This is a genomic window from Nocardia sp. NPDC049220, from assembly GCF_040647855.1.
Taxonomy (GTDB): domain Bacteria; phylum Actinomycetota; class Actinomycetes; order Mycobacteriales; family Mycobacteriaceae; genus Nocardia.
Genome location: NZ_JBEZDA010000021.1, coordinates 1 through 57,671 on the forward strand (window position 1 = coordinate 1; position 57,671 = coordinate 57,671).

The 57,671-nt window shown below is 64.2% G+C and carries 33 protein-coding genes and 1 pseudogene (1 of these 34 running past the window's edge); 18 read left to right on the forward strand and 16 right to left on the reverse strand.

Going from position 1 to position 57,671, the window contains the following annotated elements:
• Positions 1-289: 289 nt before the first annotated feature.
• The 3 genes and pseudogenes from AB0C34_RS28115 to AB0C34_RS28125 all read right to left on the reverse strand — a co-directional run.
• Positions 290-667, reverse strand: coding sequence for a hypothetical protein (locus AB0C34_RS28115; protein WP_357079297.1), 378 nt, complete (start codon positions 665-667; stop codon positions 290-292).
• A 304-nt stretch (positions 668-971) separates the two neighbouring features.
• Entirely contained in the window at positions 972-1,871 is a 900-nt protein-coding gene (locus tag AB0C34_RS28120; RefSeq protein ID WP_357079300.1) for a hypothetical protein, read from the reverse strand.
• A 354-nt stretch (positions 1,872-2,225) separates the two neighbouring features.
• Positions 2,226-3,055 (reverse strand): annotated as a pseudogene (locus AB0C34_RS28125) (tyrosine-type recombinase/integrase); the annotation flags it as partial.
• Between the two features lie 76 nt (positions 3,056-3,131).
• Between AB0C34_RS28125 and AB0C34_RS28130 the strand changes: the two are divergent.
• The 3 genes from AB0C34_RS28130 to AB0C34_RS28140 all read left to right on the forward strand — a co-directional run bounded on the left by AB0C34_RS28130 (position 3,132) and on the right by AB0C34_RS28140 (position 5,037).
• Positions 3,132-3,641 carry a hypothetical protein gene (locus tag AB0C34_RS28130; protein ID WP_357079303.1) on the forward strand — a complete coding sequence of 170 codons (510 nt, stop codon included), beginning with the start codon at positions 3,132-3,134 and terminating at the stop codon, positions 3,639-3,641.
• The gene (locus AB0C34_RS28135; protein ID WP_357079306.1) at positions 3,590-4,141 is read left to right on the forward strand and encodes a hypothetical protein; all 552 of its coding nucleotides are present in this window, start codon (positions 3,590-3,592) and stop codon (positions 4,139-4,141) included. The genes AB0C34_RS28130 and AB0C34_RS28135 overlap by 52 nt, the downstream gene beginning before the upstream one ends.
• A gap of 518 nt (positions 4,142-4,659) precedes the next feature.
• Positions 4,660-5,037, forward strand: a complete 378-nt coding sequence (locus AB0C34_RS28140; protein WP_357079309.1) for a hypothetical protein — start codon at positions 4,660-4,662, stop codon at positions 5,035-5,037.
• Positions 5,038-5,222: 185 nt separating this feature from the next.
• Here AB0C34_RS28140 and AB0C34_RS28145 read toward each other — a convergent pair whose 3' ends face one another.
• From AB0C34_RS28145 to AB0C34_RS28175, 7 genes are all read right to left on the reverse strand, one after another.
• Entirely contained in the window at positions 5,223-5,354 is a 132-nt protein-coding gene (locus AB0C34_RS28145; protein WP_357079311.1) for a hypothetical protein, read from the reverse strand.
• A 99-nt stretch (positions 5,355-5,453) separates the two neighbouring features.
• Positions 5,454-5,807, reverse strand: a complete 354-nt coding sequence (locus AB0C34_RS28150; RefSeq protein WP_357079314.1) for a YbaB/EbfC family nucleoid-associated protein — start codon at positions 5,805-5,807, stop codon at positions 5,454-5,456.
• 54 nt (positions 5,808-5,861) lie between these two features.
• The gene (locus AB0C34_RS28155; RefSeq protein ID WP_357079317.1) at positions 5,862-6,233 is read right to left on the reverse strand and encodes a DUF6188 family protein; all 372 of its coding nucleotides are present in this window, start codon (positions 6,231-6,233) and stop codon (positions 5,862-5,864) included.
• A 285-nt stretch (positions 6,234-6,518) separates the two neighbouring features.
• Positions 6,519-7,475, reverse strand: a complete 957-nt coding sequence (locus tag AB0C34_RS28160) for a hypothetical protein (protein WP_357079320.1) — start codon at positions 7,473-7,475, stop codon at positions 6,519-6,521.
• A complete protein-coding gene (locus AB0C34_RS28165; RefSeq protein ID WP_357079323.1) occupies positions 7,475-7,762 on the reverse strand; it encodes a WXG100 family type VII secretion target in 288 nt (95 codons plus the stop codon). Before AB0C34_RS28165 ends, AB0C34_RS28160 begins: the two co-directional genes overlap by 1 nt.
• 234 nt (positions 7,763-7,996) lie before the next feature.
• The gene (locus tag AB0C34_RS28170; RefSeq protein WP_357079326.1) at positions 7,997-8,911 is read right to left on the reverse strand and encodes an SDR family oxidoreductase; all 915 of its coding nucleotides are present in this window, start codon (positions 8,909-8,911) and stop codon (positions 7,997-7,999) included.
• Positions 8,912-8,987: 76 nt separating this feature from the next.
• Complete coding sequence (locus tag AB0C34_RS28175) at positions 8,988-9,734, reverse strand: SDR family oxidoreductase (protein ID WP_357079329.1); 747 nt, start codon at positions 9,732-9,734, stop codon at positions 8,988-8,990.
• An 88-nt stretch (positions 9,735-9,822) separates the two neighbouring features.
• Between AB0C34_RS28175 and AB0C34_RS28180 the strand changes: the two genes are divergently transcribed.
• Together AB0C34_RS28180 and AB0C34_RS28185 are read left to right on the forward strand one after the other, a co-directional pair.
• Positions 9,823-10,647, forward strand: coding sequence for a TetR/AcrR family transcriptional regulator (locus AB0C34_RS28180; protein ID WP_357079331.1), 825 nt, complete (start codon positions 9,823-9,825; stop codon positions 10,645-10,647).
• 560 nt (positions 10,648-11,207) lie between these two features.
• Positions 11,208-12,674 (forward strand): MDR family MFS transporter, encoded by a 1,467-nt coding sequence (locus AB0C34_RS28185; protein ID WP_357079334.1) that lies wholly within the window; start codon positions 11,208-11,210, stop codon positions 12,672-12,674.
• A 49-nt stretch (positions 12,675-12,723) separates the two neighbouring features.
• Here AB0C34_RS28185 and AB0C34_RS28190 read toward each other — a convergent pair whose 3' ends face one another.
• Entirely contained in the window at positions 12,724-13,626 is a 903-nt protein-coding gene (locus tag AB0C34_RS28190; protein ID WP_357079337.1) for a MerR family transcriptional regulator, read from the reverse strand.
• Between the two features lie 120 nt (positions 13,627-13,746).
• Between AB0C34_RS28190 and AB0C34_RS28195 the strand changes: the two genes are divergently transcribed.
• The 4 genes from AB0C34_RS28195 to AB0C34_RS28210 all read left to right on the forward strand — a co-directional run bounded on the left by AB0C34_RS28195 (position 13,747) and on the right by AB0C34_RS28210 (position 28,080).
• Entirely contained in the window at positions 13,747-14,385 is a 639-nt protein-coding gene (locus tag AB0C34_RS28195; protein WP_357079455.1) for a maleylpyruvate isomerase family mycothiol-dependent enzyme, read from the forward strand.
• 566 nt (positions 14,386-14,951) lie between these two features.
• The gene (locus tag AB0C34_RS28200; RefSeq protein WP_357079340.1) at positions 14,952-16,610 is read left to right on the forward strand and encodes a hypothetical protein; all 1,659 of its coding nucleotides are present in this window, start codon (positions 14,952-14,954) and stop codon (positions 16,608-16,610) included.
• Positions 16,611-16,630: 20 nt separating this feature from the next.
• Positions 16,631-17,542, forward strand: a complete 912-nt coding sequence (locus AB0C34_RS28205) for a zeta toxin family protein (RefSeq protein WP_357079458.1) — start codon at positions 16,631-16,633, stop codon at positions 17,540-17,542.
• On the forward strand, positions 17,539-28,080 hold the full coding sequence (locus AB0C34_RS28210; RefSeq protein WP_357079343.1) for a hypothetical protein: 10,542 nt from the start codon (positions 17,539-17,541) through the stop codon (positions 28,078-28,080). The genes AB0C34_RS28205 and AB0C34_RS28210 overlap by 4 nt, the downstream gene beginning before the upstream one ends.
• Positions 28,081-28,239: 159 nt before the next feature.
• Here AB0C34_RS28210 and AB0C34_RS28215 read toward each other — a convergent pair whose 3' ends face one another.
• The gene (locus tag AB0C34_RS28215) at positions 28,240-28,503 is read right to left on the reverse strand and encodes a hypothetical protein (protein ID WP_357079346.1); all 264 of its coding nucleotides are present in this window, start codon (positions 28,501-28,503) and stop codon (positions 28,240-28,242) included.
• 181 nt (positions 28,504-28,684) lie between these two features.
• Here AB0C34_RS28215 and AB0C34_RS28220 point away from each other — a divergent pair, with 181 nt between their 5' ends.
• The 3 genes from AB0C34_RS28220 (at position 28,685) to AB0C34_RS28230 (ending at position 31,023) form a co-directional block, all read left to right on the forward strand.
• A complete protein-coding gene (locus AB0C34_RS28220; protein ID WP_357079349.1) occupies positions 28,685-28,951 on the forward strand; it encodes a hypothetical protein in 267 nt (88 codons plus the stop codon).
• Between the two features lie 127 nt (positions 28,952-29,078).
• Positions 29,079-29,276, forward strand: coding sequence for a hypothetical protein (locus tag AB0C34_RS28225; protein WP_357079352.1), 198 nt, complete (start codon positions 29,079-29,081; stop codon positions 29,274-29,276).
• Between the two features lie 457 nt (positions 29,277-29,733).
• On the forward strand, positions 29,734-31,023 hold the full coding sequence (locus tag AB0C34_RS28230; protein ID WP_357079355.1) for a Fic family protein: 1,290 nt from the start codon (positions 29,734-29,736) through the stop codon (positions 31,021-31,023).
• 61 nt (positions 31,024-31,084) lie between these two features.
• Here the strand turns inward: AB0C34_RS28230 and AB0C34_RS28235 are convergent, their stop codons facing one another.
• Complete coding sequence (locus AB0C34_RS28235; protein ID WP_357079461.1) at positions 31,085-31,348, reverse strand: hypothetical protein; 264 nt, start codon at positions 31,346-31,348, stop codon at positions 31,085-31,087.
• A gap of 675 nt (positions 31,349-32,023) precedes the next feature.
• Here AB0C34_RS28235 and AB0C34_RS28240 point away from each other — a divergent pair.
• From AB0C34_RS28240 to AB0C34_RS28255, 4 genes are all read left to right on the forward strand, one after another.
• Positions 32,024-32,422 (forward strand): hypothetical protein, encoded by a 399-nt coding sequence (locus tag AB0C34_RS28240; RefSeq protein WP_357079357.1) that lies wholly within the window; start codon positions 32,024-32,026, stop codon positions 32,420-32,422.
• 1,243 nt (positions 32,423-33,665) lie between these two features.
• Positions 33,666-34,442: a hypothetical protein gene (locus tag AB0C34_RS28245; RefSeq protein WP_357079360.1), complete on the forward strand. Its 777-nt coding sequence runs from the start codon at positions 33,666-33,668 to the stop codon at positions 34,440-34,442.
• Between the two features lie 12 nt (positions 34,443-34,454).
• Positions 34,455-35,462, forward strand: coding sequence for a zeta toxin family protein (locus AB0C34_RS28250; RefSeq protein ID WP_357079363.1), 1,008 nt, complete (start codon positions 34,455-34,457; stop codon positions 35,460-35,462).
• Positions 35,459-53,722, forward strand: a complete 18,264-nt coding sequence (locus AB0C34_RS28255) for an alanine racemase (RefSeq protein ID WP_357079366.1) — start codon at positions 35,459-35,461, stop codon at positions 53,720-53,722. Before AB0C34_RS28250 ends, AB0C34_RS28255 begins: the two co-directional genes overlap by 4 nt.
• A gap of 167 nt (positions 53,723-53,889) precedes the next feature.
• Here AB0C34_RS28255 and AB0C34_RS28260 read toward each other — a convergent pair whose 3' ends face one another.
• Positions 53,890-54,132 (reverse strand): hypothetical protein, encoded by a 243-nt coding sequence (locus tag AB0C34_RS28260; RefSeq protein ID WP_357079369.1) that lies wholly within the window; start codon positions 54,130-54,132, stop codon positions 53,890-53,892.
• 493 nt (positions 54,133-54,625) lie between these two features.
• Between AB0C34_RS28260 and AB0C34_RS28265 the strand changes: the two genes are divergently transcribed.
• The gene (locus AB0C34_RS28265) at positions 54,626-55,519 is read left to right on the forward strand and encodes a class I SAM-dependent methyltransferase (protein ID WP_357079372.1); all 894 of its coding nucleotides are present in this window, start codon (positions 54,626-54,628) and stop codon (positions 55,517-55,519) included.
• Positions 55,520-55,586: 67 nt separating this feature from the next.
• Here the strand turns inward: AB0C34_RS28265 and AB0C34_RS28270 are convergent, their stop codons facing one another.
• Positions 55,587-56,462, reverse strand: coding sequence for a phytanoyl-CoA dioxygenase family protein (locus tag AB0C34_RS28270; protein WP_357079375.1), 876 nt, complete (start codon positions 56,460-56,462; stop codon positions 55,587-55,589).
• 532 nt (positions 56,463-56,994) lie between these two features.
• On the opposite strand from AB0C34_RS28270, the gene AB0C34_RS28275 reads away from it, so the two are divergent.
• A complete protein-coding gene (locus tag AB0C34_RS28275) occupies positions 56,995-57,246 on the forward strand; it encodes a CsbD family protein (protein ID WP_357079378.1) in 252 nt (83 codons plus the stop codon).
• Here AB0C34_RS28275 and AB0C34_RS28280 read toward each other — a convergent pair.
• Positions 57,243-57,671: the final stretch of a hypothetical protein gene (locus AB0C34_RS28280; RefSeq protein WP_357079381.1), read on the reverse strand. Its footprint extends 615 nt past the window's final position; only the last 429 of its 1,044 coding nucleotides appear in the window; its start codon lies off the right edge, out of view; its stop codon occupies positions 57,243-57,245. The two genes, AB0C34_RS28275 and AB0C34_RS28280, sit on opposite strands and share 4 nt — an antisense overlap.

Consider the following 57,671-nt stretch of genomic DNA (forward strand, 5'->3'; position numbering starts at 1 on the left):
CGCTCGACGCGCCGCGGCGACCGCCGTTTGGGAGCCGCGCTGCGCGTCGAGCGCGTCGGCAGCGCGATGGCCGCCGGTGCGCATTTGGTCCTGATCGCGTGTTCTGGCATCCGCTTCGGCGACGTGGCAGCACGCGGACTGTTCGGCTCTGGCCGCTTTTCGTTCACCCGACAGTGCTGGGCACTCCGTGAGCCGTGCCCGACTTGCTCTCCCGCAGCTCGCCCTCGCATCCGCCGGCACCGTTCGTGGGGCCTGGCTGTGGTCACCGGCCGATACTGGACTCAGGGCGCTAGCTCACCGGAAGTGTGATGCCCTTCGCGTCGATCTCAGCCTCGACCTCAGCATCGAGTTCCCACACGAATGTCAGTTCATAGCCGGGGTAGTCCTCATGGATGTCTCCTTCTGTCTGCCAAACGAGTACTTGCAAGTCGTGGCCCACACCGCTGTCTTCCTTGTCCAAGTCACGCCCAGCCCAGTGGATCGTCCAATGGCTGGCGTCGGGCTCTCGACGCTCGTAGTGCCAGCTCACCTCGATGTCGATGATCGCCTGTGGCTTTTCGCCCTCAGGTTCCGGCTCGGGCACCGTGCGAAGGTTCGTGCCTGGACGGTTGGCGGACTTCTGCTCGGTACGTTCACGAGCACGACGCTGCTGACGGGACTCGGTCATACCTCGATACTTGCCCGGATTCGGTTGCCGAACAACCATTTACCGCGAAGACGCTTCATCAGAGTTGTGTGCGGAGGTCCCCCGCCTCCTCATGTGGCCCGAGTGTCTGACTTCCGTACGGGCGAGTAAAGAGCGCCTACGGCGTCACTTCGTGATGGCTACGCCACTCTTGACTAGCCCTAGCGTCAGCACAGAGATGGCCAGTATGAGGAAGCAGGGGAAGGCTAGTCGGCGTGCTAGTTCTGCTCTCGGGTTACGTTCTCGTGCCCACGAAGATTGAACCGATCACCGACAACGTCTCTGACTAGGCATCGGCCCGATTGATGAGGCCCGCGCTGAACCAATGAACGACGGTAGTCGCGATGCCGATCGCGACAATGGCCTCATCCTGGCTGACGTCGCCCGGCGCACTGGGTTGACCGCCGTGCCGATCATGTTGTCCGTGCCAAAGCATCCGCATCATGGCGACGATCACGTCACGAGTGGGAGCCCTCGGATGCTCGCGAGTCATTGGCAGGATCCAGTCCCCCTGATCTTCCATTTGCCTCAGCACCGTCCCTAGGGTCGCCGATTGATTCGTGGGAGACACGATTGGGATCGAAGCATCCTCTACCGCAAGTATCGCGAGCCGATACGCTTCGCTTGCGTTGGGAACGGGCGAGTAGAGCACTTCCCATGCCGACGCCAAGCGCAAACCTGCACGCCCAGCGCGAGCCATGACAAAGTCAGCTCCTACCTGGACCCCAAGCGGAACTCGTCGCACCAAGCCTGGCTTAGCCGCGCGCCTGCCGACCCGCCACGCAGACTTGCTTCGCTCCAACAGATCGTCGAGGGCGTCTGGGTGCGCATCGGGAAAGAACGCCAAAATGTAGTCCGCAATCTGGAGCGGATCGGAGTGCTTTTGCAGAACCTCGAGCGCGGCCCCAAGTTGCTTCGCACCCTTCACTCGATCAGGGCTAGCGACCCTCAGGTTTGGGAATGGAATTCGGAGCGCTTGGGCCATCTCCTCCGTCAACCCCTCGCGTAAGTGCGGCATCCGCCCGCTACCGTCTGGATAGCGGCGGGTTTCCGTGAGCGCTTGCCGTATCCAGGCCCAGAACGCAGCCGCCATCCACGCAGACACGCCGTCATGCAAGGCGTCGTATTCGGCGATCTGGTCGTCATCGTCAACCCCGAGGGGACGCCATGTCTCTTCAATTGACATGGGAGCAATCTACTGACCCGCCCCGACAGGTTCTCTGCAATCCCACGGAATCGAACTACTCGCCAGGAAGTCTCCACAATGTGGGCTGTCGTCGCGGTTGCGTGCAGTTGTCCTGGGTTGCTCAAGACAGTTCATCGTGCATGTACTGCATTGGGCAACAACGACTTTGGCATGGTCCTGGATAGCCTTGAGTCGTCTGTGGTAGCCCACTGTTCTGCTAGTCGGCAGGTTTCTGGTTCGAGTCCAGATGGGGGAGCATATAAAAGCCCTCTACCAGCGCAAGCAGGTGGAGGGCTTTTCGGCTATCCGGGGAAATCTCTCCAGATCGACTACTTTCCGACTACAAACGAGGGACTACTTTCCTTTCGTGAACTGGTCAAGGGCCTTTCTCGCGTCCGGTCCGACAGTTCGCCGCTCGAGGTAATGCCGCTCAGTCGTCGCCAACTTTGCGTGTGACAGCTGGACTTGTGCTTCGGCCGGGCCGAGGTCGTTACGAACCACTGTCGCGACAGTCGGCCGGAAGCTGCGCGGGGTGACCCACCTCAGTTCCTCGGGCAGCGCGGCACGCAGTGACCGACGCAGGTTCGCCAGGCTCATCCACCCGCCGTCCCTGTTGGTGAAAACTGGGCTGTCGGGACCAGCAGCGTCGCCGAACAGGATCGCCAGGGCTTCCACCGCGAGCTTGGGCAAGATCACCGTGTGGTCTGGAGCGTCCCCTTTCGCTCATCCTGTCGGTGCAGCGGTTCACCCTTGACCGCGCCGTGATCAATCATGGTCCCGGTGGTCGTCATCGTCGGCGGGTCGGCCAGCAAGTCGACATCAGACCAGCGCAGCGACAGCACCTCATTCGGGCGGCATCCTGTCGACACCAGCACATCAATGAACTCGGGGAGCTGGCGACCAGGTCGAGGTCCGAAGCCGCTCTTCCGGTCACGGTAAGCGCGGACGGCCTCCCGCACCTTTGCGAACTCTTCAGGGGTGAGGGCACGGGCGCCGGATTGCTTGCCGCCTGTCCGGCTGGTCTCCCGAATCGGGTTCACCGTCAGCGCGTCATATCGCACCGCTAGCGCGAACATACCGAGCAGCACCACCCGGAGCGTCTTGGCATTCGACTCCGATCGAGCTGCGATTTTGCCGAGGTGCGTCTCGGCGCGGCTGGTAGGCAGCTCTCGGACACGCAATGCAGAGCCGGCCAGCGTGAGGCTCGGTCCCGCAGTAACTGTGATCCGTGGACCTTCCGACACCGGAAAGTCGTTCGTTGTGGACGCAATCGACTTCATGCTCGGCGCCAGACAGCTTAAAGAGAATCCCGAGCGCGAGGGGTACTCGACCGTCCTGTTGGGGCTGATCCTGGCTGATGGTTCGCCGGTGACACTGGCTCGCTCGGTCAATGGCGGCAACTTCGCACTCTATCGTGAAGATCTTCAGGCTCGTCCGAACGCTGAGCTGCCCAAACCATCAGAGATACTGGCCCAGCAGCACAGTGCCACCAGCGATGGCAACCTGTCGAAGTATCTACTCAGCGAGATCGGTCTCGACGGCCGGTTGGTGCGGAAGAATTTGCATAATGCCACCGACTCCCTCAGTCTCAGGAACATCGTTCACCTGTGTGTAGTGGATGAGACGCAGATGCAGTCAGAGGTTCCTCCTGCGCTCACTGGCAATTACGTGACTAGGACCAAGGAGGTTTCGGTCCTCGAGCTGTTGTTGCAGAGCAGGTGGTCGCTGACGAGGCTGCCGCGGCGACCTCGGCAGTCGGCACTGGGATAGGTCTCCGGGCTCAGCGGGAGTTCTCCGCTGCCCTGGCCGAGCGACTGGCTGCTTGGCGGTTTCCTGATCCTGAGGGCGTCCGGTACGACCTCTCGGAGCAGGACGTTGTTTCCGACGATCAACTGCGTTTAGCTCACGGCAAAGGCGTCCGTGCAATCCAGCACGCCGCGTTTACGGTGGCTCTTGGGCAGTACTGCTTCGAGCGCGATCTCCCACATCCCGGTTTCGTCATCCTCGACTCACCGCTGGTTACGTACCGGCCACCAGACGGAGGGCACGATCCGGCCACTGTCGCGCCTTTCGGCAACGCATCGGGCGCTGAGGATGAGGTGTCGGATAACATCGTCAGAGCGTTCTACGAAGATCTCCAACGCCACTGCACCGGGCAGGTGATCATCTTCGAAAACACCGACCCGCCGGATGGGTTGGATGACCAGACCGTTGACATCAGATTCACCAAGAACGCCCAGGGAGGGCGTTACGGGTTCTTCCCGCGCTAGCTGGCGTTGCGCAAGTGCTTGCCACACCTCTTCGATGATCGAGCCCAGGACGCAGCTGATCGCAATGACGACTACAACGATGATTGGGACGACGGCGAGTAAAGGCTGCTGAGCTAAACAACGGAGTCGGCCCCGATTGCAGGATCGGGGCCTACTTCGATCGTGTTCGCGCTCGTCTGACGAAATCGCTAGGAACGCAAAGTGTTGCACCGAAATCGAAGGCCGGGCCGGGTTTCTGGATTTCGTGGAGCGGCAGCGGCGCCTGGCTCAGCTGTCATGGTAGCTCCAACACGATGGCTGCTGAGACGTAACTTTGCGCGTCGGAGATGCGATGTTGGTGCATCAACCCAGTTTCGATGGAGGCCCTGAACACATGGGGATTCCGATTTCAATCCCGGCTCTGACGACGATCTTGTCCCCACACTGCCGATCCAGGAGCTTGCCGATCCGGCCAAGCACGATCAGACGACGATCCCCGAGTCGATGAGGTGGATCAAGATGCCTCTAGATGATCAGCCGTGATCACACCGGACAACTTCGGGGCATCGATGCGGACTCTGGTGACAGGAGGGACCCCGCCGCCGATCTACCGTACGGCCTACACGCAGTGGTTCACCAACGTCATCTCGGCCTGGGAGGACACATACCGGCCACGCCTCGCCGCCGGACACGGCACCGACGCCGCTGGCAAGGCGTGGGCGAAGAACGACGTCCGGTCCGAGTTCTTCAACGAGATCCGGTTAATCCGTCACGACATCTCACACAAGAGAGGTTTGTGCGTCGAGAGTGCCGACAATACATTGATCGACTGGGTCGAACCCGGGAAGATTATAGCTCCGACAACGCAACAGATGCTCGGCCTGCTAGACCTGTTCCCCGACAACGAGTTACGGTAAACGCCGACACGAGTCGAGCGCACCACCGACCGACTGCCCTACCAGTTCGACATCGAATGGATCGAAACGGTTAAGGCCCATGTCGAAGCCATCGAGCCCTCAAAGAAGAGCCGGCCAGCCGTCATCCGACAACTGATTGACGACTGGATGAACTAGGAAGCAGCCGAATCACGTACAGTCCGCCCTCACACATTGTCGGCGCCCGGCGGGTCCGGGCGAGTGCAGACCATGTACCGGCGGTGCCTGCCCTGCTGCTCGGCGCGGAGCCGGGTCGGTTCGCGATCCACGACCAGCAGATTCTTCACTGCCGACGACATCGTCCACTGAAATTCGGAAGACCGGGGCTGACAGGGTAGGGCTGTTGTCTCCGCGGGCCGACTGCCACGCGGCGCATGCGTAATGGCTGTTGACAGGGTTCAGGTCGACGGGCCCAGGATGTCGCGGATGAATGTCATCGCGGCGGCGCGGGCGGGCTCCTCGGTGTAGGGGAGTGTGATTGCGTCGACCTGGTGCTGCGCGTCCGATTGCGCGCGTTGGATAGCTTGCAACAGTGCTTTCCTGAGCTGGACTTCTCCGAGCCGCAGCGCCTGCGGCGTTATGCGTAGATCGGTAACTTTGCCGTGGGCGTCCACCGTCGCGCTCAGCTCGCCGTGACGGGAGCTGGCACGGACCGCGATCTGTGCGAGCGCTTGCTGTACCTGATGATTTTCGCGTCGCCAGTCTTGCGCGACCCGACGTTGTTCTTCGTTCCATCGGTCCAAGTAATCCATCGGGACTCCTGAGGTGTTCGCCGCCTGGTCGGCCGAGTATGTGGGAGCAGCTGATCAGTCGGCTGTCCAGGTTGCCAGCTCGCCGTGCGGCATGCAGACAACCCGATATCCGTTCGGACCCACCAGTGTCCATGCCTCGTATTCATCATCCGGTGGGACGACGAGCCGGTTCCCGGAGTCCAGGTCGATGGTCAGGGTCCCTGCGGAGTCGACGACGGCGGAGGTGATCGCGCCACGAAGGACGGGTTCGAGTTCGACCTGCGAACCGCCGCCGTTCGCGAGTGCGATGGGCCATCGGTCGCCTCGGCTGGATTGGATCTCCATGTCTCCTTCGATCTGGAGTTCGAATCCGCCTACGGTCGTGAGCTCGACCATGTACTCACTGGCTGCGACCGAGACACGCTGTCCGGTGATCGGTAGTTCCATTACCATCCTTGTGGCTTGGGGAAGGTTCCATCTGGGTTTACCGAGATATGTGTTGTGCTCTTGGGGCCTGGTTTGCCTGCGAGATCGACCGGTTGGCCGTGCGAATTGTAGAACCGGACATATCCATTCGGATATTGCGAGTTCGGCTGCATGACCCGGATCGTGTCGGCATTCCCGGTCGATCCCGGCTTCTGCCAAACCACCCCTTTCCCGTTGTCGGCGGTACGAGGTACCCAGTCGCTCGGAACTTCGGGCGGGCGCGAATAGCTGCTGCTACTTTTACCACTACCAGTACCCGTGCTGGTATTGAACCGGGTTGGGTTGGAGCGGTTGCAACTCTGTGGCTACGCCGATGGCCGCCGCACCTGCTGCGACAGTAACCCCGGCCGCAACAGCTGCGGCGGTATCGAATGCGACGAGCACGGTAACAACGGCGGCGCCAGCAGCACTGCCGGCAGCGGTTGTTGTCGCTACGGCTCCTGTGCCCGCGGTGAAAAAGCCGACTACGACGCCCGCGATGAGACCCGCGCCGATCGCACCGGCGAGTATGGCGAGTATTTCATGGTGCGCGTCCTCAATCTGCTGTGCCCAGTCCTCACATGCGCCGCCGAGCTTCTCGTACTGCGTTGCGACCTCCCCGACGCCCATCCATACCGCGTCCATCTGATCGATTGCCTGCGGTAGTTCTTCGGACGCGTTCTCCTCGAGATTCGTCCACGCCTGACTTGTGCCGCCGCTGGCGTCGCGTAGCCCTTTGGCGGCGGTTCGCCACGCGGTACCGAGCCGCCTCAGTTTGTCGGGGTCCCCGTTCGGCCACGTATGGCCTTGGAGCCAGCTGCTGATCATGCTCCAGCCGAACGGTGGATCGGACTCACCACCGAATGCACCCTTGAAGGTCGGTGCGGTTATGGCCGCGAGAATCGCAGGGGCGGGGTCGGGTGTATCAGGAGGGTTTTTGTTCAGTTTCTCTGTGTTCGAGTGGTTTACGGCGGTGAAGGCGAGGAGGTCGTGTAGCTTGCCAAACGCGTTGACGATATCTGTTCCGGCGGCGACAGCCTTGAACGCGGCCGGGTCATAACTGTCCGCCCACGTTCGCCCCGCGCTGTCACTACCTGCGCACCCCCAGTCCTTGTCGATCGCCGCAGCGAGCGTCTTGACGACATTTTCTGCGCTGTTATAGCCGCCCTCGTACAGCGTGGCGGCGCCGTAGAGGATGCGCGGGTCCACCGAAATGGGCGCCATCAGGGCCACATTCGCTTGTTGTGCTCGACATTGGCCAGATATCGATCGCGCGCGGTCCGGGCCGCGGTTTCGAGTTCGGCGAGTGCCGCCTTCATGTCCTGCATCTCGCGCTGCCAAGTGTCATGCTTGGCGCGGTGCGTTCCCGCCGCGCTGCCTTCCCATTCGATATGCAGCGCAGCAACTTCACGCTCGACATCGGCGATACGTTGCTCGATCTGCTGCCCGATGAGACGAGCCTTGGCGACAAGTGCCAGAATCTGGTCGGTGTTCGCTACGTACGCCGCCATCACGTATCGCCCAGATCGAACTGTACATAGGTGACGTCGCTCGCGTTCTTGCTGTCGGTCGCTGTGTACCTGTCTGCGGCCTGATGTACCAGCACGCGCCGATCGATCTGATCCCGTGGGCACGACCGACCTACACCGTCACCGCGTCATGCTCTTCGAATAGCCCGTGGTCTGCTTTGACTTCGACGCCACCACTTTCCGCGGTGGACGTGCTCACTCCGTAGCGGTCTCCTTTCATCGGGTTGAAGTCGCCCCCGCGGGTTGCGCAGGGGCAATGGTGTCCTCGAGTCCCATGCGGGTGAGCAGGCGCACACGCTGGACCTCGGCAACCGCAGCGACCGGGATGTCTCCGAAGTCGGAGAAGTCGACCGTGGAGCGGTAGGGACGTCGGCCGTGGGGTAGGTCGACGATCCGCGCGATTTCGTCGGCGACTGCCTGGACGTCTTGCACCACGCCGGGTGCGAACAGCGACTCGGTTGCTTCCTGGTTCTGTGCGATCGTCTCCCCGTACAGCTGTTGATAGTCCGCTGTGACCTGGTGGTCGTCGGCCACGCCTGCGTTGGGGAAATGGGCGGTGCCCTGGGTGAACGGGCCGGGCATGACGATCGAGGTCTCGATTCCGAAGCGGGCGACCTCCACCGAGATCGACTCGGCGAACGAATCCATCGCGGCCTTCGCCGCAGTGTAGGGAGCCAGGAAAGGGGGTACGACGAAGCTCGTACCACTGCCGACCCAGAGTAAGAGGCCGGAGCCTTGCTTGCGCATTACCGGTAGTGCTGCCCGGTTGACCCGCAACGGACCGACAGTGTTCGTGTCGAAGGCGGCGAGGATCTGTTCGGGAGTGAAGGCTTCGGTGATTCCGTACAGCAGGTGGGCCGCATTGTGTACGACAACGTCGAGTCGACCGGATGCGTGGACGATCTCGGCGACGGCGGCGCGAGCCGACTCCTCGCTGAGGATGTCGAGTTCGACGACGTCGAGGTGGTAGCCGTTGGCGCGGCCGAAGTCGCGCAGGTCGGCGGCCTTGTCCTGGTTGCGTCCGTCGGGATCGCGCATCGAGGCGAAGACGTGGTGACCGCCCGCGGCGAGGGTGCGCGCGGCCAGTCGCCCCATTCCTGTGCCTGCTCCGGTGATAAGGATGGTGGACATAGGGTGGACTCCTTCGGTTCGGTGGTGTGGTGGAAGACGCAGGGATGGATGCGGTGACAGTTTGCTGCGAGTCAGGTCAGATCGCGCCGCCGTTGGCGTAGATGACCTGTCCGTTGATCCACCGAGCGGGGCCAGCGAGGAAGGCGACGACCTCGGCGATGTCACCCGGTGTTCCGAGGCGCTCCAGGGGGTTCATTGTCGACATGCGGTCGATGGTTTCCTGGTCCTTGCCGTCGAGGAACAGTGCGGTCGCGGTGGGTCCGGGCGCGACGGCGTTCACGGTGATATCGCGGCCGCGAAGTTCCTTGGCCAGAATCAGGCTGATGGCGTCCACGGCGCCCTTGGAGGCGGCGTAGGCGGTGTAGCCGGGCAATGCCAGTTTCTTCACGGAGGTGGAGAAGTTGATGATGGCGCCACCTCGACGAACGGTGCGGGCTGCGAGCTGGTTCACCACGAAGGTCCCGCGAATGTTGGTGCGGTGCATCTGGTCGAGCACCGCGAGGTCGAAGTCGGCGAGCGGTGCGAGCGTCATGCTGCCAGCGGCGTTGACCACGACGTCGATCCCGCCGAATCGGGCTGCGGTCGCATCGAACAGGGCGGCCACCTGATTCTCGTCCGCGACGTCGGCGCTCATGGCGAATGCCGACCCACCACTGGCGGCAATCCGGGCGACGACCTTGCCGGCCGCCTCCTTGTTGCCGCCGTACGCAATAGCGACGGCCATACCGTCGGCGGCGAGTCGCTGGGCGACTTCGGCACCTATACCACGCGACCCGCCGGTGACGAGGGCTACGCGAGGCTGGTTGGTGATGCTCTGTGTCATGTCGAACTCCTGTGTTGTCACCGGTAACCGTTTACCGCTTGCAATGATAACACTACGACGATAACGTGCAACTGATAACATTGATCACATGAGTGTTGGATCGGGGTCCGGTAAGACCCAGTCCCGGCGGGCCACCGAAAACTCCACCGCCGGGTCGGAGCGGGAAGATGGCGCCACGGGGGAGCGTGACCGGCGGCGCGATGCCCAACGTCATGCCATCGAGGAGGCCGCGCTGCGGCTGCTGGATGAAGGCGGGCCACAGGCGGTGACCAGTCGCGCGGTGAGTGCCGCCGCTGGAGTCCAGGCCATGTCGATCTACCGCCTTTTCGGAGACATGGATGAACTGATCGCGCGGGCCGCAGCCAAAGGCTTCGCGGAGTACGTAGCAGCGAAGGCGAATCGTGAACAGGGTGCCGATCCGGTCGGCGACCTCAGGGTGGGATGGGACCTGCACGTGGGGTTCGGGCTGAGTCACCCGTATGTGTATGCCCAGATCTACGGTCGTCACGCTCCGGGGCAACCGAACCCGGCGGCCGAGGAGGCGGCCGTCGTCTTGCGAGGCTTGCTGCAGCGTGTTGCCGAGGCCGGTCGGCTGACCCGTGATGTCGAGAGCGCCGCGGTGTTGATTCATTCCGCGGGTTGTGGTGTCACGCTGACGCTGATGTCCGTGCCGCCGGATCGGCGAGACATGTCGATCTCGGACTTGTGCCGGGAGACGATCTTGGCTGCCGTCACTGTGCCCACGGCGGGGGCACTGGAGGACGGTGCCGGCCAGGTGTCGTCCAGGTCGGCCGAGGCGGCGCGGCATGCCGTGTCTCTGGCCGCGGTCCTCTCGGGAGGCGGCGATTGGCAGCCGCCGTTGACCGAGGCCGAATCGGGCATGCTGAGCGAGTGGCTGGATCGCCTGTCCTGACGCACATGTTGGGGCCGGACTGCGTGAACCGGTCTGGATCGGGGCGATTCGTAGCGGCGATGGCGTCTTCGCGAGGCCGCCGGAATCCTGGATCGACGACGGCTTTCGAGGACGGCCTCGGTCGGTGCGATCACGGGCTGGCGGCCGTGCCGGACCGCCACGTGCCGGAGTTTCGGCCCGGCCGGCTGGTTCGCCATGAAATCGCTGGTCTGCGCGACGTCCCAGGGTGATGCTGAGGTAGCACGGCGGCTGGACGGCCGGGCTATTGACGACGGTGGTCGCGCCCGGCCCGCCGAGACCGCGACAAGTCAGGTGACCAGGCTCACGATCTGGCTCGGAAGTTCGTGAGAAGGGCAGCTGAACAGCATTTTTCGCCGAGGGTGGGGGTGTACCGGCGAGAAAATCACATGATTTCTGTCGGTGCCGACCGCAATACTGACGCGCGTCCGATGAGTTCGAACGGCCGAATCCGTCTCGATCGCTGTGGCACCGGGGATCGATTCGGTGACTCGGGAACGGGCCACATAATCCTGCTAGCACTCATGCCCCGGAGGTATCCGATGTCCGCCGAACCATCCGTCCCCACCTTGGGAGGGCGGACGCCGACCGTCATCCGGGTACTGGTCCTCGCGACATTCGTGGTGATCCTGAACGAGACCATCATGATCAACGCGATTCCGCGGCTGATGGCTGACCTCGCGGTCACCGAGCGGGCGGCGCAATGGGTTTCGACCGCGTTCATGCTGACGATGGCCGCGGTCATTCCGACCACCGGTTGGTTCCTGCAGCGGGTGTCGACTCGGCGGGCTTACGCCGTGGCGATGGGGGTCTTCCTCGCCGGTACCGCGCTGTCGGCGGTCGCGCCGTCGTTCGCGGTGCTGCTACTCGGGCGGATCATCCAGGCCGGCGGCACCGCGGTGATGATGCCACTGCTGATGACCACCTTGATGACGGTGGTGCCGGAGCAGGACCGCGGCCGGGTGATGGGCAATGTCACCCTGGCAATTTCGGTGGCACCCGCGATGGGTCCGATCATTTCCGGGGCCGTGTTGCAGATCGGCTCGTGGCGTTGGCTTTTCGTGCTGGTGCTGCCGATCACCGGAGTGGTCACCTGGTTGGGCATGCGCCGGCTGGAGAACGTCGGTGAACCGCAAGCCGGGGGTATCGATTCGGTCAGCGTGGCACTGGCCGCGCTCGGCTTCGGTGGGTTGGTGTTCGGGCTCAGCCGGTTCGAGATCGGCAACCTCACCGGCCCTGCGGTGATCGTCGCCGCGGGCTCGGCACTCATCGCCGCGTTCGTATTCCGTCAAGTGCGGTTGCAGCGCACCGGCACTCCGTTGCTCGATCTGCGGGTGCTGCTGTCCGGCACCTACACGAAGGCGCTGGTCCTGATGTCGGTCGCGTTCCTGGCGATGCTCGGGTCGATGATCCTGCTGCCGCTGTATCTGCAGAACCTGCGTGGTCTGAGTCCCTTGCAAACCGGCTTGCTGGTGATGCCGGGCGGGTTGGCGATGGGTGTGCTCGGACCGACGGTCGGTCGCCTGTTCGACCGGTTCGGCGGGCGCTTGCTGGTGATTCCGGGGTCGGTCGGGATCACCGCCGCGCTGGCCGGGTTCACCCAGATCTCGATGACCATGCCGTACTGGCAACTGCTGGGTCTGCACATCCTGCTGATGGTGGCGCTGGCCGCGGCCTTCACTCCGGTCTTCACGCTCGGTCTCGGCGCGCTGCCGCGGCATCTGTACTCGCACGGCAGCTCGATGCTGGGCACCTTGCAGCAGGTCGCAGCGGCGTTCGGTACCGCCCTGGTGGTTACGGTGATGTCGGCCCGCAGCAGCTCGCTGGTCGCGGCGGGCGCCGACATCATCACCGCCCACCTCGACGGCATGCGGCTGGCTTTCGGCATCTCCGCGGCGCTGGCGGTGATCGTGATCGTGATGGCGGTGCTGTTGCCGAGTCGGGCCGCCGCGGTGGAGAAAGAAGTCGAGGAACTCGAGACCCTCCCCTCCGAGCTCGTCAAGGGCTGACGGGTTTCATCTGCCGCGACGCCCTCGGCGGCATCAGCCGCGCGGTCGGTCACGTGGCAGGTGCGGAGTTGACGGATTGCGTGAGTGCGTCGTAGAGCCAGTGGTGTGCGGCGCCGGCCGTGGGGGTGCCGATGATCTCGTTGGTTCGGCGCCAATATCGATTGATGCGGTGGTCTGTGTCGGTCGCGCCGATGAGGAGCTCTCGGCGCAACCGTGGTGTGTCACGTGTGCCGCGGGCGGCGGCGTGCGCGGCGACGAACTGGTCGAGCTCGGGGCCGGGCCGAGGTGGCTCATTGGCGATCAGGCGGTGGCCGGCCACCTCACATGCCTGACCGACTCCGATGAGTAGTTCACGCCTGTGGCGGATCGGAGTCCGGTCTGATCGCCAGAACTGACGCGACATGACGGTGTGGAGTGCGGGATCGGTGACGAGCGCGGCGAGCTCGGCGTAGGCAGCGATGTGGTCGGGGGCCGGGTCGTGCGGTAGATCAGGCACGTTCATCGCGACGAACCCGTCCAGCATGTCCGGGGACAGGGGTGCGAGCATGCGTCGCCAGAACGCCACGATCGTGTCGTGCGTGCTGCGTCGGTCCCGGATGGCGGCCAGCAATGCCACGCGAGTGGCCTGCTCGGCCCGCGGGGCGTCTTCGACAGCTCGCAGCGAGGCACGCCGCCACGTCAACGCGGCCAGTTCGGTGTCGAGCGCGCAACGTTCGGCGGTGACCGCGTCGGCGAGGGAAACAGTGCCGGAGCGTACGTCCACTATCGCGGTCAAGGACAGGCCGAGCGCACGCAGTCGGCGCACCAGCAAGAGCTGATCGACGGCGGTGCCCGGATCGAATATCCGGTGCCCGCCGGATGTGCGGTGCGAATCCAGAATCCCGTTATCGCAATAGAAGCGGATGGTGCGGACCGGCACGCCGGTCAGCCGCGAAAGCTCCCCGATGCTCATAGAGCCGGTGTCTTGTGTGTTGTCCGTCACTATCGCTGGAACCTCCACCCGGGTGGAACTCCTACCGTACTGGAACACCCTCGGAGAGATGGAGCAAGGCGAATGACCGGTAGTGCGACGATGACGAACGACGAATTGTGGCGGGCGGTCGCCGCTGAGCGGGCAAGTCTGGTCGACCTGGTGGAGATGGTGGCCGAGGCCGACTGGAACCACAACTCCCTGTGCGAGGACTGGCGCGTTCGTGACGTCGTTGCGCACATCGTTTTATCCACAAATCCCAGCATGGCTTTATTCCTGGGTAACGTGATCCGCGCTCTCGGCAACGTCGACCGCGCGATCCGAGACACCGCCATCCGTTACGCCGATCGCACGACGACATCGCAGCTGCTCGCCGAGTTGCGCGACAGTATTGGCGTGCGCTCGACGCCGATCGGCACCACCGCCGCCGATCGGCTGATGGACCTGCTGGTGCATGGCCAGGACATCGCGGTGCCACTCGGAATCGCCCGTGAAATGCCCGTCGATGCCGCGCGGTCAGCTCTCGAACGAGTCTGGACAACGGGTACGTTCCGATCTCGCACGAAGTTGGCCGGGTATCACCTCGTGGCAACTGATGCGACATGGGACGTCGGTGCCGGACCGGCTGTCGAAGGCCCGGTCGCGTCGCTGCTCCTGCTGGTCACGGGTCGCCGTGCTGGGCGTGACCGCCTCACAGGCGCTGGCATCGAGCGGCTGATCCTGGATGAAGATATTTGGTAGTTGGGACAGTGCATCGTTGATGCGTTGCCAGAATCTGCGGCAGTCGGCTGGCGGCGATCGGCGTAATCAATTCTGGCCAAGGCAACTCATGGGTGCGGGTTTCCGGCCTCGACCGTCACCGGCTCGATTCCCAGGTCGCGATCGCCGGGCTCGAAGCACCTGCGAGCAGACATCACCAGCGAAGAAGTTCTCGCCTCGATATCAGCCGGCGTAAACGACAATGGCCTTCTGTGGGTCTTCGAACTGCGCTTCGGTCCGGTTCTGTGCAGCACGACCGTAGCCAGCCGGCAATCAGGCGACTGCGATCGACCCGGACGCAGAACATCTTTCCCTGAACAATTGTCGCGCTATTGCGGATGCCCTTGACTACAGGAGGATTTCTACCGCGCCGGTGCTTCCGGAAGACGAAAGTTCGCTCCGAGCTTGCGCCGGTTCTCCGAGTCGTAGGGTGTTCCCCCATATCGCGTGATCCTCGAGCCTGGAAGCGTGGGGTCGGTCCCAAGCGCCTCGACCGCCAGTGTGCGTTGCGAGATCCACTACTCAGGCTGTGACCGGGAGGTGAAGTCATGCCGGAGCGGTTGGTTTTGGACCCCACCGAGGTGGTGCGACTGTCCAGGAAATATGCCGTGCTGGCCGACGAGGCGATGGAGTTGTTGTGGCAGTTGAAGGTCGGCCTCGACTCGCAGGGCGCGCCATGGGGGGATGACAAGCCTGGCCGTACCTTCGCTGAGACGTACCTGCCTGCTCTTCACCAGTTGCTCGACGGACTGCACACCGTGGTGCGGACCGTTGATATGCATGGCGAAAACTTGGCGGGGCTCGCGGAAACCATTGCGGTCCAAGATGACACCATCGCAGCCTCGGTGCGCGAAGTCGAGGATCCCATAAGCGAGTTGCCATCCTCCGGCTCGGTTCCGAGTTCGGTGACAGCCACGACGATCCCGACGTCGTCCGGTTCGGTGTCGTCGACATCTCCCGCAGCCGAGCATTCCGCGAACTCCGTTGCTGCGGAGTCGGCATATCCCGTTTCCCCGACCGCGTTCGGTCACGCACCACAGGCGGCGAAAGAGCAGGTCCCCCGATTCCCGTCGGACCGACAACCGCAGCCGATCCGACAACCGCAGCCGCCGACCCAACAGCCGCAGTCGCCGACCCCCCAGTTGCAGTCCCAGGGACCGGCCCCACAATCACAGCAGCAGTCTCCGCAGCGGCGGCCCCGGGTTACCGCCGACCGCGATCGGCCTAGCGCGCGAACCATAACCGCGGCCGGGGCGTCAGCGGGCACCGGGGCGTCCGCGTCGCCGACTATGCCCCGCCCATCCGGGCCTGCCTCGCTGCAACGGCGAGCGGGCGTGCCAGCCGCAGACGAGGCTCCACCGCCGCGCGGCGGCTCCGGCAATACCAAGCCTGCCTCGGCGCGCCCTGCTACATCGTCACGGCCGAAACCGGATAACGATAGACCGAAGATCGTCCGGTCCGTGGTCGAGCGCTACGGGATCGAGGTCTCGGGATTCGACAACCCGGATATCGATGACGACGTCGTCGTCGAGTTCGCTGCTGCGCTCGATGATGTGCTGCCCCGGTATCCGGCGATCGACCTCCGCGGGGTTGCGATCTGTGAGTTGCGGCGCGGCGAGGTGTCCACCGCGACGTGGAATTGGACGTCGACACCGGATGGTCCGCGCCATTACACAACGCGAATTGTGCTGGCGGCCGCGGCCGCACGCGATCGTGGAGGCGTGACTCGTCGGGTTCGGCTGGCCGTCGAGTCCAACCAACTGGTGCCTGGATCCGAAGAGCGGCCGGTGTATTCGACGATTGTGCGCGAGCTGGGCCGTGCGCTCGACGTGGCAGGCGGTTTCCGGGCTCGCCGCCGGGTGCAAAGCGTGCTGTTGGCGCACTATCTGCCGTTGGCGGGGAAGCGGGATGGGCTGCGTGCGGTGCTCGACTCCTACCGTGAATGGCGTGGCGGTTTGAGCGGTTACAGCTTCTACGGTCAGCGTCTGCATCCTGGCAGGTGCCTCGCCGAGGCGTTCACCGATGTGCACCTACACGGTGCCTCGGCGTCCGCGCCCGCACGCGTGCTGCATCACCTGCTTGTGCAGACTGCCGAAGCGGCGAACCCACATCTGATTTTCGACAGCGCTGATCAGTCCGTCCGGAGTGAGCATCTGCGTCGTCCGTTGTCGGGGCATCAGGCCGAGTCGAGCGAATCTGCCAGGTAGAAAATACGGGGTTGACTTCAGTGATATTCGGTGAACTCTCGCGTAGCGAGTCGCGCGCTGCGTTCGCTGATGTGTTGGACTCGGCGCTCGGCGGCGGTGACTTTTCGCTCGACGGCGGATTCGGCCCGGACACCGAACAGGCCCTGATAGATCTCGCCTTCGCCCGAGCCGAGGTAGGGCACGCCCTGATCGCCAAGGCCCGCAGTGCCTTCCACGCAGAGTCGGCCGTGCTGCCCGTCGCTTTGCCCTCCCATCACGATGCGGTACGGCTGGTGCTGACCCGAATGGCGTACTGCTCGCTCTTGACATGGCAGGCGGTTGAGGCGGACCCGCCGGATATCGAGTTGGCCCACCGGTATCGCAGCCAGCGCCGGAGCCTGCTGGCGCGATGGACCGCGCTCGATGCCGACCAATTCGATTCCGATGATGTCGACTCGAGTATCGGCACAGCCTATTTCGAACCCACGCATGTGGAATCGGAAATACGCCCGCCGGAGCGACTTGAATTGTCGGCGTTGGCAGCAATTTTCGATCGCGAGATAGTTCCGGAGATCTTCCCGGTGCACGCCCCTAGTGACGAGCCGAGCGCGGTGTTGTTGTGCCGGTCTTCGGAGCATCCGGGGGTGGCGCTGCGTATTGCGACCGAATTTGGCTGTGCTGCGGTAGATCCTGATTTGTTGACTGCTTATCATCCGCATGCTGCTGTGTCGGTCGACGCGGGGGTGCGGTATGACACTTTGCTGTGGACGGTGATGGCGATCCGGTATGCGGTGTGCGGCCGCCTCGATGTCGTGGTACAGACTGCTGCGGACGAGCCGCAACGGACCGCTGAAGTAGCTGCCCTGTTCGCTGATTCCGGTTATCGGGTTGTGGTGCACAGTGTTGACGACAAGACGGTTATCTCGCCGGTGGCGTCGGGCAGCGATCCGTGACGCTCGAGATTCCGCCGGATATTCCGCAATGGGCAGTGGTCGCCGCGGCGGGCGAGAAGTTCCCGCTCATGGACGAAGACCGCATGCGTGCGTTGCAGGTGCTGTTGCTACAGGCCAAGCACGCATCCGAACGCGTGTCGTCGGACTTCGATCATCTTGTGACCGAGTTGGAGTTGTGTGGCGAGAGCCTGGCGATCGCCGCGGCTGCTCGGGCGGGTCGAGAGGTTCGTGCGGCGTGGGGTGGGCTGACCATGGGTTTGGGCAGTCTGGCATCGCATGTTGAGAAGGTTGCTGGTGACGCCGAGTTCACTAAGGCCACTATCATCACAGCGCTCAGTCAACTGGTGGCGCAGGTGGCGATAGCGGTGCTGTTTCCGCCGGGTGCGGTGGCGGCGGATCTGCGGGCTTTCGGCGCGGCGCGGGTTGCGGTACGGGAGGCGATCGAGTGGCTGATCGCCAAATTGGGCGGGCGCGGCCTGCGCTTGGTTGTGCTGGCTGGTGCGGCACAGGGTGGTGTGCCGAACTTGGCGGCGCAGTTGTACATGATCGAGAAGGGGCATCAGGACGGTATCGGTGTGGGATCTCTGGGGATCAGCATGCTCGCCGGTGGAGTCGGTGGACTGGCTGGGCACACGGTGGCCCAACGATTGATGCCGGTGCTGAACCGTGTCGATAAGCGTTATGTGGCGCAGCTTCCGAAGGAGTGGTTGCGGAAGACTGCCCGTGGCGGTGAAGTGTTGGTGGTGATCGGTGCTGCCGGTGCGGCGGGTGGTGTGGCAGGTACGGTCGCGGCGGGTGTTGTGTCGGAGCAGGGGTTGTCGCTGAATCACCTGGTCAGCGCTGCGGGTGGTGGCCTGTCCGGCTCGATGATCGGCGGCGCGGTGCACGCTTTCGGTCCCGTCCGTGTGGTTTCCGCGCCGCATGAGGTCGTCGAGGTCAACCAGGTCGTACACGACGTCGATCGCATCGCGGCCGTGCAGATGAGCAAACAGGCATGGGGGGACGCCGTTGTCGCTCAGCGCGCTGCCGCACATCAGCTCCGGACAGCGATGGCGCCCGCGGGCACGGCCATAGCTGCGACAACCACGGCCGTCGGGGTCGCCGTCGAGGTTACGCATGTCCAGCCGGCTCAGGTCCGGGCCTCGGAAGCGATCGCTGTCGCGAACGGGTCATCGGTAACTCGCCCCGGTGCCGATGGCGGATGGCCGGTGGACTCGAGCGAACCGTCGCAGAGGATCTCGACCGGGGCGATGTCCGTCGGCAATGCGCCCGGCGGTGTCCCTGCTGTGTCCGCATCGCATGCTGAGGAATTCGTTTCCCGCGTCGGTGACACCGAGGCGGGTGTTCTGGTCGAGCCGCGGCGGCCCGAACCAATCGCCATGGGTTCGGGTGCTGCTGTCGCGCCGCATTCTGCCGAGGTCAGCCCCAGAGCCGATGGATCGGTCGGGACTGGTCGACCGGAGAGTATCCAGACTCCCAACAGGGCGAAGCTCGGGGCGCCCGGCCCCGCCGAGATGAGCGGCGATCGTGTGGGCCGGGACGGCGACGTTCGCCGCGACGGGCATGCCGCGGCCGAGATTTTCGCTCCGAAGGTTTTCGCTCCCGAGACCGTTCGTGCGGTCGCGGACCTGGTGACCGATCCGCGTACTTCGACGACGGCGTCCGAGGCGACCTCGGTTGTCACTCATCCCGCGGCGGCCACCGCCATGGCATTGTTCGGCGTGACTGCGGGCGATCAGGCCGCGGGTGATCCGGCGCGCCCGCCAACGGTGTCGGATTCGCCCGACGATCGCGTGGTGAGTGCTGACACGATGCCCGGGTCGCTCGAGCTGTCGGATGGTGAGGGGTCCGAGTCGCAGGAGAAGGCCCCCGTAGGTCCCACTGCTGGCGGGGATGGGCAATCCAACGGCGGTGACGACGGCATTGCGGACCGGACGATCGATGTCGAGGGGTTGAACGGCAAGCTCACTCGTACCCAGGAACGGCTGCAGGCTGCCGCCCAGGAAATCCTGGACGAGTATCACGCCCGCTCCAGTGATCTCGTCCCGGCGACGATGCGGCTGAACGATGTGCCCGAACAGGTGCTGGAATTCGGTCTGCGCTACGGCGACGAGCACGACTCGCTTATGGCAGCGATCGAAACTGTTCGGCGCCGTTCGGGCAAGTTGTTGTACCGGGAGCAGTTGATGGGTGTGCTCGCCATGCGAGACGGGCTGATACCCGAGATGGCCCCCGGCAGCGGCAAGACGCTGACGGCGGCGGTGTACAACGTGTGGGCGGCTGTGCATCGAGGTCCGACGCTGCTGGTTACCAGCTCCGATCCGCTGGCCTACGAAGCTCTCGTCGAGTACACCGCGATATTCGGTGAGTCCGGCGTGAAGTTCGTGCGGATCGATCCGGACCGGCCGGTGCCGGTGTCGGTGCCGGGGGAGCCGACCGTCTACATCGCCACGCAGGACGCGCTCGGCTTTGCCGAACTGCGTGGGCACCTGGACAAGATTACGTTCGAGATGGCGACGGTCGACGAGATCGACGCCGCGCTGTTTTACCTGAACCCGACCTACGAGATCAGTGACGGCGCGGTACGCCCGGCGAGCAAGGAGACCGCGCAGGCGATCGTGCAGGCCCGCGATTTCGTCGCTGACGCGTTGGCGGCGACGACCTTGACCGACGCCGATTTCGGCCGTGACCCGGCGCTGCGTCGTGCACCAGCGCTGTTGACCGACGAGGCGGTGGCGAAGGCGCGGCACTTGTGGGAAGGTCCGTTGACCGGCGAGGACGTGAAGCGGATCAACGCTGCCGCAGCGGTTGCGTTGGGCGACTTCGTCGAGGGCGATCACTTCGTGATGCACGAGGGCCGCCCGGTCATCATCGATCAGGTCTCGCACAAGGTGATGCGAGATCCTCGCACCGCGACCGAAAGTCGTTGGCACGATATCGCTCCCGCGATCGAAGCCGCGATAGCGAAGAAATACGATGCGGCTGGGCACGAGCACACAGTCGTCATCCACGGCAATTCGGAAACGTCGATGAGTACGACTCTCGGCGAGGTTCTGCAGCGACGTGTCCGATCACTTACTGGTACCTCCGGCACCGTCATGAATGTCGCCGAGGCGATCTCGACGGTCTACGGCACCGGTGCCGCTGTCGAGATTCCGCGCACCAAGGAACACCACCTGGAGCACGGCGGCACGATCGTTGTGGAAAACCAGCATGAGAAGCAGGCCGCCCTGATCGACAACATTGTCGACGTGGCCCGCAGGGAAGGTCTGCCACAGCTGGTGCTGACGCATCGCAACAGCGATGTCGCCACTATCGCCGCCGGCCTGCGGGGTGTCGTCCCCGACGAGTCGATGGACGTCGTAGACGCGAAATGGATCCTCGACCAGGGCGCCGACTGGGAAGACCGGCTGCACGAGATCGTCGAGAAAGCCGGCGCGCCGGGAAAAATCACACTCATCAATATGCAGGGTGGTCGCGGCAATGACTACAAGGTTCACGAGGAGGTCTCCCGGGCCGGCGGTATGGTCGCACACCTCTACGGAAACTCATCCATATCGCAAGACGTCGACATCCAGGCACGAAACCGCGTCGCCCGCAACGGCCAACGCGGCCGCGTATACGAGTACGTCGCGGTCGACGACGCCCTGTTCGATCGGTCTGGACACCCGCACGCACGACTGGTCATCACCCAGTATCGCGATGCCGCGACCGCATACCGCGACAACCCTAGCGACCAGCACCGGGCCGCGCTCGACGATGCCGGCAACGAGGTCCTCGATCTGGTGCCGGTGCTCCAGCAGCAATCACTGCACCGGTTGAAGACCCTATTCCTGCCCACCAACGCTGCCGTCTCGGCACTCGGACTCGGCCCTGAGGACTCTGTCGCGCCCTCGTCCGCGGTCCCGATCCAGGCTACGACAACGCCTGAGTCGGCGATCGTGGCCGACCCGGATCCACACCAGGCCGGCGCATCGGGCATGCACCCGTTCGGCCGCAGCAACCGCGCCCAGCCGTTGCAGCCGGCTGCGCAGCACACCACCGGCGACGCGGCGCTGGATCCCGCGTCGGTAGAGCGTGCCCGCCACCCTGGCGGCAGCCCCGAAACCACTGCGGCCGATATCGACGCGTTGCTGCGACAGCCGCCCGCCACTGCCGAGTTGTTGCGGCAGGCGCAGCAGCAGACTGCGATGCTCGGCTTGGCGCAGGTTCTGCAGCACAGCAGCACGGTATGGCCGATCACGGTGCACCATTCGGGCGCGGGCGGCGGTCTCGACAGCCTGGACCCGTCGACCGTAGAACCAACCGACCCGCGCCGGGAGGCTCCCAGCACCGACGCGGCGGCTTCGCACCAGCCCGCATCGGATTCCCTCCAACACAGCGGTGCGCCACCACCACTTTCGGCGGGGCACCTACCGCGTCACACCATGACCACCGACCACTGGGAACACGAATCCGGCGCAACAGCCCTCGAACCTCTCGTCAACGAGGTGAACACCGTTGTCGGCGTGACGCCGTGGTCGCACGCGCGCGAGCGCCACCCCGTACCGCGGCCGCTTCGACCGACCCGTATGTCGACCTCGACCGCGACGCCGTGGTCGAGGCAGCCACCCGGCAGGTCGACCGCCGAGCCCGCGACACCGTGGTCTGCGACACCCGCTCGGGTCGCGGTACCCGACGGTTTCCGCCCGCAGGGGCTGCTACGCCGCCAAGCGGTGGAGGTGGCCTTGTGGCAGGCCGAGCAGGCCGGCGACCGTGCGAGAGTTGTCGAGTTGCGGGCGGCGGCTGAGCTGTTCGATCAGGCTGGAAGTCCGGAGTTGGTACGGCTGCTGGATGCCGCCGCGGAAGGTGGGAGTCCACCGACTCGGCTGGACACCCGGTCGGGATTGGACGAGGCGGCGTGTGCGGTGGTGGCGGCGTTGAATCTGCGGGATCTGCAGAGGGCCTTGAACAACGAGTGGGACAAGGCAATCCCTCGGGCGCTGCCGGGTGAGCGGCGAATCGATCCGGTGGCGTGGTCGTTCGTACTCGGCGGGCATGGTGTGGACCTGCCCGGTGGTGCGGTGGGTCATCGGCTGGTGGAGAAGTTCCTGTTCGGTCTGGGTGACGACGAGCTGGGACCGGCGAGTGCGGAGCAGCACGGTCGTGTCGTGGTGGTGATGGATAAGGAGAGCGCCGATTCCGCACACACCTACGTGGTCGTCAACTGGAAAGGCACGCTGCTGGTCATCGACCCGGCCCGTTATGAGCGACCGTTCCGGTTCGATCCCAGTCGCGCCGGGTCGGTCCAAGCCGTCCGTGTGGTCGAGTTCGAGACCGACGGCAGGCCAGCCGCCCCGATCGTCACCGAGTTCGACGATGAGGAGGTCGACGGCCAAGCGCCGCGCACCGCGGTCGACGACTACTGGAGAGCCCTGCCGACCGAACGCCCGGACGACGTCATTTCCCACAAGGACTGGATGCCTGCTGTCGCCGGCACCAGCGATTCGACCTCGGGCGGCGCAGCTCTACCGGGCTCGACCCCGGCCTGGACATTCGACGAGCTGTGGCAGCGCCACTCCGAGGGCGTGCGCGCCGAATTGGCGCGACAGTACTCCGACTCGGCGCTGCTGGATGCGCTGGTCGACGAGGTCCGGGGGTTGGCCAGCGGCCGTCTGGCGTTGCGTGACAACTCCACTGATCCGGTCGCGTGGCTGACCGGCCTGGCTTCGGCGGTCGCCAGTGAGCCGGTGGGCTGGGCGGACCGGGCCCGTCGCGGGCTGATGGCAGCGCTGCCGGATGCCGAGCGCGCCGTGCTCGAGCCGATCTTGGTGGACGCGACCGCCGCTGTGCTGGCGCATACGGTGGACGGCTTGCGCCCGGGCCACCGCCAGGTGGTGAATCTGCTGTGCAGACAACCGGAGTCGCTGCGGCAGTCCGGATTCGACGACGAAGTGGTGCGTGACGCGGTACGGACTGTGGCCGGCGCGATCGCCGGCTCGGCACTGGTTACACCCCTGACTGCGAATATCGACCAGGAGAGAGCCTTCGCTGATCAGACGCGGAAGGAGTCTGACGTGCTGCAGCGGCTGCGCACGGGTGGAACGGTCTCCGAGTCCGAACGTCGGCTTTTGGCGAAGGCTTTGGCGAAGGTGCGGGAACGTTTGCAAGGGAATGAGGTTTTGCTGCGACGAGCCGAGACCTACCTGCTCGGCCCCGGCGCGCGGCTCGTGGCGGGCGAACCGGCGATCGTATCGGTCCCGATGCAGTGGCTGCCGGCCTGGTTTTCCGAGTCCGGGTCCACCGGGGTCGTCCCGGACGGCCCGGCTGTGGCCGTGGTCTCCGCGCTGCGGTCCGCCGTGCAGAGACTCGTGCATCAGGAGGCGGATTACCTGCGGATGCGGATCGCGGGTCTGTCCGCGCGCGAGGTCGCCGCGGTCATGGGCCTTACCGACCAAACGGCATGGGAGCTACACCATGTCGTGATGTCGAAGATCGCCACGCTATTGGTCCAGGCGGCGCTGGCATCGGACCCGGACTTGCTGCAGCGTGGGGCACTGTTGTGGTATGCGTACGAAGAAGACGAGCTGTTGGTCGAACAGATCGTTTCCGGGGAGCGAGCGCTGCCCAGCGCGGAGCTGGAGCAGTTCTGGAAGCGGGAACAACCGGTCGAGGACCGCCGATTCCAGGCGGTCGTCTCCCTATTGGGGGAGGTCTGCCTAGCCGAGTGGGCCCCGGTGGTGGCCGTCGCCAAGGGCGTCGGACCGGCGACGACCACCGCGCTGCGCGCTCTCGCCACACGTTTGTCCCCCATGCGGGTGAAGTTGCTTCGATTGATGCTCTGGCTGTCCGACGAGCAGTTGGCTCCGGCGGGATCGGACGTGTCGATCGGGGAACTCGTGGACATGGTGTTCACCCATGGCCAGCAGGCGATGCTCGATTCGGTGATGCGCGATGAATACCGGGTACGGCTGCGACGCGGATATGCGCTGATGGAGTTGCCGCGCATCGCGGCTGTGCCGAGTGTCATGACCGAGCGTCCGGCCTTGCCGTCTCGAGATCGAGAAAAGGGCAAAACATCCGATCCCTCGGCTACCCCCCGTCCGGTCCCGTCCGGCGCCGTGCGCAGTTCTGGGCGCGGTCGTATCCCGTGGGCCGACCGGCCCGCGTGGTCGCTGCCGCATCCACGTTCGGCCCACGGGCCATCGGAAGTCCGCGCGGTGCAGGAGGCAGCCACCGCGTTGGCCGCTGGTGCGCCGTGGGAGTCGCTGTCGGGCAGCCAGATCAGTGCGCTGGTGCGGGGGCGTCCGCAGGACGTGCTCGCGACCGACGCACCGTGGCCGGTGCGGCACGCGGCCTCGATGATGCTGCTGGTCCGCGCGCGAGAGAAGGTGTGGGACGGTCCAGCGGCCAACCTCGGCATCGAAGCCGAGCAGGATGCCGCCCGGCGAGAACTGGACGCCTTGGGCCTGCGGTCGCTGCGGGTGTCGGAGACCATCGCCGCTTGGCGGGCTCTTCAGGGGCGCGTCGATCAGCTCGGCGACCCGTGGCGGGCTTGGCTCGTGTCCTACGACCCACAAACCGGTGCGGCCGTGATGGCCGTGACGAACACCGATGACGTGCCATCGGATACGGTTGTCGTCGGGCATGTGGTATCCGAAGGTCCCACGCTGCGTAACCAGTTCGCCCGCGTCGTAGGCCATCTCGTCGACGACGCCCGCAGAGTGGACGCGAACACGCCGTTCTGCGCGCTGGCCTCGATCAGCGATCGGATTGGTGCGGACCCGTTCCACGGGGCCGTGCCCGCACGGCACGCAGGCACTGTGCACCTGACGGTCCACGGTGTGCCCGAGGACGCCGACCTGCCATGGCATGAGCAGATCGCGGTGGCGCCCGCCTACCCGGATCAGCTACGGGCGGCCGTGGTCCGGCATCGCTGGTTCGAGCCCGATGACCCGGCGCTCGGTGTGTGCTTGAACGCGGTTGAATCGGTGGTCGACTATCTGGGACACACCGGCTCGACACTGTGGACTGTGTCGGGACAGCAGCGGATGGGTCACCGCACACTCACCATCAGCGGCGAATCCGCGACCGAAGTCGAACTGGTGGTGCAGAACCACTCCGACCCTGTTCGCGGCCCGGCCGCGGACGACCCGGGTCCGAGCGTCGCTGTTGCGGTGCCGTTGATCGAGGGGCGTTACCCTGCGGCGGCGGCGGCCATCGCCGCGCTCGTGAGTGGACAGTCGGCCAGACTGTCATTGCAGCAGTCGCTGACCGAGCTGTTCGCCGAGCACCGGCCTGCCCACGCACGGGTCCGCGTGTGGACGGTTGGCGGCGAGCAGCGGGTGCAGGTCACCGTCCCGGGGGTCGCCGAAGCGATCTCCGCGCGGGAGTCGATTGTTGATGACGGGGCAACATCGCCGACCTCGAGTCCGTATCAGCTCGTCGAGGCATTTGCTGAGGCGTCCGGGCTCGCCACCGCACCGGTCCGCTTCTACTGGCCGGTCCTGCCGCTGCTCGAGGAACTCATCCGCGTGATGGCCGGTGTACCCGTGGACGAGCCGATCACGGCGGGCCAAATCACCGACTTCGCCGCTCGGCTGGCGAAATCGCACGGCGACGCTGTACGGGGACCACAGACCGTCGAGCACATGCTGGATGCTGCGACGGACGCGCAGTTCTACGGCTTGCTGGAGCAGGGCGCCAGCCGAGTGGTGCATACATTCGAGCTAGGCGCGGTGATGCACCTGAGGCAGCTATATACCGAGGAGATCGGGGGTCCCGGCACCCTGTGGAACATCGTTGCCGCCGTCCCCGGCAACCAGGACCCGCGCGAAGTGATGAAGCGCTACTGGTTGGTGCACCACGAGAACAACTCCCGGTACTGGGCCGACGGCGTCGCCGTCGGCCCAGTACCGGTCACCCTCGAACGATTGCGGACCTGGGAGCCGAGCCGCGAACTCGCCGCGTTCGACTACTGGGACACCATCGAATACGTGCTGCGCAACTACCACCGGGACGAATTCCCCGGCGTGTTCGACCGGCGCCATCGGCGCTGGAGTCCGCCGTACGCGATGGAACGGATCTTCACCGACGACGTCGAGATCCTGGGCGGGGTATTCGGGATCCTCAAAGAACTGGGTATCGGCCGTGGCCGCATGCGCACCGCTGTCGACCTGGGTGGCGGCTCGAACCTCTACCCGGCGATGGTGCTGCACCTCATGCTCCACAAGCAGGACGGGGTGGTGGTCCGACTGGTGTACAAGGGCAACCAGCCCGAACTCGAATACAACTGGGTGCTATCGGACCTGGATGGCGACGGCCTGCTACGTGACACCGTCCCAGCCCGCGGCGTGGCGGTGGTCGACACCCGACGGCCATGGTTGAAGTGGCCCACCACAGTCGTCGGCGCGGCGAAGCAGCACTTCGGCACTGTGTCCGAGACGGGATTGCTGCGCAGGGCGCTCGGCAGCACCGTCGTTCCGGGAGATGTGTTCGAGTTCTCGCCGCTCGGCGTACTCTCCCCGTTGGGTCTGGTGTTCGCACCGCGATACGACATCGGGTCGGACTTCTACGTCATCGACTCGGTGTTCACGCACCTCGGCATGTACTACGCCGCACTGTTGTGCGAGATCGACGCCGTCGATCAGGTTCTGGTGTCCGGCTGGACGATCAACAACGGCGGCGGCTACGCCTCCGGTAACAGTTGGTACGCCAACACACGCTATAACAGGAGCGAGCGGGAACATTTCCTGCGCAACCACCCGAGGGTGCTCGAGGTCCGAACCTTCGAGCACACCGCCGCGGCCTCGTTCTCCGAGAACGACGAAGGCTTGGCCGTCAACGTCACGACACTGCGGCCCCGTACCCTCGAACCGGAACTCGACGAGTTAACCGCACTGCGGCGCCGGCTGGTCGACTTGGTGAGCGAGGCGGTCCCCGCGGATCTACGCGGCCGAATAATCACGGAAAATAGTGCGCCACATCCTATTACATCGCGAGAGCAACGCTCGAAACGAGAGATCCGCAACGCCGAGCTCACCATCGCCGGTCTGCCCGTCGACTCGCTCGGCGAGCTCACAGCGCAACTGTTGGAGGACACCGCGGGTACAGTCACCCGGCTGCGGCAAGCCGGTGTACCCGCCAAACCGCTCACCGAGATCACCACGGCGCTCGGGCAATACCGCGTCGCGTCCGCACACATATTCAACCTGCGTCGAGAGCAAATCCGCGAAAACCTGAACAGACAACGCGACAAAGTCTTCGGGCTCTTGCATGCCATGTCGGCCGAGCAGGCGAGTGAACTTGCCAACGAACTACTGGAGGGCGCAGACCAGCCGGATTCGCAGGCACGACCAGATCCGGATCCGGTCTACGCCCGCCTACGCGAACTCGGCATACCGCAAACGGTGATCGACGAACTGTCCGGCGCGGTCGCCTACCACCTCGGCCTCGCCGCCCTCGCCGCCCTCGCCGACATACAGGCAAGGGCCTTCGCCGACGTGCAGGCGGCCGCCCAGATCATCGAGCTGCCGACCGGACAAGAAAACGCCCCCTAGCCGGTGCCTCAGGCCATGCATCGGTCACCACGCCGTCGCGAGGATATGAGACCGGCACCGATCCTTCTCCCGAATTCGATCGACTTTGTCGTCTCGTCGAGGCCGGCCAGGAATTGATCGTCATCACGCATACTGGGATGCCCAGGAAAAGGTATTCACCTATGGCGTTTTCGGCGGCCAGGTCGGCACGATCGAGCTGCGGACAGATCCGGATCCCGCCGCAGTAGTCAGACCGGAGACCAATACGACTACGTCCGCGCCTTCGCCACCGACCGGCTGGACGTTCGCCTCGAGCACTGGAACGCGCATCACTCCGACCAGCCCTACGACGCGGTCTTCTGTATCGGCGCGCTCGAACACTTCGTCCGCTTCGGATTGTCCCGGCAGCAGCGCACCGCGGCCTATCGGGTGTTTCTCACCCACTGTCACCGCGTGCTCGCCCCGACGGCGCGCTGTCGTCCAAACTATCGGGAAAGGCAACCGGCCGCTGGACCACAGCGCCATCCCGGATGTGCAGTGTCGAATTGAAATCGACAAGCCCGGGCGGGCGGGTGCTGCGCGCCCGCACCCCTGGATCCTTGCCCGGTTGTCAACCGGGCATGATATGGACGCTGACCTGGGTTTTGTAGATGTTGCGGTCGACCTCGCCCTTGGCGCGGTGTGTGAAGATGGCGCGTTTGACCACGCGGGGCTGGTGCGTGAGCGGCGCGGGGGCATTGAGCTGGAGGTGACCGCGCGGCCGATCGCGCCGATCAGGTCGATCGTGGTGCCGGCAAGGACTCCGGCGGCGTGGATGAGCTGGTCGCGGGCGGTGTGCACGGCGATGGTGAAAGGACAGCCGATCTCGATGGCGCAGCAGCGACGCCAATGAGCCGTGCCGCTTCGTCATGCGGGAATCGCGACGGTGAGTTCCCAGACAATCTGGGACTATGTGCGGTCCGGATGTTCAGGGTTGGGCACACTACGTCTCCAGACCGTCATCGGATGCATCAGATAGGTTGCTGGAGTTCCAGGTCTGGAGCCGGGCCACGCACTTCCCGGCGCTGGCGGTCACCAACGAGACGATCGAGCGCTACCCGGCCGCGGTCACCGCGATGACCCGCGCGATCGTCCGTGCGCAGACCCTGCTGCGGGAAGATCTCGATCTCGCCACCGGCGTCAGGAAAACCTCTTCCCACCGCACGAAGCTGCGCTGATCGCCGAACTCGTACGTCGGGACGCACCGTACTGCGACCCGCGAATCGACGCTCGGACTGTGGCCGAACTGGTCGACTTCGGTGTCGGCACCGGCCTGCTCGACGAACCTGTCGGTCGCGACGCCGTCGATGCTCCCTTCCCGGAGCTTTGGCACGTTCGGCTGGCCGACTGATCCGCCGATATCGTCGGGCGACCCGCGGCCGACTACCGAGCCGCGGCTCGACGCGGGGGCCGCGGCACGGCTGAGGTCGCCGTGAAACGGGTCTGGCTCGGAAACCGGCCGAGTGCGACGACGCCGTGTTGCCGCGCACCGATGTGCGGACGCCTTGACCGAACGTGAGTTCGCTGCGCACGGCCGGTTCTTACCGCCGAACATTCCGCGATCAGCCCATAAAATTAACTTTAGATACTCTAAGGTTAGGTTTCTGACGCGATACTTAACCTCGAGGAGTGTCCGTGGCGAGGTACGAGGAACGGGTGTGGCAGCCGTCGGACGAGGGCCTGCTCGCCCGCCGTGACCGGCAGGCCGGAACTTATCTGGCCTACATCCCCGATCCGCTGGGGGTGGACCTACCGCAGATCGGCTCTCGGGCACAGCAGGCGGCCGAGGACGCGCTGACGGTGCTGGCAAGGGCTGATGAACGCATCGGGTCCCAGGGTAGCTACCTCAACCATCTGCTGATCCGGTCCGAGTCGATCTCCTCGTCCTGGATCGAAGGTAACCGCATCACCCCCAAGAAACTCGCCATCGCCGAAACCCTGGAATCGGGTACCCGCACCGCCCTGGACGTGGTTGCCACAGTGCACGCCACCGAGCAGGCCATCGATTCCCTGGCCGACCGATCCAGGCCGATCACGACACAGGACATCGTAGACCTACAGCACACCATCGAACCCCGGTTACCGGCCGGTCTGCGAACCGAGCAGAACTGGGTGGGCGGACCCGGGTGGAGCCCATTGCGGGCCGATTTCGTACCCCCGCCCGAGTCCGAGGTTCCCGCCCTGGTCGCGGATGTGGCCTCGTTCCTGACCGCTACTCACGGCAACCCGGTCGTACGGGCCGCGATCGCCCACGCGCAGTTCGAGACGATCCACCCGTTCATCGACGGCAACGGACGCACCGGCCGCGCACTGATCCACACCGTGCTGCGGCGCTGTGATGCCCTGCGGCACACGCTGATCCCGATCAGCACCGTGTTCGCCGCGCGCACCGACGTCTATCTGGCCGGCCTGACCTCCTACCGCGATCCGGACCCACACACCGACGAATGGGTCATCGGGTTCGCCCGGGCCGCCGAGCAAGCAGCGCAGACCGGAGTGCGGCTGGCCCGAGACGCTGCCGCACTCGATGAGCAACTCCTGCAAACCCTGGTCGAGCACCGTCGCCGAGAGGGCACCAGCCCCGCCCTACCCCGTCGGGATGCGGTCGTCACGAAGATCCTCACGGACTTGTCCACACACCCCGTACTCACCACAGAATCGGCCGCCACTCGGTATGGCGTCTCGGCTGTCGCCGCCCACCGTGCCCTGACCGAGCTAGCCGACGCTGGAATACTCGGCCGCTCCAAGAATCACAAGGGCAAAATCGTGTGCTACACAGCCGACGCCCACCTGGGCCTTACAGCGCTAGCTGAGCGCGCCAACCGGGTCGGGGCCGGCGATACCGACCATCGTCGACCCGATCAGGGGCCACCGGCACCGGCGGTGGACCGTTTCGGCCGACTGCGTACCGATTCACCGGAATAACTCCGGGCTCGGTCAGCGACTGCACCTGTCACCGGCCCGGTCATGAACCTCTGGTGTCCGATCAACGCACCCCTTCGACTCGGTACCGTTGCAGACCAGCAACTGCTCGGCATTGGCGGAACGACGAAGCGGCGCACGGTTTTCGACAGCGAGGGTGTTGTGCCCGATCGGTCGGCTCGTCGGCCTGGGGCCGCCCAGTCTTGTCGAGTTGGCGCTGTTCCCATTCGAGTAGGTCGCTCAACCGATATCTTCGGGATCGCCCTATTCGTGCGTATCTGGGGCCGCGCCCGGCGGAGGCCCAAACCGCGAGCGTCTTCGTGGGAATCTCGAGGCGAGGGCCAGGACGGCTCCGGCGCGGTTAGTGATGGCCAACTTGTCATACCGTGTGGCGACCGCGCGCCAGTGTTTGGCATTGTTGGAGGCGCGCTCGTGACATTGCGCCGCTTGTAGGTCTCTCGGTCGAGTCCGGCGCTCGGCCGCTACGGTGACCTCTACGTTTACGGTTGGCGGTCGGTCTGATCGGAGCGTTCGGGATGACGGTACGGATACGTTTGCGCCGTGACAAGGCCCGGTTGGCGGCCGAGGAATACGCCTACTTACCCAGTAGCGCGGCGACGACGCATGGAATACGCCTGGGGGCGAACTACAGTGCCGCGGTGACGAAGTTTTCTTGCTCTCGGAGGCCGCTCCGCGCGGTACGTACGCCGCTCAGGTCGTGACCGAGACTGCCAATCCGAGCCCAACTCGGCTATGGCACTCCGACTTTCACAGTTTTCCCGCCCGGTCCCGCCCGGCATGATGCGAGCTTGCGAAACTCATTGCTGCTCAGTTCGACTGCATTCAGACGGCAACGCCGGACTGGCATCCGGTGACTGACGACGTGGCCCAACTTCGGTGACACACCGACCCACCTCCGACTGTCGTAGGTCACGGCAGCTGGGTCAGCTCAATTTCATCGGCAACGGATGACGATGTCGGCTTCCTTGCCCTGTGGTGTGGTGTGTACGGTGTCCGATCGTGTGCGGGGCAGCGGCATGTCGTTCGCTCTATCGATGCCAGGATCACCGTCATCGGCACGACACCAGCCGATCGGCTGACGGATCTATTGGCGCACGGCCAAGACATCGCGCTTTCACTCGGCATCACACGGGACATGCCGATCCCCGCGGCGCGGATGGCGATCGATCGAATCTGGACGATGGGTGCCCCATTCCACGCCCGCAAGAAGTTCACCGGTTACCGACTCGTCGCCACCGACACCGACTGGACCGCGGGCGAAGGATCGGTCATTGCCGGCCCGGTCGTCTCGCTTCTGCTAATCGTGACCGGTCGACGGCAAGGGTGGGACCAGCTCACCGGCGACGGGTCGGCGCTACTCGGCGAGGATGACCGACGCTAGTCGGTCCAGTCGGACTCCCTGACCACCGCCAGCGACAAAATCCCTACCACATCGCTGATCCGGATAATCAGGGAAAGCTCGGTCTGACCGCAGGTCACTTCTCGGCAAGTAGGTTTTTCCCCCATACCGCTTGATCGTCAGGCATGAAACACTTGGCTCGTGGTCATCACTGTGTGTTGCCGTCGCCTGACGGGTATCGCAGATATCGCGAAGTCGCCACTGCCACGCTGGCACCAGCTGATCGCAGTAGATCTCGAGGAGGTGCGCGATCGGCCGTCTGCTGGTCTGCTTCACGCGACGAGGGCACCATCGCGTACGTCTGCGCTCGTCCCTTGCGCGCGACGTCGTCGGCCGTTAGCACCCGCACCGTCGTTCTGCGTCGAGAGATCGATGGTGCGAGCTGTCGCCAGGAGGTGAACTCATGGCGGATCGGCTGGTTGTCGACCTCGCTGAGTTGGCGAGGCTGGCCAAAGAATATGCGGTGCTGGCAGACGAAGCGATGGGGTGGTTACAGCAGCTGAAAGTCGGCCTCGACTCGCTGGGCGCGCCATGGGGCGATGACAAACCCGGCCGCACTTTCGCCGAGACATATCTGCCTGCTCTTGACCAGTTGCTCAACGGATTACACCTCACGGTGCAGAACGTGCAAATGCATGGCGAGAACTTGGCTGGATTCGCGAACAACATTGCTGTCCAAGACCATAGTCTGGGGAACTCCGTGCGCGGAGTCGAGACTTCGATGGACGCTATGCCATTCGTCGGCTCGGCCTCGAACTCGGCAAGGGCCACCATGACTCCGGCCTCGCCCGGCGTCGCGGCGCCGACACCGCTCGCTGGCGATCATGCTGCGAAGGTTGTTCCCGCGCAGCCAGCCTTCCCTTCTTCCCCAACTGCATCAGCCGGTCAGCCAACACCGACGGCGCAAGTCGCCCTGCCGCCGTCGGCCCGACAGCCGCTGTCGCCACCCGCTCAATCGTCGTCGCCACCCGCTCGGTCGTCGTCGCCACCCGCTCGATCGCCGTCGCCCTCTCAGCTGAAGTCACCGATCGGCCAGCCGCAGTCGCAGGACCGTGTCCCGCAATCACAGCGGCCGGCTTCGCAGCGTCGGGGCCAGATCACCGCAGGACACGATCGGTCCGGTGCACGATCGACAGCGGCTGCCGCACCTGTAGGCTCTGGAGCGACCGTATCACCGACGAGGCCTCGCGGGCTCGAACCCGGATTTCCGCAGCAGCGACCGAGCGTGCCAGCTGGAGACGCCGATCCGCCGCCGCGCGGATCCGGCAACACCAAGCGTGACTCGGCGAGTCCGGCTATGGCGTCACGGCCGAAGCCGGACAAGGACAGATCAGCGATCACCCGGTCTGTGATCGAGCGTTACGGAATCGAGGTCTCAGGGTTCGACGACCCGGATATCGAGGACGACGTCATTGTCGAGTTCGCCGCCGCGCTCGACGACGTGCTGCCCAGGTATCCGGCAATCGATCTTCGCGGGGTCGCGATCTGCGAACTGCGGGCGGACGAGGTATCCACCGCGACGTGGAATTGGACGCCCGCACCGGACGGCCCGCGCCCTTACACGGCGCGAATTGTGCTGGCCAGCACGGTTGCGCGCGATCCGCTCGGCCTGGCGCGTCGGGTACGTCTGGCTGTCGAGTCCCGAGAGCTGGTCTCCGGATCCGAAGAGCGGCCGGTGTATTCGACGATTGTCCGTGAGTTGGCCCGCGCCCTTGATGTGGCAGGTGGTTTCCGAGCTCGCCGCCGGGCGCAGAGTGCGCTGTTGGCGCACTTCCTGCCGTCGATCGGGAACCGGGACGGTTTGCGCACGGTACTCGATTCCTACCGCGAATGGCGTAGCGCGTTGAGCGGTTACGCCTTCTACGGTCGGCGTCTGCATCCTGGACGATGCCTCGCCGAGGCATTCACCGAGGTGCATCTGCACAGCACTTCGGCCTCAGCGCCCGCACAGGTGCTGCACCACCTGCTTGTGGAGACTGCCCGGGAGGTGAGTCACCTCTGACTTTCGACAGCGGTGAGGCGTCCGTCCGGAGTGGGCATCCCCGTCGTCAGTTGTCTGGACGGCAGGCCGGCGCGAGTGCATCCGCCAGGTAGCGATATAGGGAAGTTGAGCACGGTGATGTCCGGGGGACTTTCGCGCAGGACGTTGCGCAACGTATTCGCCGATGCGCTGGAGTCGGCACTCGGCAGTTGTGACCTCCCGCTCGACAGCGGATTCGGGCCGGACACCGAACAGGCCCTGATTGATATCGCTTTTCACCGTGTCCGTACTGATCAGAGTCTGATCACCAAGGCGCGGGGTACCTTCCTGGCGGAAATGGCCTCGCTGCCCGACTCGCTTCCGTCATATCACGAGGCGCTACGACGGGTGCTGACTGGGATGGCGCACTGTTCGCTGGTGGCATGGCAGGCGGCTGGGGAGGATCCGCCGGATATCGAATCGGCCGATCAGCACCGCGACCGACGACGGACCTTGCTGGCGCGGATGGCCACGCTCGATGCCGATCATTTCGATTCGGACGATCTCGACCCGATTGTCGGCGCGGTACCGATCACCAGCCTAGTATCGGAACACCATCCGCCCGAAACGCTCGAATCAGATGCTCTCATCGCAATTTTCGACCACGATATCGTTCCGGAGATTTTTGCCGAGAACGACCCTCGTGACGAGCCGAGTGCACTGTTGCTATGCCGATCCTCGGCGCGTCAACGTTCCGCCTTGCGCCTCGCCGTCGAGCGCGACTGCGCGGCAGTCGATCCCGATTTGTTCGCGGCTTATCACCCGCATGCCGCCGTGTCAGTGAATGCCGGGGTGCTCCACGACACTCTGCTGTGGACGGTGATGGCGATCAGGTATGCGGTGGAGCGAAGCCTAGATGTCGTCGTCCAGACCGCCGCGGAGGAGCCACACCAGGCCGCCGAAGCAGCGGCTTTGTTCGCCCACTCCGGCTACCGGGTTGTGGTAGTTGGCGTTGACGGCGAGGCGGTCGTCTTGCCGGTGGAGTCGGGTCGCGGACTATGACCATCGAGATTCCGCCGGATATTCCGCAATGGGCAGTGGCCGCCGCGGCGGGCGAGAAGTTCCCGCTCCTGGACGAAGATCTCATGCGTGCGTTACAAGCGCACCTGCTGCAGGCGATGCGGGCGTCCGAACGCGCGTCGTCGAATTTCGACAATCTGTTGGCCCAGCTGAGGTTGTCCGGCGAGAGCGAGGCGATCACTGGCGCAGTACAGTCCGGCCGAGGGATCCTGCTGGCGTGGGGTGGGCTGACCGCAGGATTGGGCAAGCTGGCGTCGCACGTCGAGAAAGCAACGGATGACGCCGAGTTAACCAAGGTCGTCATTATCACCGCGCTCAGCCAACTCGTGGCGCAGGTGGGAATAGCGGTGCTGTTCCCGCCGGGTGCGGCGGCGGCGGACTTGAGAGCCTTCGCCGCGGCACGGGTTGCGGTGCGGGAGGCGATCGAGTGGCTGATCGCCAAGTTGGGTGGTCGCGGCCTGCATTTGGTAGTGCTGGGTGGTGCGGCGCAGGGCGCTCTGCCGAACTTGGTGGCACAGTTGTACCAGATCGACAACGGGGACCGGCAAGAAATCGATCGCAAATCTCTGGCAACGAGCATCATCGCCGGTGGAGTCGGTGGAGTCGCTGGACAGAAGGCGGCGGAACGCCTAATGCCGGTGCTGAACCGCATTGATCAGCGCTATGTGGCGCAGCTTCCGAAGAAGTGGCTACAAAAGACCGCTCGCGGCGGCGAAGTATTAGCGGTGATCGGTGCGGCTGGAGCAGCAGGCGGTGTGGCGGGTCTCGTCGCGGCGACCGTTGTGTCGCAGCAGGAGTTTTCGTTGAACTACCTGGTCAGCGCCGCGGCAGGTGGCATGTCGGGCTCGATGATCGGCGGTGCGGTACATGCCTTTCGCCCCGACCACTCGATTTCCGAACCAGATGAACTCGGCGATCTCGACAAGGTAGCGGCTGCGGATTCATATCGTGCCGATCTCATCGCGGCCTCGTCGGCGAGCAAACGGGTATGGGAGGACGCTGTCGTCGCCCAGCGCGCTGCCACGCGTCAGCTTCGGGCGGCGACGGTGCCCGAGGTGACGGCCGGAGCTGTAGTGAGCGGGCCCGGCGAAGTTTCGGACGAGGCCGCGCATGCTCAGAAACCCGCCACCGTGGTGCCCGCCGTCGCGGAGGTCGCGCCCGCAACCCGCCCCGGTACTGATGTTGTGCCGACGGACTCGGCTGGACCGTCGCAAAGTCGCACCACCGCAACGAGTTCCGGGATTGATGCGCCTGCTGGTGTCCCGGACTTGCCTGCACCGCATCCTGACGGGGGCATCCCGCGCATCGGTGACACCGAGGGCGGTGTGCAGGTCGAGCCGCGGCGGCCCGAACTCATCGCGGACGCTACCGCTGCCGTCGCGTCACAGCCCACCGAAGTCACCCCCCGAACCAACGGACCAGTCGGGACCGCCCGACCTGATGGCAGCCAGACTGCCAACGGGGCGAAGCTCGCGCCGTCCGGCCCGGCGGAGGTCATCGGTGATCGCGTCGGGCAGGAGGGTGGCGTTCGCCCTGGTCGGCCCGCGGCCGAGGTCGGTGTTTCCAAGGTCATCGCTCCCGAGGTCGTCCGTCTGACCGCGGACTCGATGACCGATCGGCGCGCTTCGGCGACGCCTTCCGAAGCGAACTCGCCCGCAGCCCACCCCGCGACAGTTGGCGGCGCGGCAGTCTCCGGCGCGACCGCGGGGGACCAGGTCCCGGACGTCCGGCCGCGCTCGCCAACGGTGTCGGGTTCGCGCGACGATCGCGTGGTGAGTGCTGACACGATGCCCGGGTCGGTTGGGTTGTCGGATGGTGAGGGGTCCGAGTCGCAGGAGATGGCCGCGGTGGGTTCCACTGCTGACGGGGATCGGCAGGTCGGTGGTGGTGATGGTGTCGCGGGCCGCATGATCGGTGTCGGGGAGTTGAATGGTGAGGAGTTCACCAGTATTCAGCGCGGGTTGTATGACGCTGCTCAGGAGATTCTGGTCGAGTATCACGCCCGTTCCAGTGAGTTCGTGCCGGAGATGATGCGGCTTGATGACGTGCCTGACGAGGTGTTGAAGTTCGGTTTGCTGCACGGCGACGAGCATGATTCGTTGCTAGCGGCGATCGAGACCGTTCGACGTCATTCGGGCAAGTTGTTGTATCGCGAGCAGTTGATGGGTGTGCTCGCTATGCGAGAGGGGTTGATACCCGAGATGGCCCCGGGCAGCGGTAAGACGTTGACCGCGGCGGTGCACAACGTGTGGACGGCGGTGCATCGCGGTCCGACGCTGTTGGTCACCAGTTCTGATCCGCTGGCTTACGAGGCCTTCGTCGAGTACAACGCGATATTCGGTGATTCCGGTGTGAGGTTCGTGCGAATAGATCCGGACCGTCCGGTGCCGCCGCCGCAGTCTGGGGAGCCGACCGTCTATATCGCTACGCAGGACGCGCTCGGTTTCGCTGAACTGCGTGGTCATTTGGATGGCATCGCGTTCGTGATGGCGACGGTCGATGAGATCGACGCGGCGTTGTTCTATATGAGTCCGACTTATGTGATCAGTGACGGCGCGGTACGCCCGGCCAGCACGCAGACAGCGCGCGCGATCGTCGCTGCCCGTGATTTCGTCGACGACGCTTTGGCGGCGACCACATTGACCGACCACGACTTCGGTCGCCACCCGGCGTTGCCGCGTTTACCAGCCCGATTGACCGATGAGGCATTGGCGAACGTACGCCGATTGTGGGAAGGCGAGTTGAGCGACGACGACGTGAAGCGGATCAATGCCGCTGCGGCGGTTGCGTTGGGTGACTTCGTCGAGGGTGATCACTTCGTGATGCACGAGGGTCGCCCGGTCATCATCGATCAGGTTTCGCACAAGGTGATGCGCGATCCGCGCACAGCGACCGAAAGCCGATGGCACGATATCGCACCCGCGATCGAAGCGGCGATGGCGAAGAGATATGACGCTGCCGGACGCGAGCACACTGTCGTCATCCACGGCAATTCGGAAACATCGAAGAGTACGACTCTCGGCGAGGTACTGCGGCGACACGTCGAATCGCTCACTGGTACCTCCGGCACCGTCATGAATACCGCCGAGGCGATCTCGACGGTTTACGGCACCGGTGACGCTGTCGCGATCCCGCGCACCAAGCAACATCGACTGGAGCACGGCGGCACGATCGTCACGGAAAGTCAGCATGAGAAGCGGACCGCTCTGATCGACAACATCCTGGATGTGTCACGCAAGGAAGGTCTGCCGCAGTTGGTGTTGACGCATCGCAACAGCGATGTCGCCGGTATCGCCGCGGAACTCCGCACTCGCGTCCCTGACGAGTCGATCGAGGTCGTAGACGCGAAATGGATTCTCGATCAGGGTGCCGACTGGGAGGAACGGCTGCACGGGATTGTGGAGGACGCTGGCACGTTGGGAAAGATCACCCTCATCAATATGCAGGGTGGTCGCGGCAATGACTACAAGGTTCACGACGAAATCTCCCAGGCAGGCGGTATTGTCGCGCACCTCTTCGGCAGTTCGGCCATATCCCAAGACGTCGACATGCAGGCGCGCAACCGTGTCGCTCGTAACGGCCAACGTGGCCGCGTATACGAGTACATCGCGGTCGACGACGCCCTGTTCGACCGGTCCGGACACCCGCACGCACAGCTGGTCATCACCCAGTACCGCGACGCCGCGACCGCATACCGAATTGACCCCAGCGACCAGCACCAAGCCGCTCTCGACCATGCCGCCAACGAGGTCCTCGACATGGTGCCAGCGCTCCAGCAACAATCACTGCACCGGTTGAAGTCCCTATTCGTGCCCACCAATATCGCTGCCTTGGTCGATGGACTCAGCTCCTCCGGCTCCATCGAGCCAACAGCTTTCGTCTCAGAGCAAACCAAGCCTCAGGCAACGGCCACGTCCGAGTCCACGCCCGCGGGCCACCACGATCGAGACCAGGCCGGCGAGCGCGTCACGGGCCACAGTGGCAGCTTCGAGCCGCTACAGCTGTCCGCGCAGTTCGCGACCGATGCCACGTCCGATCCTGCGTCCATCGACCACGCTCGCCAGACCCCCGGCAGCCCTGACACCAGTGCTGTCGATGCCGACGTCGCCGCTTTGCTGCGCCAGCCGCCACCCACGACAGAGCTGCTGCAACAGGCGCAGCGCGAGATCGCGATGCGTGACCTCGCGGCTCTACAGCCTGGCGCACTATGGCACCGTATGCCGCACTATCCGGACTCGGCGGGCGGGCCCGGCAGCATCGACGTGGAGCCAACCGATCCAGGCCTCGCTGCTTCCACCACAGCCGCAACGGAAACAGCGCCGCGCGCCCCTTCGGATTCCCCGCGACCCGGCGGCATGGCGTCACCGCCAGCGATGGAACACCTGCCGCGACACACCACGACCACCGACTACCTGGAAGCCGAATCCGGCGCGACAACCGTCGCATCCGGCGGCAACGAGGTCGACACCACTGTAGGTACGACGCCGTGGTCGCACGCGCCCGAGCACCACCAGCGACGCCCGTCACCAGGGTCACGTCGACCGACCCGAGGAAAGTACGCGTCTACGACGCCGTGGCGGGCGTGGCGTCCGACGGGTGATTCCGCTGCCGCGGCCGCGACGCCGTGGTCGTCGACGCGCACTCAGGTCACAGCGTTCGACGGCATGCGTCGGCGAGGGTTCGATTTGCCTGGGTTGTTGCGTCGGCAGGGGGTGGAGGTGGCGTTGTGGCAGGCCGAGCGGGCTGGTGATGTTGCGACTGTTGCCGAGTTGCGTGAAGCGGCCGCGGTGTTCGATCAGGCTGGCAGTTCGGAATTGGTGCGGCTGTTGGATGCCGCGGTTGTGGAGGGGGTGACTGCGCCGGCGCGGCGGGTAATGCCATCGAAGCTGGATGGTGCGGCGTGTGCGGTGGTGGCGGCGTTGCGGTTGCGCGATTTTCAGTCGGTGTTGGGCAATGAGTGGGACAGGGGGATCCCTCGGGTTATGCCGGGTGAGCAGGAAGTCGATCCGATCGCGTGGTCGACTGTGCTCGGTGGGCATGGGGAGGATCGGCTTGGTGGGGAGGTGGGTCATCGGTGGGTGCAGCATTTTTTGTTGGGTTTGCGTGACGGCGAATCCGGGTCGGTGACTGTAGCGCAGGGTAGGAAATATCACGGTCGTGCCGTGGTGGTGATGGACAAGTTGGGTGCCGATTCGGCGCATACCTACTTGGTGGTCAATTGGAAAGGCACGCTGCTCGTTGTCGATCCGGCTGGTTATGAGCGGCCGTTTCGGTTCGATCCGTCTCGTGCCGGGTCGGTTCAAGCTGTTCGTGCGGTTCGGTTGGAGGTCGATGGCAGACCGTCGGATCCGATTGTCACGCAGATCGTCGATGTGCAGGTCGACGGTGCGAAGCCGCGCACTGTGGTCGAGGATTACTGGAAGTCTTTGCCGACCGAACGCCCGCCAGATGCCATCTCCCACAAGGACTGGATGCCCGCTGTCGCCGGCGTCGAGTCCAGTGGACCGATTCCCGACCCGAACGATCCCGGATACGAGTCGATCGGCGCCTGGCTCGCGGCCATGCGCCGGCACGGTGGGTTGAGCGCGCGGGATCTCGCCGAACGCATGGAGCGTAGCCATACCGGGGTATTGAAGGCGGAAACGTCCGGTCGTGTCACCGCTGACTACTTGCGGGCTTTTGGTGTGGCTCTCGGTATTCCCGGTGATGTTCTGTGGTTGGCTGTGGTGCGTTTCGAGCCCGCGCTCTTGGTCGATTTCAGCGAATCGCTGGGCAGCTGGATCGAGGCCATTAAATTGCATTACAGAATGGGCGAGGAAGACATCGCAGGACTAATGGGACGTAGCCGCGTATACGACGCCGAGGCGCCTGTTCGTGTCACCGCTGATTATCTGCGTGCGTTCGGTGTGGCTCTCGGAATTTCCGATGATGTTTTGCTGTCGGCTGTGGCGCGCTTCAATCCTGAGCTCTTGGTTCATCTCAGCATATCGCTCGGCGCTTGGCTCGAAGCATTCCGGCTAGATCGTGGACTGAGCCTGAACGACCTCGCTGGACGCATGGCATGGAACGGACGCACTGTGTACGAGGCGGAGAAATCTGTTCGTGTCACCGCTGATTATCTGCGTGCATTCGGCGTGACTCTTGAAATTTCCGATGAAATTTTGATTCCAGCTGTGGCGGGTTTCAAATCTGAGCTCGCAGCCGATTTAAGTGGATCGCTGGGAGCTTGGCTCGAGGCATTCCGATCGCACCGTGGGTTGGGTATACATGACGTTGCCGAACTCATCGGAAGAAGCCATGCGGAAGTAATGATGGCGGAGAAATCTGACGGCATAACTACTGCTTATCTACGTGAATTCGGTGTAGCTCTTGCAATTTCAGATGATGTATTGTTGTCGGCCGTCGTGCGTTTCAAGCCGGAGTTCTTGGTCGATTTCAGCGAATCGATGGGCGTCTGGCTCGAGCATCTGAGATCGCACTACGGACCGAGTCAGCAGAAACTTGCCGAGTTGATGAAAAGAAGCCAGGCCGCCGTGTCCGATGCGGAGTCGAGTGGTCGAGTCACTGTCGGCTACCTGTGGGCTTTCGGTGCCGCCCTCAAAGTTCCCGACGAGATTATGAAATCGGCCGTCGGTAGGTTCGAGCCTAGATTATTGCGCGCTTACATCGCAGGGGCACCCAACCCAACCGAATCCAGATATGAGTCTATTGGCGCCTGGCTCAGAGCTTACCGAGCAGCTTACAGACTGCATCGCGGGGACCTCGCCACTCGCATGGGCCTGACCTACGACGAGGTTTTCGATGTAGAGGCGGGTGGTCATGTTTCTGCTGACTACCTGCGTGCCTTCGGTGCTGTGATGGATGTTCCCGATGGTGTTGTCTTGTCGGCCGTAATGCGTTTCGAGCCCAGTCTTGCAGCTCATTTCAGTGATTCGTTGGGAGCCTGGCTCAAAGCGTTCCGGTTGCACCGCAATTTGACTCAAACGGAACTTGCTGCCCGGATAGGGCTGAGCCCGGCGACCGTGTCCCGCGCGGAGGCGGGCGGTCGTGTTCCCGTTGGTTATCTGCATGCTATCGGTGTTGTGTTAGGTGTTCCCGACGGTGTGGTGTTGTCGGCAGTTGAGCGTTTCGATCCCCGTCTCGCGTCCCGTCTCAGCGAATCGGCGCCCAACCCGACGGCCCCCGAATATCAATCGATCGGCGCTTGGCTGCATGCGGCCCGGCAGTCCCGCGGACTGACTCAGCAACAACTCGCCAACGCCATAGGCCGAAACCGGTCTACCGTGCGACGCGCGGAGGATGGTGAAGTCACCGCTGCCTATCTACGGGCCGTCGGCACTCCCCTCGGCATTTCCCGTGGTCTGCTGCAGGCTGCCGTGGTGCGGTTCGAACCCCGGCTTGCGGTCGAGTTCAGCGAGTCGTTGGGTTCTTGGTTCGAGGCATTCCGATTGGACCGCGGGTTGAGCCAACTGGAACTCGCCGACCTCATATTCCGAGATCGTGACACCGTATCCGCCGCGGAGGCGTCTGGTCGCGTTACTGCGGATTATCTGCGAGCTTTCGGCGTGGCTCTCGGCATTCCCGACGATGTTCTGTGGTCAGCTGTGGTGCATTTCGACCTCCGGCTCGCGTACGATTTCGGCGAAACGGTCCCACACCCGACCGGTTACCAGGCGATCGGAGACTGGATCAGGGCAGTCCGCCACGCGGACCTGCCAGACCCGGACCTGGCCGCGCGTGTGGTGGTGCTCCACTTGATCGATGAGTTCACCGTCGAGCAGACAGCAGCACGGCTGGGGATCGCGTCTGATGATGTCGAGCGACTGGCAGCGCTGGCCAGTAGCGTGCTGCGTACGGTATTCGGCCGATCTGACTCGGCGGATCGCGACGAACCCGAGCAAGCTGGTGAAACCCAGCCAAAGGTGCATCAGGCCATGCATGTGGCCGCGCCGACGCGAAGAGATGAGATCGACACTGATCCTTCCCCAGAACTCGATCGACTCGGTCGCCTCGTCGAGTCCGACCAGGAACTGATCAGCCACCATGCGTCCTGGGATCCCCGGGAAAAGGCATTCACCTATCGCCTTTTCGACGGCAGGGTCGGCACGATCGGGCTGCGCTTGGACCCGGATCCCGCCGCCGCTGCCGTCCAACCGGAGATCGACATTTCCGGTGGCCGTCACATCCTGTACGTCGCCACGTCCGCGTTGCGGGCGGAGGCGGCGGATATTCACATTGGTCGCAGCATCGCGGGGCACGTGGAGGCCATCCGTGTGAATGGCCAGCAGCACGCCGTGCCGACCAGGGGGAGCCTGGAATACCCCATGTCGATATCCGTGGATATGATCCGTAAATTCGCGGAATTGCGATATGTGGTCGGAAGAATCGGCCGGGGTGGTGCCGATCACCTGCCCGAGTCGCAGCGTGCCCTCGAAGGGTTGATCACTGATCTCGGTCTGCATCCGAATGAACCCCACGCCGCTACGCGTATGAAGTTACTGAACGCCTGGGATCCCAGGTCTCGCCCAGCTGATCGGCTTCGCGAACTCATGCCCTCGTTGACACCCGAACGAGACGGTCGGTTCTGGTCCCAACTCGCGAAGTCGAAGATCGCGCGGCTCGAACGGCTGTGGCGTGAAACCAAGGACTTCTACCGTTATTCCCCCGAACGACTCGAGGTTGCCCTACTGGACCAATTCCGTCGCGATTCGCCCGGCTCGGATTCGGCGCTCACCCACGCCGAACTGCTGCGTCAGGTCGACGCCGACAGCGGCTTGATCACTCGTGGCTACGGGTTCTGGGATGCCACCACCGCCAGGTTCACGTTCCTCGATGGCGACAACCATCGCGTCGAGCTGGTGGTCTGGACCAGTCCGGAACCGATTTCGGGAGTGGCCGCCAAGATTCATCAAAGCGACTTCGTCAACGATGTCTACCATGTGTTCGTCTCGCCAAGCACGCTGATAGGGCATGCCTCGCTCGCCGTTGCGGATGCGTTGGGTCAGATCCGGCACTGGCGGCAGCGCGCTATCGGACCGGTCAACTCGATCGGCGGGCCCGGGGCGCGCATGACTTATACGATCGCCGGCCGGTTTGCGCAATTGGGCGTCTTGGTAGGAAAACTCGACCGAGCGATGGCAGGTTCCGGCACAGAGTCGGTAGCAAACCTTCGTATGGACTTGGCGCATGTGGTTTCGGAGTTGGGCCGGAAGTTCTCGGGGTCGCAGTCGTTCACCTGGCCGACCTTGCTGGCCAGACATGACGCGTTGCTGGCGGAACGTGTCGCGTACTGGCAGTCGAAGTTCGGGTTCGAACATACCGAGGTGACCCCGTCGATCCTCGATGAAACGGATTACCCCTATGACATCGAGGTGCGCAACGTCGGCGACTTCCACGGCCGAGCCCGCCCCGCCGCCCTGCCCGATTTGGCTCACGACGAGCTGCTTCATCTCATCGAAACGGACCTTTCGCTGATCGCCACCAGCCATATGCGTTGGGTACACGACCACTTCGAATTCACGGACCGCGAGGGCTCGACCCTATATTTCTATGTCGAAGCGCACAAAGTCCGTTCCAACCTGGTCGCGTGCTGGGGTCATGACTTCGGCAAGCGCTACCGCGTCTCGGTCTCGCCCAGAACGCATCCGGAGGATGTGTCGCGCGCTGTCAAGGGTGCGTTGGACCAGTTCATCGACCAGTACAACGAACCACGGGTTCCCTGGATCTACGAATACGGTCAGCTGCGCGTCGTTGTCGAAAAGCTCGACGCGGCAGCATCTCTCGGGGAGTCCGAGAGGGTGCAGGTCTTGGGCAGGAAGCTGGCGGCGTTGGCTGCCGAACTTCGCATCCGGCCTGCTGATCCCGGCTCGGATCACCGCATGCGGGTACTGGCAGAACGCGACGAGGATCTGGCGAGGCGATCGACCGAGTGGATACTGCGAACCCAGCACAACCGAGTCGCGGTCGACGCCGTGTATGGCACGCGGCCACAGTCGGTTTTGAGTTTGCAAGGCGCGGCTGTTCGGGCCAATGCGGTGGTGTTGGCTCAACGGCGCGAGCGGGTCATCGGGGAGGTATGGGACGTCGCGCCGGTGGAATCGGCACGTGCCATGCGCGAAGGCGGAGTGCATGAACTGCACGCATCGCTCCAGGTCGCACTGCAACTGCGTAGCGCGGGGGAAACGTTGCCGATCACGGTAACCGGGCTTGCGATCGACGAACATATCGCGAGGGCTGCGATCGAGGGGGATCTGACCATCGGCGTTTCCTCGATCGAGCAACTTCAGCAGGTGGCGGCGACCGCCCAACTGCTCGATGCCACCGCGAAGGTGGCAGTAGAAGTGGACACCGGTAAACACACCGGTGGGGTGCCGTTGTCGCAGTACACGACGATGGTGAGTGCCGTCAGCGGACACGTCGCGGCGGGAACAGTCGAACTGTGCTCGGTCTTCACCGAACTCGCCCACGACGACGATCCCTGGCACCCGATGAATGACATCCAGGCCCGTCGCTTCTACGAGGTACAGCAGACGACACGCGGGTACGACGACCTCGAGGGTCACGGAATCTTCCACATCGCGGGAGCCGCACTGGCCCTACGACCGGAACTGGGTTCGGCCAGCGCGGCCCGGTTCGGTGCGCCGTTATACGGGCACCTGCCCGTGGAGTTTCCCGGCCTCGTGTTGCAGCACGCGGTGACGTGGTGGTCACGCGCCATCCATATCCAGGACGTACCGGCCGGGGAAGGCGTCGGCTATGACGGTGTGCCGGTTGACCGTCCTCGGCGGATCGCGTGGATCGGAGGCGGATACGCCGACCGCATGCCGTACGAATGGGGTCGGTCGGCCAAAGATCTCTACGTATCGGTGAATGGGGTTCGTCTACGCGTGGCCGGCCCCGTGAGTATGGACGCATTTCCCGTCGAGATCCCACCGGGAGCCGAAGTCGACTTCGGTGACGTCGCCGTACTGGCGGGGCCAGGAGCCGACGGCGAACTCACACTCGATCAATGGTCCGGTGCACTGGGAGTTCCGGTCGAACAGTTGCTGAATACGCCGCCCGGTCGGACCAGGGTGGCCAGCCACGACGGGATCGCTCTGGTGGCTCCGGAGATCTTCGACCGGAGCACCTTCGACCCGCGTCTGGCCTCGGCATGGGCGTCAGCCGATACCGACGCTTTGGCGAACAACCTGGCGGTCACCAGGCAGCGAATCAGCGACAAGGTACGCCAGACGGATCTGCCTCTCGTGGAGCCTCGGATCATGTTGGTGCTGAAGGCGGATGCGTACGGCAATGGTTCCGAGGTCATCGCGCTGGCTGGTGCGCGGGCGGGGGTGGACTTCATCGGAGCCGCGCTGATCGACGAAACGCTCAAGTTGCGTGCCTCGGGCGTCACGACCAGACTGCTGGCCTGGCAAACCCATCCTTACTCCGACTTCGTCGCCGCTATCGGTGCGGATGTGTCGGTCGCGGTGTCGTCGCTGACAGTGCTCCGCGCGGTAGCGGCCGCGGCGAAGGCGGTCGGCAGGCCGGCGAAGGTGCATCTGGCGGTGAACACCGGCCTGAACCGCGAAGGCGTCTCCCCGGATCGGTTGGCCGATTTCATCCGAGAGCTGCGGCACTTGATCGATCACGGCTGGATCGAGTTCGAGGGTGTGATGTCGCATGTAGACCATGTGGAGGAGCGATGGGAGACGCAATATCGCCGGTTCAGCGCGGCGGTCGAACTTCTTGTCGCGTCCGGTTTGACGCCGGAATTGCAGCATCTGTGGGCGAGTGCCGCCCTCGACGTCCCGGCGGACCGGCTCTTCACGATGGTTCGCACTGGCATCGCGCTGTATGGCATGCCCTCGGATCTCGGGCCGGATCCTGATTTGCGACAGGTGCTACGGGTCCACAGCCGAGTCGCTCATGTGATGGCTGTATCCGAAGGGGCCGGCGTCGGCTCCCGACATGCCTGGATCGCATCGCGGGACACCACGATCGCACGAATTACGATCGGGTACGGCGATCTTCAATTGCCCCGGCCAGGAACATACCAGGTATGGATCGAGGGTGATCGCTATGAAGTCGTCGGACAAGGGCGCGACTTCATCCTCGTCGACCTCGGCCCGGATTCTGGCATCCGCGAAAACACCGAGGTGGTCCTGCTCGGGCCCGGCGACCGTGGTGAGCCCACGCTGCGCGATTGGGCGATGGAGGCCGGTTTCAGCGAGGCGCCCATGCTCGGCTGGCGGGTCGCGGTCACCGCTTTCCACGATGAGTCGGGGGTGTCGGATCCGCCCTCGTCGATACCAACCGACGAGGGGCATCGTAGCGAGCCTGCGCCGACGCGTTCGCGCGCGTCGGCGGATGCCACGGGCCGGTCGGCTACGGGTGCTGTCGCGACGGGCGGTGTTCTTGCCGGCCGGAATGCTCTCGGGGAGGTGGAGGGCGACGAGAGGGTATCCGGTGATGGGACAGTGGCCTACCAGCGGCCGGCGGACGGTCGAGGCCATAAGTACAACCAGTGCGGGCCGATGGTGGTTGACGATGTGGCCGACGTCTTCGGTCGCGATGATATTCGCCGATTGGGCACAGCCGGTCTGAGTGGGGTTTTGATCAGTGAACTGGAGCGGGCACTGGGGGGACAAACGCAGCATCTGACGGGGACGGTGGAAGCGGTAGGGCGGTTGGCTGCCTTGGGTCGAGCGTTGGATGTCGAGCAGCCCGGTCGGGGCAACGGCGTGGCGGTGGTGGTGTTGGAGCCGGCGGTGTCGGGTCGGCGGGGGAATCTGGGGCATGCCTGGTGGCTGATTCGTCGCGTAGGGCCGAACGGGACTGTGCGCTTCGAGTTGCGAGATCCGGGGAAGGGACAGGTACTGCCGGATTTCGTTCCTGCGCAGAGTGTTTCGAACGGTCGTGGCGTCCTGGCGTTGTACTTGGACAACAAGGGTTATCCGGTCGCCGGAGGTGCTTCCGATTCGGATGGTGTTGTGCGATGGCGCGGTTCGTCCGACGACTTCGCAATCGGCAGAGATCTGGATCTCGCGGTCGGTGCACGCTCGGCGGTCGCAGGGTTCGGCCCGCACCATGGGCTGGTTGACGGGCAATCCACACAGGTCGAGGAACTCGACGAGCCCGAACGGGCCGGGCGTCTCGCCGGGGACACTCGGTCGGCCGCCGGGGTCAGCAAAAAGGGCACGAACCACGATCGCAACGACGACGCGATGACGGTTGTGGAGTTCACCCGCGAGGGGAAACCAGTCGTGGTCGCCGCGGTGTTCGACGGGGTCGGCGGAGCACCGGATGGCCACCGCGCCGCACGAGAAGCAGCGGTCGAACTCGGTGCCTACCTGAAAGAAAATTGGCCACAAACGCTGTTCAAGCGCGCGCTGAGCCGGGAGGCGGTGCTGCGCGACGCGCTACATCACGTCCATCAGAAGGTACAAAGCCTGGCACGACGGCCCGAATACGCCGACTCCGAGGACAAGCCCCAGTGCACCGTCGCGGTGGTGGTGACGGAACCGGACCGGTTCACCGTCGGGTGGGTCGGAGACAGCCGGGTCGGCTGGGCATCCGCGGACGGTAGACACGCGATGTGGTGGACCGCTGACCACTCCTACATTCGGAGGTTCGCGAAGGAACTCGGCACAACCGAGTCGCAAGCGATCCAACAATTCCCCTGGCTGGAAAAGAGCCGACACATCATCGAATACGCCCTCGGCCGGGCGTTCCCGGCGGAACCGAACGACCACGTAGCGTCGGAGGAATACGTCACCACAGTTCTGGTGTCGGATGGCATCGACGCGCCGGTGAGAGCCGAGAACGGCCAGCTCGAGGTGCCTCGCGGCGGTGTCGTGATAGCGGGCACCGATGGTGCGGTGAAGACGATGTCGACCGCCGAGGAGTTCGGCAGAGCCGTTCGTAGGCACGCCGGCGACCTGGGCGCGATCGCAAACGACGTGGTCGACCGCGCGGTCGAATCGGGCGAGACCGACGACATCACGGTCGTCGCCGTGCAGCAATCGCCGCAGGAGCGCCGCGCGTGGTGGCGGCGCAAGCCGAGGTCCGGGAGCGAGTTTGTCCGGGGGAGTGCCGCGCCGCCCGCATCGAAAGACGGTACGGCCGAGCGTGTTCCGGTGGCGACGAGCCTGTCGGCGCATGAACTCAATCAGTGCGGACCGCAGGTGCTGAAACTGCATCGTCAGGACACCGGCAATGCGGGCGTGGTGACGACCCGAGTGGTCGGTCTGGGCGGGATGTGGGTCAAGGACTTCGCAGTTGACTCCGGAGGGCGATTGCAATATTTCCCCGTCGACCGGAATCGGGCGCACCTGCATGTCGAGGAGGGATTGCGTGCGTTGGTGGCGGGATTGCTCGAAGGGCAACGCGATGGAGTGTCGGTGCTGGTGGTGGATGGCCATCGTGAGTTCGGTGAGTACGGGGTGGCCGGTCACGTCTACCGATTGGTGTACCGGGCCGACGAGAACGGTGCGAACGGGTGGATCGAGGTGCAGGACCCGGGCAAGGCGCTCTCCGGACTCTTCGAGGACACAGCGGATCCGGCTGAGTTGCGCGGAATTTGGGCAATGGCGTTCGACAGGAACGGCCATCCTCTCGAGCTTCCGGGCGGCACCACGGACGGTCCCGCTCCCGAATTCTTTGTCGGCCGGTCGCGAGAACATGACGAACAGCATGCTTTGTCGGCGCCCGACTCCGGTGCGGCCGTGGAAAACGAATCGACTGACGGTAGGTCTATCCATACTGCGGGCAGCCAGCTACCGGAAGCGGGCTCAGCCCGGTCGGCGGCAGATGGACTACTGGTCGGTGGGCGGCGCACTGCTGACCCGACCGACCCGCATCGGCCGCTTCGGGTCGTGACCTGGAACATCGCTGGCGGTCGCCGGGTACTGTCATACGACTCGAATAAGCCATTCGACTATAGCGAGGTCGATCTGCCCTACTTTGTCGAGCAGCTTCGGCGGATTGATGCCGATGTTATCTGTCTGCAGGAGACCGAAATCGGCCCGGATGGCTCTACCGCGCAACAATTGGCCGCGATGCTCGGCTACCGGTATGTCTATGAGACCGACATGAGTCCGTCGCATATGGATACCAGCAAGCGATTGGGAATCGCGGTGCTCAGCCGACTCCCGATCCAGGATGCCGAATCGCACCGACTACCTCCCCCGCAGTTCGAACTGAAAGTCCGAGCCGAGCGGGTGCAGCCGTACGCCCGCTTCGCGCAGGTCGTCAGAGTTGCGGGCATCCCGGTGGGGAACGTTTCGCCGATGCCGCTGCACGTCTTCAAAGACGAAGCGGGAAAACGATATACCTACGAGAGTGGCGAAGGCGCGATATTTGCCAAAGAGATCGGCCGGACTGTTACGGCGATGCTGCGAGGCCCAGGCATATGGGCCGGCGACACCAATACAGATAACCCGGTCTTGGTATACGGGCAGGTCTTCGACAAGCTCGGTATGGTCGCCGCGCTCGATCCCGCCGCTAGAACTGTTCCGCCTCATCCGCGCCGCCCGGTTGGCGCGCCGGATCAGTTGTGGGCAGCGGCTGAGACATTCGGTGTCGCCGCCAGCGGTACCGTAGATACCGAGACCGACCATTATCCGGCTTGGGTGGACTGGGATGTCACAGACCCGGAATTGGCCGGACTTTTGAGTACTACGCGGCAAGTCGAACGCGAGGTTGCCGTTGGTGAAGATGCGAAACCCGGCAGTCCTGGCGACACCAGCGGAGTGGACAGACCGAGTGGCGCTGACGGAGCCCCCACCGGTCGGGCATTCCAGGTGGGTGGAGCTACGTTCTATGCCACTGGTGAACAGGTGCCCTCGTCCCTGCCGAGTGATGGTTCGAACACCGGCACCGCCGCGCCTGAATCGGGTGAGCGACTCGGTGCACAGAATGATGTGGTGTCCCGAAATTCGACAGATGTCGACTGGAACACGCTGCTGGGCGGACCGGGGCAACCCCGAGTGGTACTGCTCGGAGAAGAACACAGCAATAGCCGGACCAGGGCGTATCTGGCAGACCTGGCAGCGGAATTAAAGGCCAAGGGTGTTACACATTTCGGCATCGAAGCGCTCGCTCATCCGAAATTCGATGCGCTGAACAACGGTGAATCTGTCGACCTCGAGGGGGTGTCGTGCGGTCCCGGTCGATATGGTCTGGGCGCTATCGGCCGAAGCTATCGGAAAATGGTCCTCGCCATCGCGGCACAGGGAATAAAAATTGTGCCGATCGATCTCAGCATCAGCAACCCACGCAGCATCGACTGGCGCACCCTGCTCGAACGGGAGGAGCACATGACGACTGTGGTCGCCGGTGCACTGGGCGAACGGCCCGATGCCAAAATGGTCGTCCTTGTGGGAAAATCGCATGTCGGTCCTGAGCTATGGGGAAATAAATCCCTGAGTCGACGCCTGCGCGAAGAACAATATCCGGTGACGTCGGTCCTGCTCGAGGGCGGATACGACTCGAAAGAACCAGCATTCGAGGATGGAGTACTGAACCTTCCTCCAGGCATGGACCATCCGCAACTCGAAGCCATCGCCGAGACGCATGTCGGTGTGCTGGGGCGCGGTTTGCCGGCGCCAATGGCGCAGGTTGCCAGCGGGTTGGTTTCGGCCCTTGTCTGTCTCTTGGACGGCGAAATGCAGCTGAAGCTGCGCAATCTTGCCGATCGCGGTATGGATGTGCTCGAGGTCGGCTTGACCGGCCAGGCGGGCGGGGCGTCGTACATGGTTTTGAAGGGTCCGCCGGGTGACCCGATACTCGAACAAATACTGCGCGTGCGCATGCGAGCCGGGGACCTGGTCGCGCGGGATGTGGGTCGACTGATCTCGGAGATGCTCTACGACTGCGACCATGTCTCGACGCTCTCGGGAACTGTCGCCGCTTTACTCACTCGGCTGCCCGTTCACCCCCAAGATGATTTAACGTGGTCCGCGAGCGTCGGCCGTGACCAAACGGGACGGCGGATATTGCAGTGCTTGGTCTACGACCAAAGGGGAAAACCCCTTGCTGATATGAAGATTCCACTATTACCTGTTCCGAACGACACCCGATCGCCCGTCGCGGGCGCGCAGCTCGCACCGCCGGATGGGGAAGGAAATCTGCCGACCGGCGGTGCGGCGTCATCGAGTCCGTGGCAGCGTGCTGCAGCGGATGCGATGACCGGACAGCGGATACCCCATCTGGTGGAGTCTTCTGACAGCAGCGGGTTCCGCGGCGCCGATGTCGTGGTCTACCTGCCGGCCGAGTTGGCGCGTTCCTTGCTTGGGGCGGTGGGGGATCCGGGGCGTAGAGCTCGAGAGGTATTGGACGAGTATGGGATCAGCGTCTCCTATGGAAGTTACCCGGTGTCCCGATACGACACGGTGCGTAACCATATCGATCTCGAACTCTGGGAAGACGGCCATGCGGCCCGCTTGGTCGAGATGACGGTGCATGCCAAGTGGGCTTTGGAAGGGTGGTCGGCGCGGAATGATCCGGTCGCATTCGCCAGGGACGCGTTCGTGTACAGAGCCCATGAGGAAGATGCCGCTGCCGCTGTCGAACGAATATTCGCCACGATGGAACTGCAACGCGTCGACCCTGGCGTCCCGGACGCACCTGCCCAACGGCAGTATCGAGAAGGATATCGACTGGCGCTGACCGAAGCGAAGTCGGCTGGACTGACCGTCGACGAGCAACTGAGCGCAGCCGACCGGGGCGGACGCGGCGCAGTTTTTCGGCATCTCATCGAGACCAACTTCAGAAATCCGGGCGCGGATTGGGATATCGCGGTGGCGGAGTCACAAGACGCATCGGAGTGGATCGATCTCTACAGTGGGACCGACCGCAAATGGGCTGCGATCATTCGATCCGATGGCGTGGATACCAACTTCCCCAGATATCGCTGTGACTTCGGCCAGGGCTTCTACCTCACTCGCGACTATGCGCAAGCCGAGGATTGGGCGAGTGTGCATCCTCATCCAGAAGTTCTGCATTACCGCATTCGCCGTCAGGATTTGGATGCCCTCAGCCGGAAGTCATTCAGCGATGAGAGCCATGATTTGGCTGATTTTGTCAGGCACTACCGCACCGGCGGTGGTGGCACACCCCACGATGTGATCGAGGGGCCGATGCTTCTCAATCCGCGACAATACCTGGCTGGTGATCCTCCGGAGTGGGGTGGCAACCAAGTGGTTTTCTACGGAGGGACCGGCGCGATGCTCGATGCGGCCTTGCAACCCCGTAACTGACATCGGAGAACTCGCGCAGGTCCCGCCCGATGTCCCCAGCATCTCACCGCCGTGCAGAATGACCACGATTGTGGATACACCGCGCGTGGGCAGCGTGCGCGATCGTAGTCCGATCTGAGCGATCGCCTCCGGAGCCGTCCACAGTGGACAGCCTTACCAGGACTGGACTATTTTTCGACGTCTACCGTGGTGATCGGTACGCCAGAGCCGCGCGTCGTCGGTTGTGTAGGTCGACCTGCGCCTGTTCGCTGGTCCGGAAACCGCTGCGCCGGAACCAATGTCCACCCCGCCCCTGGTAACATCCGCGCCTCGGCATGACGGCGCAGCGGGCCGAACAGGACCATGACCAGCAGTGGCAGCGCCAGTCCCGCGGCGCGGCCGACGCTGGCGCGTAACAGGCGCCGGGGCATGAATAAATGAGATCGACACGACATCGCCCATCAGGAAGCCGATTCCGTGAGCGTACAACAGCAGTCACCATCCTGACGCTGCACTGTAGTGCGATCGGCAACGAGCGGGCAGAGCATCCGGAAACCGCTGCCATCGTTCCCGTCAGTGGAACCCTCGCGTCGCTCTGGGGTCCGTGTGCCGTCGCGAATCCATACCGTACCAATCACACTGACCAGCCACCGGCGAGCAGCATCGCGGCTATCCTGGAATCCGGTGCAGTCGACGGCCACGCCAATCACAAAGGCGGTCAACATGATTCACGTCCATAGTGCCTAGCCTGTCGTGCTTTCCGATCGTCGCGTCGAACCTGTGTGGGTGCGGCCGATCCCGGGCACGTCCGCACCCGAGCCCCGATCAGGTCATGGTCGCCCGTACACAGCGCAATTCGGACGCCGCCCAGAGATATCGAAATGTGAATACTGCTTTCGCAATACTTCGAGTGGAGATCACACCATGAAATTGGAGAACGACGAATACCAGGGCGCCTCGCCGGATGCCATCCGGCATCACTACGACGTCGGAACCGAGTTCTATCGGCTGTGGCTCGACACCAGCCTGACCTACTCGTGCGCACTGTGGGCCGACGGTGACGACCTCGACCGCGCACAACTACGAAAGCTCGACTACCTCATCGACCAGACGCGCATCACCGGTGCGGAACGCGTGCTCGACATCGGCTGCGGCTGGGGAAGTCTGCTGCGGCGGATCACCGAACGGCACGCGCGGGTCAATGTCACCGGTCTCACCCTCAGCCGAGACCAATACGACTACGTCCGCGCCTACGCCACCGACCGGCTGGACGTTCGCCTCGAGCACTGGAACGCGCATCACTCCGACCAGCCCTACGACGCGGTCTTCTGTATCGGCGCGCTCGAACACTTCGTCCGCTTCGGATTGTCCCGGCAGCAGCGCACCGCGGCCTATCGGGTGTTTCTCACCCACTGTCACCGCATGCTCCGCCCCGGCGGCGCGCTCGTCGTCCAAACTATCGGCAAAGGCAACCGGCCGCTGGACCACAGCGCCATCCCGGATGTGCAGTTTCTCGCGAACGAGATCTTCCCGGAATCGGATCCACCGCGATTGGCCGAACTCGCGCACGCCGCGGAGAAACTCTTCGAAGTCCGTTCGCTGGTCAACGACCGCCACGACTACTCGACGACCTGCGCGGAATGGCTGCGCCGACTACGCGCGCATCGCGACGACGCGGAAAGAATCGTCGGCGCTCGCAACGTCGACGACTATGAACGCTATTTGGAGGCGTCCATCCAGCAATTCGACGACGAACACCTCGTGCTCTACCGAATCTTGCTTCGGAAGGTGTCCGATCCGTTGTCACCGCCCGACTGATCGATCCGAGTCTGTTCGTTCCCAACGGTCCCCGGGCGACAGCCTCGAGATCGTCCGCTGGGTCGGCTCAATCTGCGCGCTCGAGCAGGCGTTTCGGATGCATCCCATCAACCGCACCCATGAACGGCGGATGAATGCTGTAGCCGAGCATGCGCCGGATGTCTTCCGAGACTGTTCGTGCGGTGTGTCGACTGGTGGACAGCGTGAATGGTTCCTGCGGTCGTAGCCAGGGTTCGCAATACTGTGCCGTCACGGCGAGCCGCGGAGCGTTTGTTCGGTTCGCGCCGCCACCGTGCCACAGGGTGCCGAGGTAGAACACGCACGACCCGGCGGACATCTGTGTGACCATCTCGGCATCGGAGCCGGTCGGTTGACGGACCGAATCCCAGCGATGGCTGCCGGGCAGGATGACCGTGCCGCCGTTGGTCTCGGTGAACGAATCAATCGCCCACATCGTCGCGGCACTCAATGGTGGGCGCGGGCGCGGGATCGGGTAGAAACCGTCGTCGTGGTGCAGCATCTGAGCCTGCGCGTCGGGAAGGATATTGATCACCTGCAGTTGGGAGAGTAGGTAGTTCGGCAAGAACAGTCGGTCGAGCAGAGCCAGGATTCGAGGATGGTCGACCAGGCGATCGCAGGCGCGGGTCTTCTCCAGCAAGCTGTACACCCGCTGGGTTCGCTCGCCTTCGAAGACATTACGGCCGGCGTGGCCGAGTAGACGCGCGACCGCCGCGCGTATTCGCTGGCATTCGTCCGGAGTGATCAGGTTCTCCAGGATGATGTAGCCGTCTCGGTCGAGGGCGTCCAAGTCGGCATCGACCAGTTCGGGATCGGCGGACGCTCCCTGTCCCGCGGTACTGCGGTGGCGGCGGGCCAAGTCGGCACGGAGGTCATCCATCTCGGTGATGACGTCGATGGCGCGCGGCGTGCGTGCGGGATTCATGGCTTCTCCTCAGCGGATGAACGCGAACCGCCTCGAAGCACGGATGCGGCGTTATTCCTGCTCGCGGTGGCTTCGTCGCAGCCTGAGCGCCGGAAAGTAACGCAAAGGCGCACGGCGGAAGTCTCACCTACGTCCCGATACACATCCATGATCCACGATCGGGGCATGCTCGGTCGCGAATCCGGTGAGTATGCCCGTGTTGGCGGCCCTTTGCCGTGGGACAGGGTACGGCGATCCGAATCCGACCCGATCCTCGCTCTCGCACGCACAGCACGCGATCTGGGCACCATGAGGCTGTGACGCCGGTTGGGCGGGCAGCTGACGGCCTGTCGGGCGGGGAATCGTCGGTGTGGGTGTGGAGCACAACCGATAGTGGGTGCGATCGGTGGGTGACCCGGAATGCGCCCGCAAGATCGGGAAAGTATCCCCGGTTGATCGGAGGACTACGTGTAGTCCACCTCACATCCTGATTGAGTTCACCGGACCCGGGTACGCGGCCGATATCAGCCGATCAACGATTCGGAGGTATGTCATGCCGGAGCACCAGAGCGGACCTCGGGAAGCTGTCGAGGGTGTCGTGGAGGACATCAAGGGCAAGGCGAAAGAGGCTGCCGGCGTTGTCACCGATGACGAGGGCCTGAAGAAGGAGGGGCGCGCTCAGCAGGACAAGGCCGAGTCGCAGCGTGACGCGGCACAGAAGGAAGCCGAGGCCGAAAAAGCCCGCGCGGAAGCCGATTTGGACGAAGCGAAGCAGAGCGCCTACCAGCGCGGCAAGGAGGCTTAGTCTCCGACGGGAGATCCGATGCGGCGGTAGGGCGGTACGACTCGTTCCCGTTCGGCGGCGATCTGCCGCCGCCGTTGTGCCATCGCTTCGACAGGTGTGGAGCCTGTCGAAAGGGCGTGGTGGATCGCCGCGGCGTCCTCGATGGCGTCCCGTGCGCCGACACCTTCGGCGGGGGTGATGGCATGATCGGCGTCGCCGCAGAGAACTACCGGTAGCACGGGGGGCCGGGCGGCGGTGACGGGCACGTTGCGTGCGTTCGAGACATGGACGGTTTCGGTGTCGGCGAGTAGGCGTTCCACCACATCGACAATTCCGGGAGCGACGGTCCGAATGAGTTCCGCCCATTGTTCGGCCGGATGGAAGCCGATGTCCCGCAGGGGAAGAGGCGGACGGGTGACCCTGGCGAACCAGACCGAGAGTTCGTC

Coding starts and splice junctions, on each gene's coding strand:
- AB0C34_RS28115 (WP_357079297.1), bottom strand. CDS start 667: ATGACCGAGTCCCGTCAGCAGCGTCGTGCTCGTGAACGTACCGAGCAG.
- AB0C34_RS28120 (WP_357079300.1), bottom strand. CDS start 1,871: ATGTCAATTGAAGAGACATGGCGTCCCCTCGGGGTTGACGATGACGAC.
- AB0C34_RS28145 (WP_357079311.1), bottom strand. CDS start 5,354: ATGTCGTCGGCAGTGAAGAATCTGCTGGTCGTGGATCGCGAACCGACC.
- AB0C34_RS28150 (WP_357079314.1), bottom strand. CDS start 5,807: ATGGATTACTTGGACCGATGGAACGAAGAACAACGTCGGGTCGCGCAA.
- AB0C34_RS28155 (WP_357079317.1), bottom strand. CDS start 6,233: ATGGAACTACCGATCACCGGACAGCGTGTCTCGGTCGCAGCCAGTGAG.
- AB0C34_RS28160 (WP_357079320.1), bottom strand. CDS start 7,475: ATGGCGCCCATTTCGGTGGACCCGCGCATCCTCTACGGCGCCGCCACG.
- AB0C34_RS28165 (WP_357079323.1), bottom strand. CDS start 7,762: ATGGCGGCGTACGTAGCGAACACCGACCAGATTCTGGCACTTGTCGCC.
- AB0C34_RS28170 (WP_357079326.1), bottom strand. CDS start 8,911: ATGTCCACCATCCTTATCACCGGAGCAGGCACAGGAATGGGGCGACTG.
- AB0C34_RS28175 (WP_357079329.1), bottom strand. CDS start 9,734: ATGACACAGAGCATCACCAACCAGCCTCGCGTAGCCCTCGTCACCGGC.
- AB0C34_RS28180 (WP_357079331.1), top strand. CDS start 9,823: ATGAGTGTTGGATCGGGGTCCGGTAAGACCCAGTCCCGGCGGGCCACC.
- AB0C34_RS28185 (WP_357079334.1), top strand. CDS start 11,208: ATGTCCGCCGAACCATCCGTCCCCACCTTGGGAGGGCGGACGCCGACC.
- AB0C34_RS28190 (WP_357079337.1), bottom strand. CDS start 13,626: ATGAGCATCGGGGAGCTTTCGCGGCTGACCGGCGTGCCGGTCCGCACC.
- AB0C34_RS28195 (WP_357079455.1), top strand. CDS start 13,747: ATGACGAACGACGAATTGTGGCGGGCGGTCGCCGCTGAGCGGGCAAGT.
- AB0C34_RS28200 (WP_357079340.1), top strand. CDS start 14,952: ATGCCGGAGCGGTTGGTTTTGGACCCCACCGAGGTGGTGCGACTGTCC.
- AB0C34_RS28220 (WP_357079349.1), top strand. CDS start 28,685: ATGGACGCTGACCTGGGTTTTGTAGATGTTGCGGTCGACCTCGCCCTT.
- AB0C34_RS28255 (WP_357079366.1), top strand. CDS start 35,459: ATGACCATCGAGATTCCGCCGGATATTCCGCAATGGGCAGTGGCCGCC.
- AB0C34_RS28260 (WP_357079369.1), bottom strand. CDS start 54,132: ATGCCCCGGCGCCTGTTACGCGCCAGCGTCGGCCGCGCCGCGGGACTG.
- AB0C34_RS28265 (WP_357079372.1), top strand. CDS start 54,626: ATGAAATTGGAGAACGACGAATACCAGGGCGCCTCGCCGGATGCCATC.
- AB0C34_RS28270 (WP_357079375.1), bottom strand. CDS start 56,462: ATGAATCCCGCACGCACGCCGCGCGCCATCGACGTCATCACCGAGATG.
- AB0C34_RS28275 (WP_357079378.1), top strand. CDS start 56,995: ATGCCGGAGCACCAGAGCGGACCTCGGGAAGCTGTCGAGGGTGTCGTG.